This window comes from Rhizorhabdus histidinilytica (genome assembly GCF_900167915.1).
Classification (GTDB): Bacteria; Pseudomonadota; Alphaproteobacteria; order Sphingomonadales; family Sphingomonadaceae; genus Rhizorhabdus; species Rhizorhabdus histidinilytica.
The window spans coordinates 169841-227039 of sequence record NZ_FUYM01000005.1; the positions used below are offsets into that span (position 1 = coordinate 169841).

The following is a 57199-nucleotide window of genomic DNA, read 5'->3' on the forward strand; positions in this document are numbered from 1 at the left end:
AATCGCGACATTCAAGCGATCCCGATGGTAGGACGGCGAGCAAGGGTCATGAACAGAAAGACCGCATAGAGCGCACTCGCCGCGATCAGCGCAAGCCCGGAGTAGAGCAAAAAAACCTCGAGTGATTGGTTATGGGAGAGTAGAAGCGCTCCACCGATGATAAAAAGTTGTACGATATTCCAATGAAACAGAAGATCAGGCCGTTTCAGCGCCAGAGGCGTGCTGCCTATGCAGGTGGTCACGAACCGTGGCAGAAACGTTGGCAATAGATACAGGATGATGACACTTGTACGGGTCCATCTTGCGCTGAAGACCAGATCAACCAGGGGGCCGGCCATCAGTGCCAGAAGCCCGGCGATGGCGAGCGCGATGGCGAGGGCTCCCGATAAGGTCGTCAAGTAGAGACGCATCGTGCCCGAGTCCTCACGAACCGCGCGGGCTAGGCGTTGAAAGTATACTGTCGATATCGCGGCGGCGAGCACATCGATAGGAATGAAGGTAACGCGGCTGGCCACGGCGTAGAGTCCAGTTTCCTCAACGCCGAAACTCATCAGCACGAAGATCGGATAGGCCACGAGCGTCGACATGCGGATCAGCACATTCACGACGTCCACTTGGATATAGGACCGGAACCGGTGCAAGACACGACCCGTCGTTGCGAACGCCTGTTGCGGGGCAGCCACCAAGGCGCGAACGAGTTCGGCGCGAATGGGCCAGATCATAAATGTCGCCGCCATCAATCCCAGACTGAAGCCGGCCATCAACCCGATGGAGCCTGCATCTTTTAGGGCCAGGATGAGTCCGAGTTGCGAGCCTACAGTCAGCGCCGTGCGAGCAATTTGCGCCAGCGCCAAGCGACTATAGCGGCCGTTCTTAGCCCCGAATTCGCGCGACAACAAGAATATTCCATTCACCAGTGCCAGCAGTGCGATCATCGCCGCATAACCCCAATGCCAGTCCGCCCCATGGAAGTCGATTTGGGCCTTCTGCATTAGCATCTGTCCGAACAGCAATCCGACAACGAAAACCAGCGCTGTCGCGGCTAGAGCGACAATGATGGCGGCGGTCAGAAGGCCGTCTTCCTCGTCCTGCGACGCGATCTGATAGAGCGTGTCGATTCGGAGCAGCATGACCGCCCCGGCAAAGCCGGAAATGGCGGTCACGGTGCTGAACAACCCGAAATCCGCCGGCGTGTAGAAATGGGTCAGTACCGGATAGGCGATGACGTTTACGGTTTGCGCAACGATGCCGGCGGCGACGAGGGCCGAGACGTCGCTCGTCATGAGTTTTCTGATCCGGTGCATCATCGATGGTTGGCCGGTCCCGGCGCAGTCGCGCGCACAGCTGCGTTGCGTATCGGCGGCTCAGTCGCGTGGTGGTCAAAATCGCGCCCGCCCGCCCAGCGCAAGTGCCGCCTGAGGATCACGCGGGCAATACCCGTAGCAAGGTCTCGATAATCCGATCCTGAGTATCGTGCGACATATAGGGGTGCATCGGCAGGCTCATCACCTCCTCGGCGGCCTTGTTGGAATGCGGCACTTGTGCGGACGGATCGGCGACTGCGGGCTGGCGATTGAGGGGCAGGGGGTAGTGTACTGCCGTTGGCACGCCAGCCTTCTGGAGGGACGCCTGTACCTGGTCGCGGTTCTCGACCCGGATGGTGTATTGTGCCCAGGCGCTGATGGTTTCGGGAGCGACCTGCGGCAGGATAAGGTGTGATAAGCCGTCTCGATAGCGGTCGGCCACGCTCTGCCGTGCCGCGATCTCATCATCGAGGATCGCGAGTTTCGGCAGAAGGATGGCGGCCTGCAGGGTGTCGAGCCGTGAGTTTATCCCGACGCGCGTATGATAGTAGCGCCGCTCCTGGCCATGACGCGCGATCTGACGGATGGCTTTCGCAAGCTCCAGGTCGGAGGTAAAAATCGCGCCGCCGTCGCCATAGCAGCCGAGCGGCTTGGAGGGGAAGAAACTGGTACAGCTGATGGTGGCCAGATTGCCCGATTTCCGCCCCTTGTAGGTCGCGCCGAAACTTTGCGCCCCGTCTTCGATCACCGCGAGACTGTGGCGCTCAGCGAAGGCGTTGATAGCGTCGTAGTCGGCGGCTTGGCCGTAGAGGGAAACCGGCAAAATGGCCTTGGTGCGCGGCGTGAGCGCAGCTTCCAGTGTGGTGGGATCGAGATTGTAGGATCGGGGATCGATGTCGACATAGACCACCTTGGCACCCAACACCACGGCGGCCTCCGCAGTGGCGATATAGCTGAACGCCGGGATGATCACCTCGTCACCGGAACCTATCCCCAGCGCCATCAGCGCGACCTGCAGTGCATCGGTGCCGTTGGCACAAGTGATGCAGTGATCTGCACCGGTGTAGGCTGCGAGCTTTTCTTCGAGCTCCACCACTTCCGGCCCAAGGATGTATTTGCCGTGTGCAAGCACGCCCGCGATGCTGGCTTCGATCTCCGTCCGTAGACGGTCCTGCTGGGCGGCGAGGTCAACGAAAGGGATCATTTGCTATGGGTCTTTCTGGATACCGCACCGTTACGCAAGACATAGAGGTCGCCGGTATGTGGACAAATATAGTTGGCGTTACCCGTGAGCGGCAGGTTCATCTGTTCGCCGAACGCGCTCATCCAGCCCACCTGCCGGGCCGGCACGCCGACCATTAGCGCGAAGTCCGGCACGTCGCGGTTGATCACCGCGCCCGCTCCGATGAATGCGTATGCCCCCACGGTCGTGCCACAAACGATGGTACAGTTGGCCCCCAGGGTCGCGCCGCGCTTGACCCGCGTGTCCCGGTACTGATCCTTGCGCACGATCAGGGCACGCGGGTTATACACATTGGTGAAGACCATCGACGGTCCGCAGAACACGCCTTCTTCCAAGGTAACGTTGTCATAGACCGACACGTTGTTCTGAATCTTGCATCCGTCGCCAATGACGACATGGTTGCCGATAAAGACATTCTGGCCAAGGGACACGCCCTTGCCGATCCGCGCGCCACCGCAGACATGGACGAAGTGCCAGACGCGCGAGCCTTCACCGATCTCAGCGCCGTCGTCGACGATGGCACTCGGATGGGCGCTGTAGCTCATGCCTGCACTTTGGCGACGAAGGGATGCGCCTCGCCCGCAGCGGTCAACTCGCAGCGACGCATCGCGGCAACGGTGTTGATCGCTTGGCGATTGTCGTCGATGCCGAAGCCGTGCCCAGCGAGCACCTCCTCGTAGGACCGCTGGTGCAGATCAGTAAAGCCACCGGAAAACTCGAATTCCTCGCCGTCGATTAGGATCGAGCGATAGGTGCGTTGACCGGTCGCCCGGATCGCTTCTGGCAAATCGTCGATCTCGACTGAGAGGAACCATCGCACCCGGGCATGTTCATATTCCAGATATCCCGCCGCCCGGTTATCGTGGCGTAGATGGACTGAGCTTTCCTGCAATTCGCCGAAGAGAAAATGCAGCATATCGAAGAAGTGTACGCCGATATTGGCCATAATCCCGCCGGACTTCTTTTCGACCCCCTTCCAGCTCTGCATATACCAGCGACCACGGGAAGTGACATAGGTGAGGTCGACATTGAGCTTGGTCTCGAGCGTCCCCCCACGTATCTTCTCTCGGAGCGAAATGATCGAAGGATGCAGGCGCAACTGTAGGATCGAATTGACCTTGCGTCCCGTTTCTAGCTCGATCTGGGCAATAGCATCGAGGTTCCACGGATTCACCACCAGCGGCTTCTCACAAATGACGTGAGCACCTGACCGCAGCGCGAACCGGATATGGCTATCGTGCAAATAGTTCGGCGAACAGATGCTCACATAATCGATCGCCTCGTCGGATTGCGCGCGGCGCAGCTTATCGAAGTGCCGGTCGAACCGCTCGAACTCGGTGAAGAAAAAGGCTTCGGGAAAATGGCTATCGATGATCCCTACGGAATCGAACGGATCATAGGCCGCGACCAGACGATTGCCAGTCGCCTTGATGGCAGCCATATGACGAGGCGCGATGTACCCTGCAGCGCCTATCAATGCGAAATTCTTCATAGCTTTATCCTTCAAAGCCGGAAATCACTTTCGGATGCGGGCAAAAGACACTGACGCTGGCGCGGCGCTCCATTCATGTGCGGAAGTTAATTCGCTCAAGGCCGTTTAGAGTCCTGACAAATTTCGCATAGGAGCCGAAAACTATCTGTAATGCGAAAATCACTCGCGCACGAAAACGGATTCGGCTTCAAAATCAGCCTGCAGCTCCTCAAGCTCTGCCTTGATGGCATCATATTCTGCCAATTTTCGTTCAATGAATCGAGTAGCAAGGCCCGCCCGATGTTTAATCCCTTCAGGCGTCAGAATGTATACATAACCCAGCTTATTCTTCGAAGCCTTAAAATTGGCAAGCTTGACATGCCCTTTGTCGAGCAGAGCCTTCAGGCAGTAATTGACTGCGCCTAGACTAACGTTCAGCTCCTCGGCAATCTCGCGCTGTGAGGCCTCCGGAGACTTTTCGATAAGGCGGAGTACGCGAAAGTGAACGTCTTCGCGTTGGCGAGCGGCCTTTTTATTTGCCATGGGATCGATCCATCCAGCTGGAACCAAAGCTACCGCACGGCAGGTCATTTCCACCTTCCCCTACCTTACGCAATGCGCGAGCAAGCAAATGCTTCTCGTTCATGATTGAACGACTAGACCATCCCTGCAGATTCGCAAAGATTCCTTCTGACGAAATCCGGATGAAATTTCGGCGGGATTGACTTGCCATGCCGCGCGCCATCAGCACGCGAGACGTAAATCAGCAGGCTTGACGGCAACGCGCGTGTTTTTGCCAAGCATGTCTAGCAGAACCCAGACCCGCTGATCCGGCGCAAGCTGCTCTACTGTCCCGATAAACTCGGCTAGCGGCCCACTAGTGACACGGACGAGGTCGCCACCTCGCAGGAACCGAGGCGGCAGAAGCTTGCCGCTCGGATCGCATCGACGCATCAGGCTGGAGATCAGCCCCGATGGCACCTGAGCGGGCCTGTCATGGGAAAAGTCGATCAGTCGATTGACGCCGAGCGTACTGTTGACTGCACGCCACCGCACGACATCCGGATCGAAGCTGACAAAGAGATAATCCGGAAACAGCGCCCTGTAGATCTGTACCAGCCTGCCCGCCCTGCGGGACGTGATCTCTTCAAAAGGAGTGAAGACCTGTGCGTGCTGGCGCAAAAGATTACGCTTGGCAATGACTTCTGCGTTGGGCTTGAGTTGGACCACATACCACGACTGGATTGCTCGGTGCGCGCACCGGCCAGAAGGGTAAGAGGTCTCGTTCATATATGAACGGAGTGGCTGTCAGCCTCCATAAAGTCAACTCATCTCGCCATAGGCGGGACAAATGACGGTTCGAGGAACGCACACACGGCGCACCCCATCGCTACCATCCCAACGCCACCCCCGGACTGCGCGGATCGGCGGCGCCGGTCCAGCCGTCCGGGGTGCGCTGCAGGATCGTCAGCTTCGACGGGATGTCGCCTGCCACCGCTGTCTCGCCCAGCCGGGCCAGGGCGGGGATCATCGCCTCCAACGGGCTGTTGCGCTCGACGATCAGCGCGGGGCCGCGGAAGAAGAGGTTGGGGAGGGCGATCGCGTCGGCCGCCGGCAGGCCCCAGTCGATCGTGCCGACCAGCGCCTTCAGGCTGTGCATGATGATCGTCCGCCCGCCCGCCGATCCCAGAGCCATCACCGGCCGCCCGTCGGGACCGTAGACGATCGTCGGCGCCATCGACGACAGCGGCCGCTTGCCGGGCTGGACATGGTTGGGCACCAGCCGGCCATTCTCGCGCGGCTGCTCGTTGAAGTCGGTCAGTTCGTTGTTGAGGAAGAAGCCGCCCGCGACCAGCGAGCTGCCGAACGGCCCCTCGACCGTCGAGGTCATGCTGGCGATGTTGCCCCAGGCGTCGACCGCGACGAAATGGGTAGTGCCCTGCTCGGCCGGCGCCGGCGTCGCCGCCAGCGGCCCCGCGCCCGGCGGGGTGCCGGGCCGGTACTCGCCCAGCGTCCCATCGGGCGCGATCAGCTTGGATCGCTCGGCCAGATAGGCGGGGTCGAGCAGCCCGGCGACCGGCGCCGCGACGAAATCGGTATCGCCCAGCCAGGCGTCGCGATCGGCATAGGCGAGGCGCATCGCCTCCCCGATCAGGTGCCAGGCGACCGGCGAGTCCTTGCCCAGCGCCTTGAGGTCGAAGCGTTCGAGCATGCCCAGGATCATCAGGTCGGTGATCGCGCCCGAGGAAGGCGGCCCCATCCCGCAGATCCGGTAGCCGCGATAGGCGCCGCAGATCGCCGGGCGCGGCTTGGCGCGATAGCCGGCGAGGTCGGCGGCGGTCATCACCGTCGGGTTGCGCTTCGACCCGGCGATCGCGGCGCGGATCTCCTGCGCGATCTCGCCCTTGTAGAAGGCGTCGGGGCCCTTGGCGGCGATCGTGCGCAGCGTCGCGGCGAGCGCGGGGTTGCGCACCGTCTCACCGCTGGCCAGCGGGCGGCCGTCCTTCCAGTAGATCGCCCGCGCCTCGGGAAAGTCTGTCCACAATGCCTCGGCCTGCTTCAGCCGGAAGGCCAGCGTGCCCTGCACCGCATAGGGGCCGGGCGCATTGTCGGGCAGCAGCGTATAGCCCTGCTCGGCCAGCCGGATCGCGGGCTCGAAAAGCTTCGCCCAGGGGAGCCGGCCCCAGCGCTCATGCGCCTCCGCCATCAGCGCGATGTTGCCGGGCACGCCGACCGAATAGCCGCCCGGCACCGCCCGCATATAGGGCAGCGGCCGGCCGTCGGCGTCGAGGAAGCGATCGGGCCCGGCCGAGGCGGGGGCGGTCTCGCGCCCGTCGATCGTCAGGACCGCGCCGGTCTTCGCGTCATGATGGATCAGGAAGCCGCCGCCGCCGATCCCCGACGACATCGGCTCGGTGACGGTCAGCGCCAGCATGATCGCCATCGCCGCGTCGGCGGCGCTGCCGCCCGCGCGCAATATCTCCTGCCCCGCCGCCGCGGCGCGCGGCTCGGCGGCGGCGACGACACCGCGGGCGGCGGTGACCTGGCTTGCCGGCGCGGCGACCGCAACGACGCTCGACAGGCCAAGGGCCAGGGCGGAGAGGACGGTTACAGCGCGACGCAACATGGCGCGCAACTTATTGGATTGCGCCGTCGCGACAAGCCCCGATCGGCCCCGCCCCGCCGGCGACCTTGCCTTTCGCGGGCTTTGCGGCTAGGGACCGCCGCGTCGTTCCGACACGAAAGCATTGGCAAGCGTCCACGGACGCCCGCTGGCCGGCGAGGTTTCGCCCGCCGGCGCGCTTTGCGTTTCGGCCCGGGAAGGCAGCAATTTCGGCGCTTCGGCGCAGAGGAGTGAACGCATGTTCGAAAGTCTGAGCGAAAGGCTGGGCGGGGTCTTCGACCGCCTGCGTGGCCGTGGCGCGCTGAACGAATCGGACGTGCGCGAGGCGATGCGCGAAGTCCGCGTCGCGCTGCTCGAGGCCGACGTCGCCCTGCCCGTCGTCCGCCAGTTCGTCGAGAAGGTCACCGAACAGGCCGTCGGCCAGCAGGTGCTCCGCTCGGTCACGCCGGGGCAGCAGGTCGTCAAGATCGTCAACGACGCGCTGGTCGAGATGCTCGGCTCCGAAGCGTCGGACCTCAACCTGGATGTCACCCCGCCCGCGATCGTGATGATGGTCGGTCTGCAGGGCTCCGGCAAGACGACGACCACCGCCAAGATCGCCAAGCGGCTGAGCGAGAAGGGCCGCAAGAAGGTGATGATGGCGTCGCTCGACGTCAATCGCCCGGCGGCGCAGGAACAGCTCGCCGTGCTCGGCACCCAGGCGTCGGTCGCGACGCTGCCGATCGTCACCGGCCAGCAGCCGGTCGACATCGCCCGCCGCGCGCTCCAGGCCGCGAAGCTCCAGGGCTTCGACGTGCTGATGCTCGACACCGCCGGCCGCCTGCACGTCGACCAGGCGCTGATGGAGGAGATGAAGGCGGTCGCCGCTGTCGCCGAGCCGGAGGAGATCCTGCTCGTCGTCGACGCGCTGACCGGCCAGGACGCGGTCAACGTCGCCAAGAGCTTCTCCGAGCAGGTCGCGCTGACCGGCGTGGTGCTGACCCGGATGGACGGCGACGCGCGCGGCGGCGCCGCGCTGTCGATGCGCGCCGTCACCGGCAAGCCGATCAAATTCGTCGGCACCGGCGAGAAGCTCGATGGGATCGAGCTGTTCCAGCCCGCCCGCGTCGCCGGCCGCATCCTCGGCATGGGCGACGTCGTCAGCCTGGTCGAGAAGGCCGCCGAGACGATCAAGGTCGAGGAGGCCGAAGCGCTGGCCGCGCGGATGGCCAAGGGGCTGTTCGACCTCAACGACCTGCGTAACCAGTTGCGCCAGATGTCGCGGATGGGCGGGTTGTCGGGGCTGGCCGCGATGCTGCCCGGCATCAAGCAGGTCAAGCAGGCGATGGCCTCCGGCGCCGCCGACGACAAGGTGCTGGTGCGGATGGACGCGATCATCGGATCGATGACGCCCAAGGAGCGCGCCAAGCCCGAACTGCTCAACGCCAAGCGCAAGATCCGCGTGGCGAAGGGTTCCGGCACCACGGTGCAGGACGTCAACAAGCTCCTGAAGATGCATCAGGACATGTCGACGGTGATGAAGAAGATGAAGAAGATGGGCGGGCTGAAGGGCCTTGCCGGCCTGCTCGGCGGCGGAGGCGGCGGCCTCGGCGGCCTGCTCGGCGGTGGCGGCGCCCCGCCAGCGGGCGGTGGGCTTCCTGGGCTTCCCGGCATGCCCGGCAATCCGCAGGGCCTGCCCCCCGGCTTCCAGAATTTCCTGAAGAAACGCTGATTTTTTTGAACTGATCCGAATATCTAGAAAGGACTCATAATGGCCGTTTCCATCCGTCTCGCCCGTGGCGGCGCCAAGAAGCGCCCCTATTACCGCATCGTCGTCGCTGACGCGCGCAGCCCGCGTGACGGCGCCTTCATCGAGAAGATCGGCGCCTACAACCCGCTGCTCGCCAAGGACGATCCCAAGCGCGTCGTCCTCGACACCGATCGCGCCAAGCATTGGCTGTCGGTCGGCGCGCAGCCGACCGATCGCGTCGCCCGCTTCCTCGACGCCGCCGGCGTCCAGGAGCGCGCCGCCCGCAACAACCCGAAGAAGGCCGAGCCGGGCGAGAAGGCCAAGGAGCGCGCCGAGGAGCGCGCGGCCAAGCTCGCCGCCGCCGAGGAAGCCGCCAACGCCCCGGCCGAAGAGCCGGCCGCCGAGGAAGTGACCGAGGTCGCCGCCGAAGCTCCGGTTGAGGAAGCCGCCGCCGAGGAATCGACCGAGGCGTAAGTTGAACCTCCTCCCTTTGAAGGGAGAAGGCAAGCGGGGTGGGTGCGAGCGACATCGTCGCGGACCCCCGCCCCTCTTTCCTGCACCCAACCTCGCCCCTGGAGGGAAAGTCGGATGAGCGGCGACCGTCCGATCGTCCTCGCCGCGATCATCGGCGCGCACGGGTTGCAGGGCGAGGTGCGCCTCAAGCTCTTCACCGAGGATCTGGGCGCCTACAAGACGCTCGACGGCGCCGGGCGCAGCTTCACGCTGAAGGCGATCCGCCCCGGCCCGAACGGCGCGGTGGCGCGCTTCGCCGAGATCGGCGACCGCAACGCCGCAGAAGCGCTGCGCGGGACCGAGCTGAGCGTGCCGCGCTCGGCGCTGCCGCCGCTGGCTGAGGGCGAATATTACCATGTCGACCTGATCGGCCTGCCCTGCCTGGTCGACGGCGCGCCGATCGGCACCGCCGCGATGGTCGAGGATTTCGGCGCGGGCGACGTGCTCGAGATCGAGAAGCCCGACGGCAAGCGCTTCATGGTGCCCGTCGCCAAGGCGGTGACGATCGAGCCCGATCGCCTGCTGATCGACCCGGAGTTCGTCGAATGAATGCCGTCACCGCCTTCCTGCTGATCGGATCGATCTACCTCGTCATCATCGCCTATGGCGTGGTCCGCACCCGCAAGCGCGGCCTGCCGCCGCGCGTCCGCCTCATCGCCGCCGCGATCCAGGTGGTGGTGCCGCCGGCGGTCCTGATCGGTGCGCTGCTGCTGACCGGCGATCATCGCATGATCGCCACCTGGGGCACGCTGCTGGCCATGCTGATGGTCGCCGGCGTCTTCCTCGCCATGTGCACCGAGATCATCGCACGGCGGACGTTGTAACCGTCGCTCGATGCACGTATATACATGACGTATATACGGAGACGCATATGAGTGCCCCCATCAAATCCCGCACCTTCAAGTCGGGCAACTCGGTCGCCCTGCGCCTGCCCAAGGCGCTGGGCGTCGAGGCGGGCGCCGAGATGGTGATTCGCGAGGAGCGCGGCCGCTACATCGTCGAGCCCGTTAAAACCGTGCGGAAGAAGATCGACCTGTCCGGCATCTACGGGTCCATTCCCGGCCTGAAACCGATCGAACGGCTCGACATGGAGCCACGCGAACTCGATCGGGACGGAAAGCTGCTCAAGCGTGACTGAGCCAGCCTTCCTGCTCGACACGAATATCCTGATCTACCTGATCGACGGCACGTCGGAGACATTGCGCGCCAGGGTGGAGGATCGCGAACCGGGCGAACTCATCACCTCCACCCTGTGCGTCGCCGAAGCCGCCTTCGGCCTGCGTGACGATCCGGCCGCGCAGGCACGGCTCGACATGTTGCTCGACATCGTCAAACCGGCTCCCTTCACGCTGGAAGCCGCCCGGCAGTTTCCAGGCGTTCCGTTCCGGCGCGGCAAGCTCGATCGCTTCATCGCTGCCCATGTCCTAGCGCTCGGTCTCGTGCTCGTGACGAACAACCCCGGCGATTTCGCCGATGTGCCGAATCTGCGTATCGAGAACTGGACGATCTGACAGCACCGCCATGACCTTCGCCGCCACCATCCTGACCCTCTATCCGGAGATGTTCCCCGGGCCGCTCGGCGTCTCGCTCGCCGGCCGCGCGCTGGCCGAGGGGAAATGGACCTGCGATCCCGTCCAGATCCGCGACTTCGCCACCGACCGGCACCGCTCGGTGGACGACACCCCGGCCGGCGGCGGCGCCGGCATGGTGATGCGCGCCGACATTCTGGCCCGTGCGGTCGACCATGCGCTGGAGGCGCGGCCCGATTCGCCGCTGCTGGCGATGACGCCGCGCGGGGCGCCGCTCACCCAGGCGCGCGTGCGGCAGCTCGCCGCCGGGCCCGGCGTGACGATTCTCTGCGGCCGGTTCGAGGGAATCGACGAGCGGCTGTTCGAGGCGCGGCCGATCGAGCCGGTGTCGATCGGCGACTATATATTGTCGGGCGGCGAGATGGGGGCGCTGGTGCTGCTCGATGCTTGCATCAGGCTGCTTCCTGGCGTAATGGGCGCGCCCGACAGCGGGGACGAGGAAAGCTTCGAAAGCGGCCTCCTCGAATATCCGCATTATACCCGACCTGCCGAGTGGGAAGGGCGCACGATCCCCGAAGTGCTGCGATCTGGGGATCATGCGAGGATCGAGGCTTGGCGCAACGCCATGGCCGAGACCGATACAAGGCTAAGGAGGCCGGACCTTTGGGAGCGCCATGAGGGCGCTCGGGCCCAGTCTCCCTCTGGCGCGCGGCGACAGAAGAAGGAGCGATGAGCATGAACCTCATCCAGCAGCTCGAAGCCGAGCAGATTGCCAAGTTCAAGGAATCGAAGTCGATTCCCGATTTCCGTCCGGGCGACACGCTGCGCGTCGGCGTGAAGGTCGTCGAAGGCGAGCGCACCCGCGTCCAGGCCTATGAGGGCGTCTGCATCGCCCGCGCCAACAAGGGCATGGGTTCGTCGTTCACCGTCCGCAAGATCTCGTTCGGCGAGGGCGTCGAGCGCGTCTTCCCGCTCTATTCGCCGAACGTCGAGTCGATCGAGGTCGTCCGCAAGGGCGTCGTCCGTCGTGCGAAACTCTACTATCTGCGTGGCCGTCGCGGTAAATCCGCGCGTATTGCAGAGCGTCGCGACAATAAACCGGCCGCCGAGGCCCAGGAAGCCTGAAGCCAGGATTTCCATAGCAAACCTCGCAGGCGGCCGGCTCCCTCGGGAGACCGGCCGTTTGCTTGTCTGGACGTAGCAACGTCCCCGTTACAGAGCAGGAAGCAAGAAATGGGTTATCGTGTCGTCGTCGCGGGTGCCACCGGCAATGTGGGCCGCGAAATGCTGAACATCCTGGCCGAGCGCGAATTCCCGATCGCCGAGCTGGCGGCGGTGGCTTCGGCCCGCAGCCAGGGCGACCAGATCGAGTTCGGCGAGACCGGCAAGATGCTCAAGGTCCAGAACATCGAGCATTTCGACTGGTCCGGCTGGGACATCGCGCTGTTCGCGATCGGCTCCGACGCCACCAAGATCTACGCGCCGATCGCCGCCGCGGCAGGCTGCACCGTGATCGACAACAGCTCGCTCTACCGGATGGAGCCCGACGTTCCGTTGATCGTGCCCGAGGTGAACCCCGAGGCGATCGACGGCTACAAGGCGCGCAACATCATCGCCAACCCGAACTGCTCGACCGCGCAGATGGTCGTCGCGCTCAAGCCGCTGCACGATGCGGCGACGATCAAGCGCGTCGTCGTCTCGACCTACCAGTCGGTGTCGGGCGCCGGCAAGGCGGGCATGGACGAGCTGTTCGAGCAGAGCCGCAACATCTTCGTCGGCGACCCCGCCGAGCCGAAGAAGTTCACCAAGCAGATCGCCTTCAACGTGATCCCGCACATCGACAAGTTCCTCGATGACGGCTTCACCAAGGAAGAATGGAAGATGGTCGTCGAGACCAAGAAGATCATGGACCCGAAGGTGAAGGTCACCGCGACCTGCGTCCGCGTCCCCGTCTTCGTCGGCCATTCGGAAGCGATCAACATCGAGTTCGAGAAGGAGCTGTCGGCCGAGGACGCGCAGAAGATCCTGCGCGAGGCGCCGGGCGTGATGCTCGTCGACAAGCGCGAGGACGGCGGATACGTCACCCCGGTCGAGTGCGTCGGCGAATTCGCGACCTATGTCAGCCGCGTCCGCGAGGACCCGACCGTCGACAACGGCCTCGTGCTCTGGTGCGTCTCGGACAACCTCCGCAAGGGTGCCGCGCTCAACGCGGTCCAGATCGCCGAGCTGCTCGGCCGTCGCCATCTGAAGAAGGCTTGAACGTCCAAATCTCTTGACGTCATTCCAGCGAAGGCTGGAATCCATGTCTGTCATCCCTCGCGGCACCGTTCGTGGAGAGAGACATGGGCCCCAGCCTTCGCTGGGGCGACATTGAGGAGAGAGCGATGGTGGAGACCATGACCGGCGGCTGCCAGTGCGGCCGCATCCGCTATGCGGCCGAGGTCGGTTCGGACGAGGCCTATCTCTGCCATTGCCGGATGTGCCAGCGCGCCACCGGCGGCGTGTCGGTCGCCTTCGTCAACCTGAAGAAGAGCGCGGTGCGCTGGGCGCGCGAGCCGGATTATTACGCCAGCTCGCCGATCGCGCGGCGGCCCTTCTGCTCGGCCTGCGGGACGCCGCTCGGCTTCGAATATCCCGACGGCGACAATATCGACCTGACGGTCGGCAGCTTCGACGACCCGTCGCGCTTCCGCCCCGCGCATCATTTCGGCGCGGAAAGCCTGCACGAAGCGTGGATCGACACGCGCGACCTGCCGCGCTACCGGACCGACGAGCACAAGCCGCTCGTCGATCGCTGGATGAAGACCGTTGGCAAACTTCCCGACTGAGACCGCCCTCCACCATTTCGACGGCGCCGACGGCGCACGCATGGCCTGGCACGGCATGGGACCCGAGGACGGGCGACCCGTCATCCTGATCCACGGCCTGTTCTCCAACGCCTTCACCAACTGGGTGCGCTACGGCCATGCCGCCAAGCTCGCCGCCAAGGGCCGGCGGGTGATCATGCCGGACCTGCGCGCGCACGGTGACAGCGCCAAGCCGCACGACCCGGCGGGCTACAGCCACGACATATTGGCCGACGACAATCTCGCGCTGATCGAGCAGCTCGGCCTGGCGCCGGGCGGCTACGACCTGGGCGGCTATTCGCTGGGCGGGCGGACCACCGCGCGGATGCTAGTGCGCGGCGCGAAGCCGGGCAAGGCGCTGCTCGCCGGCATGGGCCTCGAAGGGCTGCTCGACCTGGGCGGCCGGGTCGCCTTCTTCCGCAAGGTGCTCGAAGGCGTCGGCACCCACCCCAAATTCTCGCCCGAATGGATGGCGGAGGGTTTCCTCAAGACGACCGGCGGCGATGCCAGGGCGCTGCTCCTGCTGCTCGACAATTTCCCGACGATCGCCCGCGCCTCGCTCGCCGACCTCGCCATGCCGATCCTGGTGCTGACCGGATCGGAGGACAATGACAACGGCTCCGCCCGCGCGCTCGCGACCGCGCTGCCCAATGCCGGCTTCGTCGAGGTGCCGGGCAACCATATGAGCGCGGTGACCCTGCCCCAGCTCGGCGACGCGATCGCCGACTGGTTCTGACCTCCCACCAGGGGGGCCGGCGTCCCACTGCGCTAATACACGGGCTTGACGGCCCTCGGTGGCGTGATGACAGTGCTGTCAGCACAGAAGATACCGAGGAACCATCCCCATGAAACTCCCGATCAAGGCGGCGACGTCCGCGTTGGCGCTCGCCGCGCTGCTCGCCACCGCCCCGGCTCTCGCCGAGGAACAGCAGCCCGCCGCCGCGGCCGCCAACACGTCCACCGCGGCGCCCACCGTCGCCGAAGCCGATGCCTTCGTCGCCGATGCCGAAAAGCAGCTTGCCGATCTCGGCATCTACGGGGCGCAGGTGGCGTGGATCAACGCGACCTACATCACCGACGACACGGACGCGGTGAACGCCCGCGTCGGCGCCGAGTTCACCGAGATGCAGGTCCGCTACGCCAGCGGCGCAGCGCGCTTCGACGGGCTAAAGGGGCTGAGCTACGACACCCGCCGTAAGCTCGACATCCTCAAGCAGAGCATCGTCCTGCCCGCGCCCGCCACGCCGGGCGCCGCCAAGGAGCTCAACGACCTCGCGACCCGGCTCCAGTCGGCCTATGGCAAGGGCAAGGGGACGCTGCGCGGCCAGGAGATCAACGGCTCCGACATCGAGGCAGCGATGGGCACCAACCGCAACCCCGCCGAGCTCAAGGAGATGTGGGTCAGCTGGCATGACAATGTCGGCAAGCCGATGCGCGGCGACTATGCCAAGCTGGTCGAGATCGCCAACAAGGGCGCGGTCGACCTCGGCTACAAGGACCTCGGCGCGATGTGGCGCGCGGGCTACGACATGCCCGCCGACGACTTCGCGAAGATGATGGACCGGCTGTGGACGCAGGTGAAGCCGCTCTACGACGCGCTCCACTGCTACACCCGCGCCAAGCTCAACGAGAAATATGGCGACGCCGTCCAGGCGAAGACCGGCCCGATCCGCGCCGACCTGCTCGGCAATATGTGGGCGCAGGAATGGGGCAACATCTACGATATCGTCGCGCCGAAGGGCGCGGGCGACCTGGGCTTCGACATCGGCGACCTGCTCGTCGCCAAGCAGTACGACCCGGTGAAGATGGTCAAGGCGGGCGAGGGCTTCTACACCTCGCTGGGCTTCGCCAAACTGCCCGACAGCTTCTGGACCCGCTCGCAGATCACCAAGCCGCGCGACCGCGAGGTGGTGTGCCACGCCTCCGCCTGGGATATCGACAATGTCGACGACCTGCGGATCAAGATGTGCACCAAGGTGAACTCGGACGACTTCGTCACGATCCACCACGAACTGGGCCATAATTTCTACCAGCGCGCCTATAACAAGCAGCCCTATCTCTACCTCAACGGCGCCAATGACGGCTTCCACGAGGCGATCGGCGACTTCATCGCGCTGTCGGTGACCCCCGACTATCTGGTGCGGATCGGCCTGCTCGACCCGGCGAAGGTGCCGAGCGCCGACAAGGACATCGGCCTGCTGCTGCGTCAGGCGATGGACAAGGTCGCCTTCCTGCCGTTCGGCCTGCTGATGGACAAATGGCGCTGGGGCGTGTTCAGCGGCCAGATCAGCCCGGCCAGCTACAACAAGGCGTGGACCGACCTGCGCCTGCAATATCAGGGCATCGTCCCGCCCGAGCCGCGCGACGAGGGCGATTTCGATCCGGGCGCCAAATACCACATCCCGGGCAACACGCCCTATGCCCGCTACTTCCTCGCCCGCATCCTCCAGTTCCAGTTCTACAAGGCGGCATGCGAGCAGGCCGGCTGGAAGGGACCGCTCCACCGCTGCTCCTTCTACGGCAACAAGGAAGTCGGCGCGAAGCTCGACGCGATGCTGAAGATGGGCGCGTCCAAGCCCTGGCCCGACGCGCTCCAGGCCTTCACCGGCAGCCGCGAGATCGACGGTTCGGCGATGATCGCCTATTTCAAGCCGCTGATCGCCTGGCTCGACAAGCAGAACAAGGGCCAGCGCTGCGGCTGGTGAGTCGAAGCAGGGGCCGGTGGCGAATCGATTCGCCACCGGTCCCGGTTCCGGTCGAATCGACTCAGTAATGAACAAGGCTGACAATAAGCCGGACCGGCTTTCGTGCCGTGAACATCGGCAAAAAGCGCATCAATAGTATCCAAAATGGAGCCAGCGCCCGAAAAAGGCACCGCTCGACCGTTTTGACTATTGCTTTTTACCACGCCGCATCGCAGTGGCCCGGCCCTATCGCAACGGGATCAACCGGTCGGCGGGCGCCAATGGGGCCTCCGCCGCCCTTCGCGTTCGGGGGACCATGGCCGCAGCGGTGATCATCATCATCATCGCGCTGACCTTCAGCGCCGCGATGCTGACCGGGGTGATGCTGATCGCCTGGCGCAGCTTCGGCCGGCCGCGCCATGCCCTGTTGTGGGCGGCGGCCTTCGCGGTGGCGACGGTCGAATGGATCGCCAACCTCGCCTTCCGGATCGCCCATGCCCAGGACAATGCCGCGATCTATGCGGCGATCGCCGGGCTGAGCTGCCTGTCCAACGCACTGATCGCGGCGGGCTTCGTTCAGCGCAGCCGGCCGCAGACGGGGCCTGGGCCCTTCCTGATCGCTGCAGCCGGCGCCGCGCTGCTGATCGCCGGGGCGGCGATCGTCGTCCCGCACGACGGCGTCCGGGACGCGACCGGGCTGCTGTTCGGCGGGGCGATGATGGCGATCAGCGCCGCGCATGTCGGCCGCGGCTTCCGCTCCGCGTCGCTGCCCGAACGATCGGTCACGCTGATGCTGATGCTGTTCGCGATGCTCGACGGTGCGATGGCGGTCATCGCGCTGCGTCAGGGCATCGCCGGCCAGGGCGAGGCGTTCGCGCTGTTCCGCACCATCCTCGTCCTGCTCTATCCCCCTGCCTTCATCGGCGTCGGGCTGTTCTCCGTATTCCTGGTCGCCGCGGACCTGGCGGAGACGATGCGCACGCTGGCGACGTCGGACGTGCTGACCGGCGTCTACAACCGGCGCGGGTTCGAGGATGCGGCCGAGCGCGCGATCCGCAACGCCCATCGCCAGCGCCAGCCGCTATCGGTGGTGGTCGCCGACATCGACGGCTTCAAGGCGATCAATGATCGCTACGGCCATGGCGTCGGCGATCGCGCGCTGCGCCATTTCGCCAGCCGGGTCGAGCGGCTCGTCCGGCGCGGCGACCTGATCGGCCGGATCGGCGGCGAGGAATTCGCGCTGCTCCTCGTCAACACTCGCCCGCAGGACGCGGTCGAGGTGGTCGAGCGTATCCGCCGCGACATCGCCGCGATGCCGGTCAGCGGGCCCGACCGCATCGTCATGACCGCCAGTTTCGGCGTCACCGGCCTGCGGCCCGGCGACATCTCGCTCGCCTCGCTCCTCACCCGCGCCGACCGCGCGCTCTACCGCTCGAAGCTCGACGGCCGCGACCGGGTGACGAGCGCCGAGGAGCTGGAAGAGGCGTGATGTCCGGTTTCAGCTTGCGCTGAAACGAGCGGCACCGGCCCGCACCCCACCCGACCTCCCAGTGCTTCTACCCTATGGGAGGTCGGGTGGGGGTGCGGGCCGGTGCCGTATCCGGCGTCAGCCGGATCAGCTCAACGAAACGGCGGCTCGTCGAAGGCGCGCAGCTTGCGGCTGTGGAGGCGGGTGCCCTCGCCGCGGAGCTGGTCGACCGCGGCGATGCCGATCTGGAGATGCTCGGCGATCGCCCGCTCGTAGAAGCGGTTGGCCTGGCCCGGCAGCTTGATCTCGCCGTGGATCGGCTTGTCCGACACGCACAGCAGCGTGCCGTAGGGGACGCGGAAGCGATAGCCCTGCGCTGCCAGCGTCGCCGATTCCATGTCGATCGCGACCGCGCGGCTCTGGCTGAAGCGCAGCGCCGAAGCGGTGTAGCGCAGTTCCCAGTTGCGGTCGTCCGAGGTCACGACGGTGCCGGTGCGCATCCGGAGCTTGAGCTGCTCCATGCTCTGGCCCGAGACGATCTCGGCGGCGCGGGTCAGCGCCTGCTGCACCTCGGCGATCGCCGGGATCGGGATTTCGGGCGGCAGCACGCTGTCGAGGACATGGTCGTCGCGCAGATAGGCGTGCGCCAGCACATAGTCGCCGATCCGCTGGCTGGGACGCAACCCGCCGCAATGGCCGATCATCAGCCAGGCCGCCGGCCGCATCACCGCCAGATGGTCGGTGATCGTCTTGGCGTTGGACGGGCCGACGCCGATATTGACCAGGGTGATACCCGACCGGTCGGGCGCGACCAGGTGATAGGCGGGCATCTGGTGCTTGCGCCACGCGCTGTCGGCGATCGCCTGACGCGGATCGGGATCGCCGCGCCGGATTTCGACCCCGCCGGCGCCGCTCAGCATCGTGTAGCGGCCGTCCTTGTCGAGCTGGTCGATCGCCCAATGCACGAACTCGTCGACATAGCGGTGATAGTTGGTGAACAGGATATAGTCCTGCACATGGCCGGGCGGCGTGCCGGTATAATGGCGCAGCCGGGCGAGGCTGAAGTCGACCCTCGGCGCATCGAACAGCGCCAGCGGCCGGGGGGCCCCGTCGGCCTGCATCCACAGCCCGTCGGCCAGCTCATCGCCGATCTGCGACAATATCGTCGAGGGGAAGATGCGCGAGAGCTCGACCGGCGAGGCGCCAGTCAGGTCAAGGTCGTCGCCCGCGTCGAGCACGTAATTATAGGGTATCTCGGTGGTGCCGACCCCGGCCTCCACCCGCACGCCGTAATCCGCGATCAGCAGGTCGATCTGCTGGGCGAGATAGGGCGCGAACAAGGCGGGCTGGGTGACCGCGATCGCATAATCGCCAGGCTGCTGGAGCCGGCCGAATGAGCGGCCGAGCGGCCCCGGATCGCGGCCGCCTTCATAGCGCAGTCGGATCTCGGGATAGGCGAAGGCGCCGTCGCGGCGCATCGCCGGATCGGGCCGTTCGCCGGTCCGTATATAGTGGGTCAGCGCGGCGCGCAGCCGCGCGACCGACTCGCGGTAGAGCGCATCGAGCTGTTCGACGAGTTGCAGGCTTTGCGTGGACGGCAATCTGTTCTCCTTGTTGTCTTGTGCCGGAAATCGATGACAATGATGTTAGGATGTGTGGGGATTCAGCCCGCCACGGGCTGAATCCCCACACATCCTAGAGCTGGCCGAGGAGATGCTCCGCGCTGCTCACCTTATATTCGCGGGGCTCCTCGACGTTGAGGCGGGTGACGACGCCGTCCTCGACCAGCATCGAGAAACGCTGGCCGCGCACGCCCATGCCGGCGCCGCGCGCGTCCATCTCCAGCCCCAGCGCCCGGACGAAGTCGCCATTGCCGTCGGCGAGCATGCTGACCTTGCCGTCGGCGCCGGCGGAGGCGCCCCAGGCCCCCATCACGAAGGCATCGTTGACCGCGGTGCAGACGATCTCGTCGACGCCCCTGGCGCGAATCTCGTCGGCCTTGTCGACATAGCCCGGCAAATGCTTGGCCGAGCAGGTCGGGGTGAACGCCCCGGGGACCGAAAAGAGCGCGACCTTGCGGCCAGCGAACAGGTCGCCGCTCGCGACCGGCTTCGGTCCCTCGCTCGTCATCGTCATGAAGCTGGCCTCGGGCACCCGCTCTCCCACCGCGATCGTCATCATCCTTCTCCCTTGCTGTCGCTGCTCGACGGGCCAAGCGCCGCGTCGATGAAATTCGCGGTCACCCATGACCAGCCATGCGCGCGGGCATGCGCGAGTCCACCCTCGGCCAGCCGCGTCCGAAAGGCCTCGTCGCCCAGCAGCCGGCGGATCGCGCCGGCGATGTCGTCGACGTCGTAGCCGTCGACCAGCAGCCCGGTCTCGCCGTCGATCACCGCGTCGGTGACGCCGCCGGCACGCCCGCCGATCACCGCCTTGCCGCAGGCGTTGGCCTCCAGGAAGACCAGCCCGAAGCCCTCGGTGTCGCCGTCGGCCAGCGTCCGGTTCGGCATGATGAAGAAGGTGCAGCGCCGATAGAGGTCGGTCAACGCATCGTCGTCGACCCCGCCGAGGAAATCGATCCGGTCGGCGGCCCCGCTGGCCGCCGCCCGCACCTTGAGCGCGGCCTCGTCGGCGCCATGGCCGGCGATCTTGAGCCGATAGGTGGGGAATTCGGGGGCGACGAGCGCGAAAGCGTCGATCAGCCGGTCAAAGCCCTTGCGCTCGACCAGTCGGCCGACGCTGAGGATGAACGGCTCATTGGCCGTGCCGGGCGTGAAGCGTTCGAGGTCGACGCCGTTGACGACGAGGCGGATGCGCTCGGGCGCCACGCCGAAGTCGCCGATCAGCCGGTCGCGGGTGAAGCTCGACACCGTCACCACCACGTCGGCGGCGCGCAGCGCCAGCCCGCGCAGCCGCGCCAGCCGGTTGTAGCTCGCCTGCACCACCTCCTCGCCATGGGTGTAGATGACGACGCGCCACGGCGTCAGCAGCGACAGCAGGATGGCGAGCCAGCCGAGCCCGTGCAGTTCGCAGACGACGATCGCCTTCGCGCGCGACCGGATCGCCTCGATCACCACCGCGCAGAACACGAACAGCATCACCGGCAGGTCGATCGCCACCAGGTCGAGCAGGCCGATCCGCCGTCGGATATGCTCGATGCGCGGCGGGCGCAGCCAGGGGATGCGCCGGATCGGATAGGCGCGGCCGGCGTCGCTCTCGCGCCATCCCGGGATCGGCCTGGCGAGATCGGGGTCGCGCCGCGCGCTCAGCACCTGGATGCGCGGCGCGGCATAGCGGGCAAGGCGGTCGTAGAGCGTCGGCGTCCCGCCGACGAGCGGCGGCATGACGTTGGTGACGAGCAGGATGCGGCCCCTGCCATCGTCCATGCCCGCCGTTCCGGATGACCCGGCCTGCTGACGGATATGGCTCACAAATTGCCCCACCGGCGTCGGACTAGCACCCTGCCATCCGAAATTCCATGCATGGCAGCCGGACCGATCTCCATCGTCATGCCCGCGAGAGCGGGAATCCATGGACGGCGGCCCGCAGGAGACCGGGTGCTCCGTGACCGTGGATTCCCGCTTTCGCGGGCATGGCGGAGAGATGGGCGGAAGCGACATGCGCTAGACATGCTTGCGGAGCCTGAGCAGCAGCGGTGCGAGAAACGGCGCGACCCGGATGACGCGCAGCGCCCTGCGCCAGCGCGGGCCGAGCAGGTCGGGGCCCGCCCGGTCGAAGCCCGCCAGCGCCGCCTTCACCCGCCCCTGCTCCAGGTCGGTGAAGGCGTCATCGATCATGATCTGGCGCGCGATGCGATCGCACATCTCCTCGGCCGCCTTCGCCTCGGGGCGGCCGGCGAGCCGCTCGCGTGCCCGCTGGGTCACGGTCAGCGCGGTGCGCAGCATCCCGCCCGAATTGCGCGACGCCTGGTTCGCCCGGCGGCGGTAGCGGACGATCGGCCGCGGCACATAGGCCAGCTCCCAGCCCGCCTCGAGCAGCCGAATCCAGCCGTCGAAATCCTCCGACGAGATGATGCTCGTGTCGAAGCCGCCGATCCCCATGATCGCCTCGCGCCGCATCACGGTCAGGCCGAAGATGTTGAACTCGCGCCGCAGCACGCGGTCGAGCGTCGCGGGAAGCTGCTGCGGGCAATAAGTGGAGAACAGCTCGCCCTCGCGGTCGGCACCGAAGAAGGTTGCGTCACTGGTGACGAAGCCGATCCGCGGCGACGCCTCGAGCGCGGCGATCATCGAGGACAGGAAGTCGGGCTCATAGACGTCGTCGCCGTCGAGCAGCGCCACATAGGGGGTCGTCACCGTCGCCATCGCGCGGTTGCGGGCGGTCGAGGGACCGCCATTGTCGGTTTCGAGGAAACGGATGCGCGGATCGGCCAGATAGGGCGCGACATGTGCCGCCGCGTCCCGATCGCCGTCGTCGATGACGACGATCTCCCAGTCGGTCCGGTCCTGCGCCAGCACCGAATCGATCGCGTCGTGCAGCATCACGCCGACGCGATAGGCGGGGATCACCACGGTGACGGCCGCCGGGCGGCGCTCGCTGCTTTGCGTCGTCATGGCGGCAAGCTATATGCATAAGCGATGGATGCGCCAGCCTCTCTCCGCGGGCAGTTGCTGCTCGCCATGCCCGGCATCGGCGACCCGCGCTTCGAGAAGGCGGTGATCGCGATGTGCGCGCATGACGAGAATGGCGCGCTCGGTGTCGGCGTCGACCGGGTCATGCCCGGCATCACCCTGCACGGGCTGCTCGAGCAGCTCGACGTTGATCCCGGCATCGCCCCCGACTGCGACATCCTGCTCGGCGGGCCGGTCGAGCAGCGGCGCGGCTTCGTCCTGCACAGCACCGACTGGCTGGGCGAGGACAGCCTGCTGGTCGAGGACCGCTGGTGCCTGACCTCGACGCTCGACGTGCTGCGCGCCATCGCGGAGGGCAAGGGCCCCGCGCGCTGGCTGGTCGCGCTCGGCTATGCCGGCTGGGGCGAGGGCCAGCTCGACGGCGAGATGCGCCGCCATGGCTGGCTCGCGACTCGCGGCGAGGATGGGCTGATCTTCGACCACCAGCCGCCCCGCCGCTGGGAAGCCGCGATGCGTTCCGCCGGGATCGATCCGCGCCTGCTGGCCGCCACCAGCGGCCAGGCCTGAGCGCGTCCTCCCCCGCGAGGGGCACGCATATAAAGATATCTTTATATTTGCATCGAAAGGCCTGCCGGGCTATTGCGCCGGGCATTGCCGCCGGCACGGCCGGCTGCCCCATTCCCGAAGGAGAAGCCCGTGGCCACCGCCGTTGCGAGCGAAACGAAGGACTATGTTGTTGCCGATCTGGGCCTGGCCGAGTTCGGCCGCCGCGAGATCGAGATTGCCGAGACGGAGATGCCGGGCCTGATGGCGCTCCGCGCCGAATATGGCGCATCGAAACCGCTGAAGGGCGCGCGGATCACCGGATCGCTGCACATGACGATCCAGACCGCGGTGCTGATCGAGACGCTGGTCGAGCTGGGCGCCGACGTGCGCTGGGCGACCTGCAACATCTTCTCGACTCAGGACCATGCGGCGGCGGCGATCGCGGCGCGCGGCATCCCGGTGTTCGCGATCAAGGGCGAGACGCTGGCCGATTATTGGGACTATGTCGGCCGTATCTTCGACTGGGGCGACGGCACCACCGCCAATATGATCCTCGACGACGGCGGCGACGCGACGATGTTCGCGCTGTGGGGCGCGAAGCTCGAAGCCGGCGCCACGCTGGGCGAGCCCGGCAATGCCGAGGAGATCGAGTTCCAGCGCGCGCTCAAGGCGTTCGTCGCCGCCAAGCCCGGCTACCTGACCGAGAGCGTCAAGGCGATCCGCGGCGTGTCGGAAGAAACCACCACCGGCGTCCACCGCCTCTACGAGATCGCCAAGAAGGGTGAGCTGCCCTTCCCGGCGATCAACGTCAACGACAGCGTCACCAAGTCGAAGTTCGACAATCTCTACGGCTGCAAGGAATCGCTGGTCGACGCGATCCGCCGCGCGACCGACGTGATGCTGGCCGGCAAGATCGCCTGCGTCGCGGGCTTCGGCGACGTCGGCAAGGGTTCCGCAGCTTCGCTGCGCAACGGCGGCGCCCGCGTGCTGGTCACCGAGATCGACCCGATCTGCGCGCTGCAGGCGGCGATGGAGGGCTATGAGGTGGTGACGATGGAGGAAGCGGTGACCCGCGCCGACATCTTCGTCACCGCGACCGGCAACGAGGACGTGATCACCGCCGAGCACATGAAGGCGATGAAGCCGATGGCGATCGTCTGCAACATCGGCCACTTCGACAGCGAGATCCAGATCGCGGCGCTCAGCAACTACAAGTGGACCGAGATCAAGCCGGGCACCGACCTGGTCGAGTTCCCGGACGGCAAGCAGATCCTGATCCTCGCCAAGGGCCGCCTGGTCAATCTGGGCTGCGCCACCGGCCATCCCAGCTTCGTGATGTCGTCGAGCTTCACCAACCAGGTGCTCGCGCAGATCGAGCTGTTCACCAAGCAGGGCCAATATGGCAACGAGGTGTTCGTCCTGCCCAAGCATCTCGACGAGAAGGTCGCCGCGCTTCACCTCGACAAGCTCGGCGTCAAGCTGACCAAGCTCACCCCCAAGCAGGCGAGCTATATCGGCGTCACCACCGAAGGGCCGTTCAAGCCCGACCATTACCGCTACTGATCGACCGGTGGAGGCGGGCGGACGCCGCTCGCCTCCACCGTCGCTCTGCCCCGTCATCCCGGCTTTCGCCGGGATGACGTTTGAGAGAGGCATTTCCCCGCTCGCGCCTTCCATGATCCCGCTCTAGAAGCGTCGCCATGTCGCAGATGATCCAGCTCGATCCGGTCGCCGCCCTCATGCTCGCGATCATCGTCGCGCTGTGGGTGGCCGCCGCCGTCGCGTCGATCATCATGGGGCTGCGGCGCGACGTGATCGCCAAGACCCGCGCACGCGATATCGAGCGGCAGGGGGCACTGCTCGCCAGCGCGCCGGCGGTTCCCTTCCGCGTCGGGCTCGACGGCCGGATCGGCGCCGATCCCCGGCTCGCCCATTGGCTCGGCCTGCCCGTCCCGCCCGCGACGATCAACGACATGGCCGGACAGGGCGTGGCGGGGCAGGACGGAGGCGGCATCTCGGTGGTCGACGCCGAGGGGTTGGCCGCCGACATCGCCGCCGCCAACCAGGCCGGGCGTCCGTTCGAACGGGTGCTCCGCCTTGCGGGGACAGATCGGGTGCTGCTCGCGCGCGGCCGGCCGTCGCCGCCCGCGATCGGCGACGGCGTGATCGTCTGGCTGTTCGACAACACCGAGGCCGAACGCACCATCGCCCGGCTGTCGGCCGAGGGCCAGGCGGTCAGCGACGCGCTCGACAGCTGCCTCGCGCTGATCGAGGCGGCACCCTTCCCGATGTGGCACCGCGGCCCCGACCTGAAGCTGGCACTGGTCAACTCCGCCTATGTCGCCGCGGTCGAAGGCGAGAGCGCCGAGGAGGTCGTGACCAACGGGGTCGAGCTGGTCGATTCGGCCGATGGCCGCGCCCCGCGCGCGACGGCGCTGGCGGCACGCGACAGCGGCCGCATCAAGACCCATGTCGTCCCCGTCACGCTGGGCGGACAGCGGCGGACGATGCGGATCGTCGACGTGCCGATGGGCGAGCATGGCGTCGCCGGCTACGCCTTCGACATCCAGGATCTCGAACAAACGCGCGGCGAGCTCGGCCGTTTCCAGGAAGCGCAGCGCGAGCTGTTCGACCGGTTGTCGGCCGGGGTCGCGCAGTTCGGGCCCGACCGCAACCTGATCTTCTGCAACCAGCCCTTCCTGCAATTCTTCTCGCTGCTGCCCGAATGGATGTCGGACCATCCCGAGTTCGATCGCGTGCTCGAACGGATGCGCGAGACCCAGCGCCTGCCCGAGGCACGCGATTTCCCCGGCTGGAAGGCCGAGCGCCGCGCCTGGTTCAACGCGGTCGACGCGGTCGAGGAGAACTGGACGATCCCCGGCGGCCAGCATCTGCGCGTCGTCGCCCAGCCACTGCCCAATGGCGGCCTGCTGCTGTTCTTCGAGGACCGCACCGAACAGGTCCAGCTGTCCAGCGCGCGCGACACGCTGCTGCGCGTCCGTGCCGCGACCTTCGAGAATCTGTTCGAGGCGATCGGCGTGTTCGCCTCCGACGGCCGACTCCACATCTGGAACCAGAGCTTCCGCGACATATGGGGCCTGTCGGAGGCCGACCTGGCCCAGAATCTCCGCGTCGACGCGATGGTCGAACTGGTCGCGGCCAAGCTGGCCGATCCGTCGCGCGCGCAGCTGCTGCGCGACCTGGTCCGCATCGCGACGGTCGACCGGCAGGCGCGCACCGGCCGGATGGCGCTCGCCGACGGCCGCTATTTCGACTTCGCGGTGGTGCCGCTGCCCGACGGCAACGCGCTGTTCACCCTGCTCGACATCACCGCCTCGCGCGGGATCGAGGAAGCGCTGCGCGGACGCGCCGACGCGCTCGAGGAGGCCGACAAGCTCAAGACGGCCTTCGTTGCCAATATGAGCTACGAGCTGCGCGTGCCGCTGACCTCGATCGCGGGCTTCGCGGAGCTGCTCGACGGCGGCTATGCAGGCGAGCTGCCGGCGATCGCCCAGGAATATGTCAAGGCGATCCTCGCCTCGGTCGGCCGGCTCGGCTCGCTGGTCGAGGACGTGCTGGATCTCACCCAGGGCGCCGCCGGCAACCTGCCGCTGTCCGAGGAGCAGGTCGACATGGGGGTGCTGCTCACCGGGGCGGTCGCCGCCGCCCGTCCCGCCGCCGAGGGCAAACCGCTCCAGCTCCTCGTCGACGTCGAACCGGGGTTGGGCGAGATCCGCGGCGATCCGCGCCGGCTGCGCCAGATCGCCGACCATCTGCTCAACAACGCGATCGCCTATACCCCGCCGCAGGGCCGGGTAACGATCCGCGTCCACGGCGATGACGACATGATCGTCTGGGTCGTGTCCGACACCGGCCCCGGCATGGACGCCGCCCAGCGCGCCGGCATCTTCGACGCCTATCCGCGCATCGACGCGAGCAACGACGAGGGCAAGCAGCTGATCGGCATCGGCCTGCCGCTGACCCGCCAGCTCGTCGAGGCGCATGGCGGCTCGATCGCACTGGAGAGCGAACCCGGCCGCGGCACCACCGTGACGATCCACCTGCCGCGCCGCCATGGCGAGCATGGCCATGCGTGAGCCACGGGAAGGCATGACGGAGCATTCGCTGCACCTCGACGGCCCCGAAGCGACCGCCGCCGCGGGCGCGGCGCTCGCGGCGGTGCTTCGCCCCGGCGACGTGGTCGCGCTGAGCGGCGATCTCGGCGCGGGCAAGACCTGCTTCGCGCGCGGGCTGCTTCATGCGCTCGGCTTCGCGGGCGAGGTGCCCTCGCCGAGCTTCCCGATCGTCATCCCCTATGCGCCGCCCGAGCTCGGCCTGCCGCTCTGGCATGTCGACCTCTACCGGATCGATGATCCCGAGGAGATCGAGGAGCTGGGGCTGGAGGAGGCGCGCGCCGACAGCGCGCTGCTGATCGAATGGCCCGAGCGGATGGGTCCCCGGCTGTGGCCCGACGCGCTGCGCCTGACCATCGACAGGGATGGACCCGATGCGCGCCGCTTGACTTGGGCGGCGCCCGCGCCATGGGAGGGCCGATGGCCGCCACGAACATGATCCCCCCACCCCACGCTCCCGCCTTCCTCGACCGTGCCGGCTGGGGCGGCGGGGATATCCGGCCGCTCGCGGGCGATGCCAGCTTCCGCCGCTATTTCCGGGTCCATCGCGACGGCGACAGCGCCGTGCTGATGGACGCCCCACCCGAGTATGAGGACAGCCGCCCCTTCCTGGCGGTCGCCGAGCATCTCGCCGCGATCGGCTTCCGCGCGCCGCGCGTGCTGGCGCGCGACCTGGAGGCGGGGCTGATCCTGCTCGAGGATTTCGGCGACGATCGGATGAAGGAGGCGATCGAGGCCGACCCCGCCGCCGAGACGCCGATCTACGCGCAGGCGATCGACCTGCTCGCCGACCTGCATGGCCATGCCGCCGGGCCGCTGCCGCCCTATGACATGGCCGTGTACCAGCGCGAGGCGGGTCTGTTTCCCGAATGGTACATGCCGGCAGTCGGTCTCGACGCCGACGCGGAGGGCTGTGCCACGAGCTGGGCCGCCGCCTGGGACGCGGTACTGGCGCCGATCGCGGCGGACCGCTCGGTCAGCGTGCTGCGCGACTATCATGCCGAGAATATCATGCTGCTCGGCGACGGCAGCCTCGGCCTGCTCGATTTCCAGGACGCGCTGGCCGGCCACCCCGCCTATGACCTGGTTTCGCTGCTGCAGGACGCGCGGCGCGACGTGCCGCCGGACGTCGAGGCGGCGATGATTGCGCGTTATGCCGCGCGTCGCCCGTTCGACGAGGCTGCCTATGCGCTGCTCGGCGCGCAGCGCAACGCGAAGATCCTCGGCATCTTCACCCGGCTGTGGAAGCGCGACGGCAAGCCCCGCTACCTCGCCTTCCAGCCGCGCGTCTGGGGCTATCTCGAACGCGATCTCGCCCATCCGGCGCTGGCCCCGGTGAAGGCCTGGTTCGACGCGCACGTCCCTCCGGCCCAACGCGCCGCCCACTGGACGGATCACATCATATGAGCTTCGCCAAGCCCCTGTCGCTGCGCCCCAATCCGGCGCGCGTGCCGATCGGCACCGCGATGGTGCTCGCCGCCGGGCTCGGCAAGCGGATGCGGCCGCTGACCGCCACCCGGCCCAAGCCGCTGGTCGAGGTGGCGGGCAAGGCGCTGCTCGACCATGTGCTCGACCGGCTGCGCGACGCCGGCATCGGCCGCGTCGTCGTCAATGTCCACTATCTGGCCGATGCGCTGGAGGCGCATCTCAGGCGCAAGGCGGCCGATCTCGACGTCCGCATCTCCGACGAGCGCGGGCTGCTGCTGGAGACGGGAGGCGGGGTCGCCCGGGCGCTGCCGCTGATCCCCGACGACCCCTTCCTGATCGTCAACAGCGACAATCTGTGGGTCGACGGGCCGGTCGACGCGATCAGCCTGCTGGCCGACCGCTGGGACGACGCGACGATGGACGCGCTGCTGCTGCTCGTCCCGCTGGCGCGCGCCAATTGCCACAACGGGATGGGCGACTTCCACATGGACGGCGACGGCCGCATCGCGCGGCGCCGCACCGCCAAGGTCGCGCCCTTCGTCTATACCGGGATCCAGCTCGTCTCGAAGCGGCTGTTCGCGGACCTGCCCGAGGGGCCGTTCGGCTTCATGCTGCTGTGGGAAAGGGCGATCGCCGCCGGCCGCGCCTTCGGCCTGGTCCACCAGGGCCTTTGGTTCGACGTCGGCACGCCCCCCGCGATCGGCAAGACCGAGGCGCTGCTGGGGCGGAACTGATCCGTCCCCGGCGCCTCGGTCGTCCGCCGACGATCAGCTATTGTCTTCGGTCGGGGCGTCCGGGCCGTTCTTCTTGATCGAATCGATCGCGTTCTGGGCGCTCGCCTTGCTGGCATAGCCTTCGGTCGAGAAGATCGTCTCGTTGTTATATTTGAAGCGGACCCGGAATTCCCCCGCCTTGTCCTTATGGATCTCGAACTTGTGCGCCATGATACTCTCCCTACGAAACCGGCCGCACGTTAACATGGGTTATGACCGGATCAACAGGGCGGTGAGGCGCGGCTTCCGCTGACGCGACGAAGCGCTACAGTGACCGCGATGTCCCGCCCCGCCGTCTTCACCATCCCCGCCCACCGCGCCTTTGCCGACGCCCTCGCGGCCGGGTTGATCGCGCGTCACGGACCCGATCCGCTGGGGCTCGCGCGGACGGTGGTGCTGGTGCCCAACAACCGCGCGGCGCGGGCGATCAGCGACGCCTTCGTCCGCCGCGCCGAAGGTGGACTGCTGTTGCCGCGCCTCGTCGCGATCGGCGATCCCGAGCTCGACGAGCGGCTTGGCGGGCTGCTCGATCCGATCGACGCGGAGGGGGAGGGGGACGAGCCGATCCCGCCCGCGATCGACCCGCTCGAACGGCAGATGATCCTCGCCCGGCTCACCGCCGAGGCGCGCCAGGCGGCGGGTGATCCGATCGACGGCGGCGAGGCGATCCGGCTGGCCGGCGAGCTCGGCCGCACGCTCGACCAGATGCTGATCGAGCAGATCCCCGCCGCGCGGCTGCGCGACCTGGTCTCGCTGCCCGAATTGTCCGAGCATTGGCAGCGATCGCTGGCGATGCTCGATACGATCCTGACCCGCTGGCCCGCCGAGCTGGCGGCGCGCGGGCGGATCGAGCTGGCCGAGCGGCGCAACCGGCTGCTCGATCGGGTGGCGCGGCGCTGGCGCCGTAACCCGCCGCCCGGCGCCGTGATCGCTGCGGGCATCAGCAGCACGACGCCGGCAGTCGCCCGCCTGCTCGGCGTCGTCGCCCGGCTACCCGACGGCATGGTGGTGCTGCCCGGGCTCGACACCGTCTCCGACGAGGCGGAGTGGCGGGCGCTCGGGCCGCATGAGGCCGGGGAGGACGGCGGCCGTCCGCCCCGCCCGGTCGAAAGCCATCCGCAATATGCGCTGAAGCGGCTGCTCGACCGGATGGACGTCGGCCGCGGCGAGGTCGCGACCTGGCGCTGGGGCGGGGGCCGCGACGCGCGGTCGGTCCGCGCCCGGGCGATCGCCAATGCGATGGCGCCCGCCGCCTTCACCGACAAATGGCACCGCCTGCCCCCGGCCGAGCGGCGGCTGACCGGCGTCCGCGCGATCGAGCTGGCCAACCCGGCGGAGGAGGCGCAGGTGATCGCGCTCGCCTTGCGCGAGGCGATCGAGACGCCGGGCCGCACCGCCGCGCTCGTCACGCCCGACCGCGTGCTCGCCCGCCGCGTCACCGCGCATCTCGCCCGCTGGGGGATCGTCGCCGACGATTCGGCGGGCACGCCGCTGTCGCTGACCCCGGCCGGCACGCTGCTCCTCGCGGTCGCCGAGGCGGCGGCCGAGGGTTTCGCGCCGGTGCCGCTGCTGGCGCTGCTCAAGCATCCGCTGGTGCGGCGGGGAGCTGCGCGCGGCGCCTGGCTCGACGGCGCGCGCAAGCTCGACATCGCGCTGCGCGGGCCGCGCCCGCCCGCCGGGCTCGACGGCATCGCCCGCTATCTGCGCGACGGCGACGGCCATGCGAAGCGCGCCCGCGCCCCCGCGATCGGCTGGTGGGACGAGGTCCGCCCGCTGCTGGAGCCCTTGGAGGCGGCCTTCAGCAAGAAGCCGTTCGTGTCGAGCCCCTCGACTGCCTGCAAGGCAGGCGCTCGGGATGAACTTCGGCCAGAGGCCGAAGTCGAGACAGGTTCTCCCCAGCCTACGTCCCCCGACTCCGCTCGGGACGAACGGGGACTGGGTGGCTTGCTGGAAGCCCTCCGCGAAACCATGGGCACGCTCGCGGACGATGCCGGCTGGTCGGGCCCGGACGGCCGCGCCGCCGCCGACCTGGTCGCCGAGCTGGAGGCCTGGGCGCCGGTCGGCCCCGCCACCTTCGATCCCGCCGGCCTCGCGCCGACGCTGCGTCTGCTGATGGACGCGGTCGCCGTCCGCCCGCCGCAGGGCGGCCATCCGCGCCTGTCGATCTGGGGCCTGCTCGAAGCCCGGCTCCAGCATGCCGACCTGATGGTGCTGGGCGGGCTCAACGAGGGGGTGTGGCCGGCCCTGCCCAGCCCCGATCCCTGGCTCGCCCCGCGCATCCGCGCCGAGCTCGGCCTGCCTGGCCTCGAAACCCGGATCGGCCTGTCGGCGCACGACTTCGCGATGGCGCTCGGCGCGCCCGAGCTGATCGTCACCCGCGCCCGGCGCGACGCCCGCGCGCCGACCATCGCCTCGCGCTTCTGGCTGCGGCTGGAGGCGATGACCGGCGGCATCACCCGCGAACACCGCCTGCCCAACTGGGCCGCCGCGATCGACCGGCCGGCCGACCGTCTTTTCATCGGCCGCCCCGAACCCGCGCCCCCCGTCGCCGATCGGCCGGACGTCATCGCCGTCACCAGGCTCGACCGGCTCCAGGCCGATCCCTTCGCCTTCTACGCCGACGCGATGCTCAGGCTCCGCCCGCTCGACGCGGTCGACGCCGATCCGACCCCGGCGTGGCGCGGCACCGCCGTCCATGCCGTGTTCGAGGCGTGGATGAAGCAGGACGATTGCGACCCCGACAGGCTGCTGCCACGCGCCGAGGCGATGCTGCGCGAGATGGCCGCCCACCCGGTGATGCAGGCGCTGTGGGAACCCCGGCTGATCGAGGCGCTGCGCTGGGTCGCCGATCGGATGCGTGAGGAGCGCGCGCAGGGCCGCCGCCCGATCGCCGCCGAGCTCGACGGCCGGACCGAGATCGCCGGCATCACCCTGACCGGCAAGGTCGACCGCATCGACCGGCTCGCCGACGGCACCCTCGCGATCGTCGACTACAAGACCGGCAAGCCGCCCAGCGCGGCGCAGGTCGAGGCGGGCTATGCGATGCAGCTCGGCCTGCTCGGCCTGATCGCGGATCGTGGCGGCTTCGGCGGAGTCGAGGGAACGCCGCTCGTCTTCGAATATTGGTCGCTGGCGAAGGACCGCGACGCCTTCGGCCAGGTCCGCTCGCCGGTCGGCGGCAAGAGCCATGTCGCGCCGCAGGACTTCGTCGCCCATGCCGCCGCGATCCTGGCGCGCGCGGTCGAGCGCTGGCTGACCGGGAACGAGCCCTTCACCGCCAAGCTCGCCCCCGAATATTCGCCCTATGCCGATTATGACCAGCTCATGCGGCTCGACGAATGGTATGGCCGGGGCAGCGGCGAGGCGGAGGGCGGACGATGAGCGGGCGCCTCAGGCCGCTCGACCCGCTGCAGCCGCAGCAGCGCGCCGCCTCCGACCCGCGCGAGCTGGTCTGGCTGTCGGCGTCGGCCGGCACCGGCAAGACCCATGTGCTCACCGCGCGGGTGCTGCGCCTGCTGCTCGGCGGCGCCGCGCCCGAGGCGATCCTCTGCCTCACCTTCACCAAGGCGGGCGCGGCCGAGATGGCCGAGCGCATCCACCGCCGCCTCGCCCATTGGGCGGGACAGAAGGACGATCGCAAGCTGACCCAGGACCTCACCCGACTGGGCGAGGATGCCGGGCCCGAGGCGTTGAAGCGGGCGCGGCAATTGTTCGCGCGGGTGCTGGAGGCGCCCGGTGGCGGGCTGCGCATCCAGACCATCCACGCCTTCTGCCAGACGCTGCTCGCCGGCTTCCCGGCCGAGGCGGGGCTCACCCCCGGCTTCCGCCCGATCGAGGGGCGCGAGGAGGCCGCGCTCGCCCGCCGCACCCTCGCCGACCTGCTCGACGGCGCGGCGCGCGGCGGCGACCATGGCCTGATCCGCGACGTCCAGGCGCTCAGCCTGCGGCTTGGCGAGGGCGGGGCCGAGGCCTATCTGCTCGACTGCGCCCGCGCGCCCGACGCGCTGGCCGCGCTCGGCGCGCGCGGGGCGATCGAGCCCCGGCTGCGTCACGCCTTCGACGTGCCGCTCGGCGATGTGGAGGAGGCGATCGAAGCGGCCTGCGCCGGCCTCGACCTCGCCTGTTTCGAGGCGGTCGCCCGCACCAACGCCGCCTGGGGCACCGCGACCGGGCTGCGCGACGCCGACACGATCGCCGCCTTCCTCGCGGCCGGCCCGGCCTCGCGCGCCGCGATGCTGGAGGAGGTGCTGTTCGTCGTCCTGACGAAGAGCTTCGAGCCGCGCAAATATGCCGCCGGGCTGCTCAAGGCCGACCCCGGCTATCCCGACCAGTGCGTCCGGCTCGCCGACCAGATCGGTCGGCTGCTCGGCTGGCGCCACCGTGCCGCGCTCGCCGCCGCGATCGGCGCGGGCCTGCGCGCCGGCCAGGCCTATGCACAGGCCTATGCCGAGGCGAAGCGCGCCGCCGGGCTGGTCGACTTCGACGACCTGATCCGCGCCACCGTCCGCTTGCTCGACGAGCCCGGCATGGGCGACTGGGTGCGCTACAAACTCGACCAGCAGACCGACCATATCCTGGTCGACGAGGCGCAGGACACCAATGCCGCGCAATGGGCGATCGTCGGCCGGCTCGCCGAGGAATTCTTCGTCGGCGCCGGCGCGCGCGGCGGGGCGCCGCGCACCATCTTCACCGTCGGCGATTTCAAGCAGGCGATCTTCGGCTTCCAGGGCACCGACCCGGTCGAGTTCGAGCGCGCCCGGCTCGGCTTCGCGATCAAGGCGCTCCAGGTCGACCGCGAGTTCCTCGACCTGTCGCTCGACCGCAGCTTCCGCTCGGCGCCCGCCGTGCTCGAACTGGTCGACCGGCTGATCGCCGATCTCGGCCATGAGGAGATGGGCCTGTTCACCCCGGCCGAGCGCCACGCCGCGCACCATGCGATGCCGGGCCGGGTGACGCTTTGGAAGCCGCTGTCGATCGAGGAGGCGGCCGACGACGACGGCGAGGAGGGCTTCATCGACGACGCCACCCGCGCCTATGCCGGCCGGCTGGCGAAACAGGTGCGGCGCTGGATCGACGAGCGGCTGTGGCTGGCGAGCAAGAAGCGCCCGATCCGGCCCGAGGATATATTGATCCTCGTCCGCCGCCGCGCCGACCTCGCCTCGCTGATCGTCGCCCGGCTCCATGCCGAGAAGGTGCCGGTGGCGGGCGTCGACCGGCTGCGGCTGACCGCGCCGCTCGTCGTCAAGGACCTGCTCGCCGCCGTCCGCTTCGCCGTCCAGCGCGAGGACGACCTGAGCCTCGCCGCGCTGCTCGTCTCGCCGCTGTTCGGCTGGAGCCAGGAGGAACTCTACCGGGTCGGCTTCGGCCGGCGCGGGCCGCTGGTCGACGCGGTGCGCGCCAAGGGCGACGCCGCGACCAACGCCGCGCTCGACGAGATCCTCGCCCGCGCCGACTTCACCACCCCCTATCGTTTCCTCGAGCATCTGCTGACCGGCCCGCTCGACGGCCGCCGCAAGCTGCTGCGCCGGCTGGGCGACGAGGCGCGCGACCCGATCGACGAGCTGCTCGGCGCCGCGCTCCAGTTCGAAGGGACGGCGACCGCGACGCTCCAGCGCTTCCTCGACTGGTTCGATCGCGGCGACGTCGAGATCACCCGCGATCCCTCCGCCCCGCTCGACGCGGTGCGGGTGATGACCGTCCACGGATCGAAGGGGCTGGAAGCGCCGCTCGTCATCCTCGCCGACGCGACCGCCGATCCCGACCTCAGCCCCGACCGGCGGCTCGACTGGGCGATCGAGGAGGGCGCCGAACCGGTGCCGGTGCTGCGCCCGCGCAAGGCCGAGATGGTCGAGGCGCTGCGCAAGGACGCCGAGGCGCTCGCCAGGCGCGAGCGGCAGGAACATTGGCGGCTGCTCTACGTCGCGCTGACCCGCGCGCAGGAGCATCTGGTGATCGGCGGCACGCTCGGCATCCGCGCGCGCGGCGTTCCCCCGGCGTCGAGCTGGTATCAGGCGATCGACCAGGCGATGGCCGGCCTCGGCTGCACGCCCGTCGAAGACCCGCTATGGGTCGAGGCGCGGCACTATCACGGCTCGGTGGCGGCGACGGGGACGACCGTTCCGGCCCGGCCGAGGCGCGGCGCGCCGGTGCTGGCCGAGCCCGGCTGGCTGCGCTGCCCCGCCCCGCCCGAGGCGCGCCCTCCGCGCCCGCTCGCGCCCTCGTCGCTCGGGCTCGACGACGTGCCCGATCCGCCGCCGTCGGCGGCGCTGCGCGCAGCCGCCCGGCGCGGCACGCTGCTCCACGCGCTGTTCGAGCGGCTCCCGGCCATCGATCCCGAGCGCCGCCGCGACGCCGCGCTGCGCTGGCTGCTCGGCTCGGCCGGGGTCGAGGAGGAAGCCGCCGCCCGCACTTTGGCCGACGACGCCTGCCGCGTCATCGCCGATCCGCGCTTCGCCGCGATCTTCGGCGCCGACGCGCTCGCCGAAGCGCCGGTCGCGGCGGTGGTCGCGGGGGAGGTGGTGTCGGGCACAGTCGACCGGCTGCTCGTCGCCGCCGACCGCATCCTCGTCGTCGACTTCAAGACCGGCCGCCGCGCGCCCGCCGACCTCGCCGCCGTGCCCGACCATCACCTGCGCCAGATGAGCGCCTATGCCGCAGCCCTTGGCGTGATCTTCCCCGGACGCCCGGTCGCGGCGGCGTTGCTCTACACCGCCGGCCCGACCCTGATCGAGCTGCCCGCCGCCGTGCTGGATGCGCACAAGCCCGGCTTTAGGGGGCAGGAGCAAAAGCAGGGGCAAGGCCGTTGAGACTGCCGGCAGGCCCGCTTACATCTGATCCCGTAACCAAGGAGCGTATCCATGCCCACCAAAGCGATCACCGACTCGTCCTTCCATGACGACGTCATCAGTGCCGACAAGCCCGTCCTCGTCGATTTCTGGGCCGAGTGGTGCGGTCCGTGCAAGATGATCGGTCCGGCCCTGGAGGAGATCGCCGACGAGCTCGGCGAGAAGGTGACGATCGCCAAGATCAACATCGACGACAATCCCGACGCCCCCGGCCGCTACGGCGTCCGCGGCATCCCGACGATGATCCTGTTCAAGAACGGCCAGCCCACCGCGACCAAGGTCGGCGCCGCGCCGAAGAGCCAGCTCAAGGGCTGGCTGGAAGGCGAGCTTTAAGCCTCGCTCCCTCTCCCGCTTGCGGGAGAGGGCCCGATCCTCAATCGAACAGCACCGCCCTGGCCAGCGCCCACATCTCGGGCGAACCGGCCGCGATCGCGCCATGGCGCGGGTCGGCGAGGCGATAGGGCGTGCCGTTGTCGCGGGCGATCATGCCGCCCGCCTCCTCCAGCATCAGTGCCCCGGCCGCATGGTCCCAGGGGTGGGTCTTCTCGAACAGCGCGATATCGTTGGCACCCAGGATCAGGCGCGGATATTGCTCGCCCGCGCAGCGCGGGATGTCGACGATCTCCAGCACGCCCTCGGCGCGGCGGCGGACGTCTGCCTGGCGGTCCTCGGGCATGAAATAGGTGGCGATCGCCGCCTTGGGCGGCCCGTCCGAGCGGCGCGCCGTCACCCGCTCGCCATCGATGAAGCAGCCGCGCCCGCGCGCGGCGTGGACGATGCGGTCGATCACCGGATCGTAGATCCACCCCGCCTCACGCTCCCCGTCGACGGCGAGGCCGACCATGATCGCGAAGGGGCCGTGTCCTGCGGTGAAATTGTTGGTGCCGTCGAGCGGATCGATGATCCAGGCGACGCCGTCGCCGACCCGGTCGACGATCGACGGATCGGCCGCGGCGGCCTCCTCGCCGATGATCCGCGCCTCGGGCAGCAGCCGGCCGAGCGCCTCGCTCAGCCGCGCCTCCGATTCGCGATCGACGATCGTGACGAAGTCGCCGGGGCTCTTCTCGGCGAACTGATCGGCGGCAAGCTTGCGGAAGCGCGGCATCATGACCTCGCGGGCGACGCCCTGTATCAGGTCGAGCACCGGCCGATAGAGGTCATGCATCGGCATCAGCTCAGCGGGATCATGACCGTGTCGGCATAGCCTGGCCGCTGTTGCAGCCGGGCATACCAGTCGGCGACATGCGGTCGTTCCGGCCGGTCGATGGCGAGCGCGTACCAGCTATGGACATAGACGCCCATCGGGATGTCGCCGATCCCGAAATCGTCGCCCGACAGCCAGGGCCGCTCGGCCAGCGCCGCGTCGAGGATCGCCATCAGCTCCCCCGCATGCCGGGCCGCCGCCGCGATCTTCGCCGCGTCGCGATCGGCGGGCGCGGTGCGGACGAGCTGGATGAAGGCGTCCCGCTGCGCCTCGGCATAGCCGAACTGCCAATCCATCCAGCGGTCGGCGAGCGCCCGCGCCCGCAGGTCGGCGGGCCACAGCGCGGGCGCGTACCTCGCCGCGAGATAGCGCAGGATCGCGTTCGACTCCCACAGCACGAAGCCATCGTCCTCGATCGTCGGAATCAGCCGGTTGGGGTTCATCGCCAGATAGGCGTCGGTGAAGCCGAAGCTCCCGCCGATGTCGCGTCGCTCGTGCGGGATCCCCGCCTCGACCGCGAGCCACGCGACCTTCTTGACGTTGTGCGAGTTGAGGCGGCCCCAGATGATCAGTGACATGTGCGCAGGCGCTCCCTTCTCCGTCATGCTGAACTTGTTTCAGCATCCACCAGGCCATGCCACCCGGCCATGAGGCCCTTGCGGCACGGTCTCTCCCGATCGCGGGGCCTATCCCTGCACGCCGGTGGACCCTGAAACAAGTTCAGGATGACGGTTGCGCCGAGGACGGTCGCCCGCCGCAGCCTCAACTCCGATAATCGGCGTTGATCGAGATATAGCCGTGGGTCAGGTCGCAAGTCCAAACCGTCGCACGGCCGTTGCCGAGGCCGATGTCGACGCCGATCTCGATCTCGCGTCCCTTGAGATGCGCGGCGACGGGCGCCTCGTCATAGCCCTCGACCGCGAGGCCGCCGGTCGCCACCTGGGTCGCGCCGAAGCGGATCGACAGCCTGTCGCGCTCGGCCGGCTCTCCCGCCTTGCCGACCGCCATCACCACCCGGCCCCAATTGGCGTCCTCGCCCGCGATCGCGGTCTTGACCAGCGGCGAGTTGGCGATCGACAGCGCGATGCGGTGCGCGCTGGCGTCGCTCTCGGCGCCCTCGACCGTGACCGCGATGAACTTCGATGCGCCCTCGCCGTCGCGGACGACCAGCTGGGCAAGCTCCAGGCAGACCTCGTTCAGCGCCGCCTCCAGCGCATCGGCGCCGGGATCGTCCATCGTCTCCAGCCGCGCATGGCCGGCCTTGCCGGTGGCGAAGGCGAGCACGGTGTCGCTGGTCGAGGTGTCGCCGTCGACGGTGATGCAGGAGAAGCTCCGCGCGTTGGCGCGGTTCAGCATCGCCTGGAGCAGCTCGGGCGCGATCGCGGCGTCGGTGAAGACGAAGCCCAGCATCGTCGCCATGTCGGGCGCGATCATCCCCGACCCCTTGACGATTCCGACCAGCTCGACCCGGGTGCCGCCGACCATCGCCGAGGCGCGCGCCGCCTTGGCGAAGGTGTCGGTGGTCATGATCGTCGCGGCGGCCTCCTCCCAGCTCGCCTCGGGCGCGCGCAGCACCGCGTCGATCCCGGCCTCGGCCTTGTCGATCGGCAGCGGCACGCCGATCACCCCGGTCGAGGCGACGAACACGTCGGACGGGCGGCAGCCGATCGCGCCCGCCACCCGCGCGGTGATCGCCTCGACCGCGGCGCGGCCGCGATTGCCGGTGAAGGCATTGCTGTTGCCCGCGTTGACGACGAGCGCGCGCGCCTGGCCGAGCGGCAACGCGGCGCGGCACCATTCGACCTCGGGCGAGGGGCATTTGCTGGTGGTCGTCACCCCGGCGACGACGGTGCCCTCGTCGAGCGCGGCATAGGTCAGGTCGGCCCGGTCCCAACGCTTGTAGCCCGCGCGCGCCACCGCAACACGCACGCCCGCGATCGGCGGCAGATCGGGAAAGGCGGCGGGGGCGAGCGGCGAACGGTCCATGGCACAACTCCGGAAAAGACTGGCGCGCTATAGGAGGAGCGGATGACGTTTGAAATATGGCGTCTGGAATTCCGTTCCATCGTCATCCCGGCGGAGGCCGGGATCTCGGGAGAGGAGAGAAGAGGTCGAGGCAGGAGCCGCCCGAGATGCCGGCCTCCGCCGGCATGACGGATTGGGGAAGGCCGCTACGCCCGCGAATTGACGTAATCGGCGGCGACACCTATCTGCACCGGGATCATTTGCGCGGCGGCCGCGAGGCCGCCTGCGCGCCCTTGTCTCAAGGCCCTTGTCTTAAGGAATGCCCATGCTCGGCGGCCTCGCCAAAGCCATCTTCGGATCGTCGAACGATCGTTATGTGAAGTCGCTGCGCCCGATCCTGCAAAAGATCGCCGGATTCGAGCCGACGCTCGAGGCGATGAGCGACGAGGAGCTGTCCGCCCAGACGGTCAAATTCCGCCAGCGACTCGACGCCGGCGAGACGCTCGATTCGCTGCTGCCCGAGGCGTTCGCCACGGTGCGCGAGGCGGCCCGCCGCGTGCTCGGCCAGCGCCATTACGACGTGCAGATGATCGGCGGCATCGTCCTCCATCGCGGCGAGATCGCCGAGATGCGGACCGGCGAGGGCAAGACGCTGGTCGCGACGCTGGCGGTCTACCTCAACGCGCTGCCGGGCGAGGGCGTCCACGTCGTCACCGTCAACGACTATCTCGCCACCCGCGACGCGGAGTGGATGGGCCGGGTCTACCGTTTCCTCGGCCTGACCGTCGGCGTGATCGTGCCCAACCTGTCGGACCAGGAGCGGCGCGACGCCTATGCCGCCGACATCACCTACGGCACGAACAACGAGTTCGGCTTCGACTATCTGCGCGACAACATGAAATATGACCGCGCGCTGATGGTCCACCGGCCGTTCAACTTCGCGGTGGTCGACGAGGTCGATTCGGTGCTGATCGACGAGGCGCGCACCCCGCTGATCATCTCCGGCCCGACCGACGACAAGTCCGAGCTGTACATGCAGGTCGACGCGATCGTGAAGCAGGTCACCAAGGACGATTACGAGTTCGACGAGAAGCAGCGCTCGGTGGTGCTGACCGAGGACGGCACCGAGCGGATCGAACGGCTGCTGGAGGCGGCGGGCCTGCTCGAAGGCGGCAATCTCTACGCTTTCGAGAACACCCAGGTCGTCCACCACCTGAACCAGGCGCTGCGCGCCAACGTCGCCTTCAAGCGCGACACCGACTATATCGTCAAGGACGAGAAGGTCATCATCATCGACGAGTTCACCGGCCGCATGATGGACGGCCGGCGCTGGTCGGATGGCCTGCACCAGGCGGTCGAGGCCAAGGAAGGCGTGAAGATCGAGCCCGAGAACCAGACGCTCGCCTCGATCACCTTCCAGAATTATTTCCGCATGTACCCCAAGCTGGGCGGCATGACGGGCACGGCCGCGACCGAGGCCCATGAATTCTACCAGATCTACAAGATGAACGTCGTCACCATACCGACCAACCTGCCGGTCCGGCGGATCGATCAGGACGACGAATTCTACAAGAACATGACCGACAAGTTCGCCGCGATCACCCAGGCGATCCGCGAGGCCAAGGAGCGCGGTCAGCCGGTGCTGGTCGGCACCGTGTCGATCGAGAAGTCGGAGCTGCTGTCGGAGTTCCTGACCAATGAGAAGGTCGAGCACAAGGTGCTCAACGCCCGCTATCACGAGCAGGAGGCGCACATCGTGGCGCAGGCCGGCCGGCTCGGCGCGGTGACGATCGCCACCAACATGGCGGGCCGCGGCACCGACATCCAGCTCGGCGGCAACCTCGAATTCCGCATGCTCGACGAGCATCCCGACCTTGAGATCGGCACACCCGAATTCGACGCGGCGGCCGAGCGCATCCGCGGCGAGATCGTCGCCGAGAAGGAAGCGGTGCTCGCCGCCGGCGGCCTGTTCGTGCTCGGCACCGAGCGGCACGAGAGCCGCCGCATCGACAACCAGCTGCGCGGCCGGTCGGGCCGCCAGGGCGATCCGGGCCTCAGCCGCTTCTACCTGTCGCTTGACGACGACCTGCTGCGCATCTTCGGTCCACAGACGATGTTCGCGCGGATGATGAACAAGAACCTCGCCGACGGCGAGGCGATCGTCAGCCCGTGGATCTCCAAGGCGATCGAGACCGCGCAGAAGAAGGTCGAGGCGCGCAACTACGACATCCGCAAGCAGGTCGTCGAATATGACGACGTGATGAACGACCAGCGCAAGGTGATCTACGAGCAGCGCGCCGACATCATGGATGCCGAGACGGTCGACGACGTCGTCACCGACATGCGCGCCGACACCGCCAATGCGATCGTCGGCGGCTGCTGCCCGCCGCATAGCTATCCCGAGCAGTGGGACGTCGAGACGCTCAAGCTGCGCGCCGCCGAGACGCTGGGCATCGCGCCGCCGTTCGACGAGTGGATCGCCCAGGACGGCATCGATCCCGAGATCCTGGCCGAGAAGGTGCTGGCCGAGGCCGACGCGGTGATCGCCGCCAAACGCGCGACGATCGACGACCAGAGCTGGCACGGCATCGAGAAGAGCGTATTGCTTCAGACGCTCGACCATCACTGGAAGGAGCATCTGGCCACGCTCGATGCGCTGCGCCAGGTCATCCACCTGCGCGCCTATGCGCAGAAGACGCCGATCAACGAATATAAGCACGAGGCCTTCGCGCTGTTCGAGCGGATGCTCGTCGCGATCCGCGAGGAGGTGACCCGCGTCCTCGCCCATGTCCGCTTCGAGATGGCGCCGCAGGACTATGCCGAGCTGCCGCCGATGCCCGACTTCGTCACCGAGCATGTCAACGCGCTGACCGGCGAGGACAATTCGGGCGACCGCGACGGCGGCACGCTGGGGATCATCAGCAGCCGGGTGCCGCAGGCGATCGCCGCCCCGGCCGGCGACGATTTCGAGATCACCCCGGAGATCGCGGCGACGCTCGGCCGCAACTCGCTCTGCCCCTGCGGTTCGGGCCGCAAGTACAAGCATTGCCACGGCGCGCTCTAGGACCATCCTGAGGCGCGACCGTCGCCATGCATGATCCCATCAAGCGCTGGGGCTGGTTCGCGCTGGGATGGGTGATGGTCGCACTCGGCTTCATCGGGGCGCTGCTGCCGGTGATGCCGACGACGATCTTCCTGATCCTCGCCGCCGCCTGCTTCAGCCATTCGAGCCCGCGCTTCGAACGCTGGCTGCTCGACCATCGCTGGTTCGGCCCGCCGATCCGGCGCTGGCGCGAAAATGGCGCGATCCCGCGCAAGGCGAAGATCGTCGCGATCGTCAGCATGGCCGGCGGCTATGGCGTGCTGCTGGCGACCGCGGCGCCCGCCTTGTGGATTTGCCTGGCCGTCGCGGCGGGGCTGATCGCCTGCGCCGTCTATGTCGCGACCCGGCCCGACGGCTGACCGCCGGGGCGGGCGTCGGACGCTCGGCGGACGGTTCCGCAATTAACGAAAGTTTACATCAATCGCTTTCCCTTAAGCTCTTTCTGTAACTAAAAGGCCGCAGGGCAGGCACCTGGGGCCAGATTCTTTCGGGCGACCCCGCCGGGAGGATCACGTTCCAGCCGAGGGGAGCAGGTCGATTTCGCTTGAGAGTACAGCCGAGGCCAACCGCCTGCTGACGCTTGCCGAATCGCTCGCCGGCATGGGCCATTGGCGTTCGGATCGCGGCCGCGACACCTATGTCTGGTCGCCCGAGATGTACCGCATCCTCGGCTTCCCGCCCGATACCGCGCCGACCAGCGAGATGATCCGCGCCCATTATCATCCCGACGACATCGACAAGGCCGACCTTGCGGTGGCGGAGACCTTCCGTACCGGATCGCTGCCGATGACGCGGCTCCGCTGGATGCGACCCGACGGACGGACAATCCACGTCCAGATCGCCGGGCAGCTCGACGGGCCCGAGACGATCATCGGCATCCTGCGCGACGTCACCGAGGAGGTCGAGACCGAACGCGCGCTGATCGCCGCACGCGACCAGGCCCGCGCCGCCGAACGTACCCGCGCCGAGATGCTAGAGGTGGTGAGCCATGAAATCCGGACGCCGATGCACGGCCTGCTCGCCGCGATCGACGCGCTGCGCCGCGAGCCGCAGGACAGCCAGCGCCAGGCCCAGTTCGCCAGCTTGAGCCAAGCGGCGACGACGGTCATGAGCGTGGTCGACGACATGCTCGACTATAGCCGTATCGAATCGGGCCGGGTGGTCATCGAGAGCATCAATTTCGACCTGGTGTCGGTTGTCCGCACCACGGTCGACCTCCACAACGGCGCAGCCGCGGCCAAGGGCCTCGGGCTCGACGCGTTCGGGCTCGACGGTGATCCCCGGCCGGTGCGCGGCGATCCCGCCCGGCTGCAGCAGCTGCTGTCGAATCTTATCAGCAACGCGATCAAATTCACCGAGACGGGCCGCGTTTCGATCAGCTTGTCGCCGACGCGTTCCGACGGTGACGCCGACTGGTGGATGATCATCGTCCGCGACAGCGGGCGCGGCATCGGTCAGGAGGCGCTCGGCCGCATCTTCTCGCGGGGGGAGCAGGTCGACGCGGCACGGATGCGGCTGCAGGGGCGGACCGGGCTCGGCCTCGCGATCAGCCAGCAGCTGGCGGAGGCGATGGGCGGATCGATCGCCGCGTCGAGCGATCCGGGCAAGGGCACGACCTTCTCGGTCGAGCTGCCGTTCAAGCGCGCCGACGCCGCGGCGGCCGAGGCGATGGCCGGCAAGGCGACCGGGCCGATGCGCATTCTGCTGGCCGAGGACAATCCGATCAACCGCCGGCTGATGGCGGGCCTGCTCGCGCGCGAGGGACATGAGGTCGTCGCGGTCGAGGACGGCCGCAAGGCGCTGGGGGCGATCGCCACCCAGCCGTTCGACCTGGTGCTGATGGACATGCAGATGCCCGAGCTCGACGGGCTCGAGGCGACCCGCGCGATCCGCGCGCTCGATCCACCCGCATCGGACACGCCGATCCTGGCGATCAGCGCCGATTCGATGCCCGAGCGGCGCCGCGTCTATTTCGAGGCGGGGATCGACAGCTTCCTGCCCAAGCCGATCGTCTCGGGCCAGCTGCTCGACATGATCGGCACGATGCGCCGCAACCGGCCCGCCATGGCGGGGGCGGGCGGCGACAGCTTCGACCGGGAGCGGCTCAACCTGCTCGTCGAGACGGCGGGCTATGCCGACGCCGCGGTGCTGATGAAGATGCTGATGTTCGACGTCAGCGACCGGCCCCGGCGCATCGCCGCCGCGGTACGCGCGCAGGCCTGGGACCTGGCGATGGCCGAGACCGAGGCGCTGCGCACACTGCTCGACAGCTTCGGCACCTTCAGCCTGTCGCGCCTGCTCGCCGCGATCGCCCGCCAATGCGCCCGGCAGACCTGCCCGCCGGCGGTGATCGACGAGTTGTTCGATCAGGCGAGCAAGCTCGGCGTGCTGCTCCAACACGAGATCGGCTCGGTCCCCACCCAGATCGCCCAGGCGATCGACAATGTCGTAGAAACCGATTTCTCCCGAAATCGGTAGTTTGTTTGTTGGGCCCTCAGGCGCCGGGCGCGAGGCATCCGCCTCGCTTGGCTATCCTCGCATAAGCTCGGGCGGCCATTCGGCCTTACGGGACGCTGCGCGTCCCGTTCCACCGCAAGAGCTTGACCTCGGAGCCCGGAGGGCTCCGCAAGCGCGAATGCGCGCCCGAGCTTATGCGAGGATAGCCAAGTGCGCGGATGCGCACGCCGGCGCCTGAGGCCAAACAAACAAAAGCTCGGGCTTACAGCCCGAGCGCCGCGTCGCTCGCCAGCTTGTCGGCGCGTTCGTTGTCGGGATGGCCGGCATGGCCCTTCACCCAGATCCATTCGATCCGGTGCGGCGCCGCGGCGGCGAGCAGGCGCTGCCAGAGCTCGGCATTCTTGACCGGCTTCTTGTCGGCGGTCTTCCAGCCATTCTTGCGCCAGCCGTGGATCCACTTGGTCAGCCCGTCCATGACGTAGCGGCTGTCGGTCGACAGCTTGACCCGGCACGGCTTCCTGAGCGCTTCCAAGGCGCTGATCGCGGCCATCAGCTCCATGCGATTGTTGGTGCTGGGGTTCTCGGCGCCCGACATCTCCTTCTCGGTCGCGCCGAAGCGGAGCAGCGCGCCCCAGCCGCCGCGCCCGGGATTGCCCTTGCACGCGCCGTCGGTCGCGATCTCGACGAGGGGAAGCTCGGTCATGGCGGAAAGGTCAGGCCGCGACGAGCGTTTCGGGATCGGCCTCGGCATAGAAGTCGAGCCGGCGCAGGAAGGCGATCGGGTCCTTGCGGGTGACGAGCGCGTCGGCCGGCGTATTGAGCCAGTCCCAGGCGCGGGTCAGCAGGAAGCGCAGGCACGCGCCGCGCGCCAGGATCGGGAAGGCGAGCCGCTCGTCGGTCGACAGGCCGAACTGGCGGTCGTAGCCGGCGATCAACGCCCGGCCCAGATCGGCGTGGTAGCCGGTGCCGTCATTTTCGAAGCACCAGGCGGCGTGGGTCACCGCCACGTCCCAGGCGCGGATGTCGGTGCAGGCGAAGTAGAAGTCGATGACGCCGCTCACCTCGTCGCCCAGCATCAGCACATTGTCGGGGAAGAGATCGGCGTGGATCACCGCGGTCGGCAGGTGGCGCGGCCAGTTCGCCTCCAGCCACTCGACCTCCGCCATCACCCGGCCGCGCAGGCCGGGCTGGATATGGTCGAGGTCGGCACCGCACCGCTCGGCCAGCGCGCGCCAGCCAGCGAGGTCGAGGCTGTTGGGCCGGCCGAGCCGGAAGTCGGCGAGCGCCTTGTGCATGTCGCCGAGCGCCCCGCCCGCCGCGCGCGCCTGCGCCGGGGTCGGATGGGTGACCGACACGCCCGACAGGAATTCGATCAGGCAAGCGGGTCGCCCGGCCAGCGTCTGGAGCTGCTCGCCGCGCCGGTCGCGCAGCATGCGCGGGATGTTGAGGCCCTTGGCGGCGAGATGGTCGGTCAGCGCGCAGAAGAAGGGCAGGTCGTCGACGTTCACCCGCTTCTCGTAAAGCGTCAGGATGAAGCGGCCGGCGGTCGTCTCGATCAGGTAGTTGCTGTTCTCGACCCCCTCGGCGATTCCCTTCGCCGACAGCAGCGTGCCGACGTCGTAACGGTGGAGGAAGGCGGTCATCTCCTCCGTGGAGACCTGCGTGTAGACGGCCATCAGGCGACCAGCGCCCTGGGGAGCTTGAACAACATGTCCTCCGTCACCGATTCGACCTCGCATTCGCGGACGGCGAAGCGGGTCGCCAGCATATCGACCAGTTCGCGCACCAATATCTCGGGCGCCGAGGCGCCGGCGGTGATGCCCAGCGTGGCGACGCCGTCGAGCCAGGCGAAGTCGATCTCGGCCGCGCGCTGGATCAGCCGAGCCTTGACGCCCTGCCGCTCGGCCACCTCGACGAGGCGCAGCGAGTTGGAGCTGTTGGGCGCGCCGATCACCAGCATCGCGTCGCATTTCGGCGCGATCGCCTTGACCGCAGCCTGGCGGTTCGAGGTGGCGTAGCAGATGTCCTCGCTGCGCGGCGCCTCGATCTGCGGGAAGCGGCGGCGCAGCACGCCGATGATCTCGACGGTGTCGTCGACCGACAGGGTGGTCTGGCTGAGGAAGGCGAGCGGGGCGCCGTCGGGCACCGCCACCGCCTCGGCGTCGGCGGCGGTCTCGACCAGCGTCATCACGCCCTCGGGCACCTGGCCGAAGGTGCCGATCACCTCGGGATGGCCCTTGTGGCCGATGAACAGGATATGGTGGCCGTTCTTCACCAGCCGCTCGGCCTGGCGGTGGACCTTCGACACCAGCGGACAGGTCGCGTCGAGATAGTTGAGCCCGCGCTCGGCGGCCTTGGCAGGCACCGCCTTGGGCACGCCGTGCGCCGAGAAGACGACGGGGACGTCGTCGGGTACCTCGTCGAGCTCCTCGACGAAGATCGCGCCCTTCGCCTTCAGGTCGTCGACGACATATTTGTTGTGGACGATCTCGTGCCGGACATAGACGGGCGGGCCGTATTTCTCGATCGTCAGCTCGACGATGCGGATCGCCCGGTCGACGCCCGCGCAGAAGCCGCGCGGCGCGGCGATCAGCAGGTCGAGCGGGGGAAGAGCGGTATCGGCCATGGCTGGGCCTTAGAGCCTGATCACCGAAGGGGAAAGCGCTTTGCGCTTCCACCTCAAACGATCACACACTATGCATTGCGCCGACCGACGGCCGGGCGGATGTGCATCGCCCGGTGATGAAGTGAAGGATGCCGACCCCGTGCAGTTTCCCAAGACCTCCGCGATCCTCCTTGCCATGCTCGTGCTCGCGGCCTGCAAGACGGATACCGAGTTCGACGAGCGCGGCGGCTTCCGGATCGCCCGGTCGGCCTGCCCGGCGACGGCGATCCCGACCTATACGGGCGACATCACCCTGTTCAATCCGCCGGCCGAGCGCCGCGCCGAGGCGATCGACGTCACCGCCAGCATCGCCAACCTGCGCGCCACCTGCAACGAGGCCGGCAACGGCCCGCAGATCCAGGTGACCGCCGAGTTCGACGTCCAGGCGCGCCGCGCCACCGCCGGCCCCGCACGCACCGTCACCCTGCCCTGGTTCGCGACGGTGCTGCGCGCCGGCACCAAGATCGAATCGAAACAGCTCGGCCAGGTGTCGATCGTCTTCCCCGAGGGCCAGCTGCGCGGTACGGTCCACACCTCCGCCACCGCGATGGTCTCGCGCGCCGCGGCGACCCTGTCCGAGGACATCGTCCGGCGGATCAACCGCAAGCGCAAGGCGGGCGACGCCGACGCCGCGCTCGACCCGATGAACGAACCCGCGGTGCGCGAAGCGGTCAACAACGCCAATTTCGAGCTACTGATCGGCTTCCAGCTCACCGAGAGCCAGCTCGCCTACAACGCCGCGCGCTGATTTTTTAGACCCTCAGGCGCCGGGCGGCCAGCATTCGCTGGCCTTGGCTTTCCTCGCATAAGCGACGGCGCAGCCAGCGCGAGGCGCTGGCGAGCGCGGAGCGCGGAGCTCGGCGGCCGTTCGGCCTTGCGGGCCCTTCGGGCCCGTGTCCTGCTTCGATCGCCCCTCCTTCGAATCTGTGGATCGTTTCGGGCGCCGCCACATCGGTCGTTGACTTGGGAGCGGCGCCACGCCAAGGCTGGCCGCGTCGTCGCCGGGATACCGGCGCTGACCATGCGGGAGAGCGTCGGGGAGACCCGGCCGCCGAAGGAGCAACCGCCCCGGAATCTCTCAGGTCAAAGGACCGCGTGGTTAGGATCGACACTCTGGAAAGCGGATGGGCGGCCTATAGGCTGGTCATCCCACCGAAGGGGTAAGCCGGACCGTCTCAGGTGCGGCGAAAGCTCTCAGGTTCCGTGACAGAGGGGGCCATGATCGACGGGCGAACCGCGCCCGGCGTCACTGGCCGTCACGGAGAGCATTGTGAGCGAAGACCTGACCCCCGAAGAGCAGGACGACATCATCCAGACCCTGCCGCTCGACCGGTGGCACCGCGACCAGGGCGCGCGCATGGTGCCCTTCGCCGGCTATTCGATGCCGATCCAATATGAAGGCATCCTCGCCGAGCATCTGTGGACCCGCGAATCGGCGGGGCTGTTCGACGTGTCGCACATGGGCCAGCTGCTGGTCAGCGGCGACGGAGTCGATACGGCGCTCGAGGCGCTGATGCCGGGCGACTTCGTCAATCTCGGCGTCGACCGGATGCGCTATTCGCTGCTGCTCGACGATCAGGGCGGCATCCTCGACGACCTGATGGTGACGCGCCGCGCGGGCGACTTCTACCTGGTCGTCAACGGCGCGACCAAGGCCGACGACATCGCCCATCTCCACGAACATCTGCCCGAGGAACTGACGCTCAACCATCTCGACGAGCACGCGCTGCTGGCGCTGCAGGGCCCCAAAGCGGTCGACGCGCTTTCCCGTATCTGCCCCGGGGTCGAGATGCTGACCTTCATGACCGCCGGCGCGTTCGAGCTGGCCGGGGCGCCGGTGTGGATCAGCCGCTCGGGCTATACCGGCGAAGACGGGTTCGAAATCTCGCTCCCCGCCGAGGCGGCCGAGGCGGCGGCGACGCTGCTGCTCGCCCAGCCCGAGGTGAAGCCGATCGGCCTGGGCGCGCGCGATTCGCTGCGGCTCGAGGCCGGTCTGCCGCTCTACGGCCACGACCTCGACACCGATACCGATCCGGCGACCGCCGGCCTCGGCTTCGCGGTGCCCAAGCGCCGCCGCGCCGAGGGCGGCTTTCCGGGCGCGACCCGGATCGTCCGCGACCTGCGCGAGGGCCCCGCCCGCAAGCGGATCGGCCTGATCCTCGCGGGCCGCCTGCCGGCGCGCGAGGGCGCGCCGATCTTCGACGGCGACACGCCGGTCGGCGCGGTCAGCTCGGGCGGCTTCTCGCCCTCGCTGCAGGTGCCGATCGCGATGGGCTATGTCCAGGCGGCCAGCGCCGAGCTCAACCGCCCGCTCCAGATCGAGGTGCGCGGCAAGCGGCTCGACGCCGTCGTCGCCCCCATGCCTTTCGTCCCCCACCGTTATGTCCGCCAAGGGAGCTGACCGATGACGACCTATTTCACCGAAGACCATGAGTGGATCACCGTCAACGGCGGCACCGCCACCGTCGGCATCACCGATTATGCGCAGGCCCAGCTCGGCGACATCGTGTTCGTCGAGCTGCCCGCCGCCGGCGCCAACGTCGCCAAGGGCGGCGAGGCCGCGGTGGTCGAATCGGTCAAGGCGGCCTCGGACGTGTTCGCCCCCGTCACCGGCACGGTGAGCGAGGTCAACGCCGCGCTGGAGGAGGACCCCGCCCTGGTCAACAGCGCACCCGAGGGCGACGGCTGGTTCTTCAAGCTCGCGCTCGCCGACCCGGCCGAGCTCGAGGGCCTGATGGACGCCGCCGCTTACAAGGCGTTCTGCGAGGGATTGTGACCCTCTCCCCCTCCCTTTCAAGGGAGGGGGGCCGGGGGGTGGGTGCGAGCGCAGCTCTAGCATCCTCGGCCTCCCGCACGGCTACGCCGAGGGGCATCGAGCCCCCCGGCTCCGCCACCCACCCCTAGCCCCTCCCTTGAAGGGAGGGGGGAGTAACGTGCGATGCGCTACCTGCCCCTCACCGATGCCGATCGTTCGGCGATGCTCGCCAGGATCGGCGCCGCCTCGATCGACGACCTGTTCGCCGACGTGCCCGAGGCCGCGCGCCTCGCCGGGCCGATCGCCGGTCTGCCCGCTCATGCTTCCGAGCTGGCGGTCGAGCGGCATATGAGCCGGCTCGCCAGGCGCAACCTGTCGGCGGGGGAGGCGCCCTTCTTCCTCGGCTGCGGCGCCTATCGCCACCATGTCCCGGCCAGCGTCGATCACCTGATCCAGCGCGGCGAGTTCCTGACCAGCTACACCCCCTATCAGCCCGAGATCGCGCAGGGCACGCTGCAGGCGCTGTTCGAGTTTCAGACACAAGTGGCGCGGCTGTTCGGCTGCGACGTCGCCAACGCCTCGATGTATGACGGGTCGACCGCCTGCTGGGAGGCGATCACCATGGCCCGCCGCGTCACCAAGCGGGCGAAGGCCGTCCTGTCGGCGGGCCTCCACCCGCATTATGTCTCGCTCGCCAAGACGATGGCACGCTTCACCGGCGACCGGCTCGACGTCGCCATCCCCGATCTCACCCCCGGCGCGCCCGGCGACGACATGGCCCGCCTGCTCGCTGCGATCGACGGCGAGACGAGCTGCGTCGTCGTCCAGAACCCCAATATCCTCGGCCATGTCGCCGACCTGTCCGAGCTGGCGGCACGGGCCCATGAGAAGGGCGCGCTGCTGGTCGTCGTCGTCACCGAGCCGGTGGCGCTCGGCGCGATCCGCTCGCCCGGCGAGATGGGTGCCGACATCGTCGTCGGCGAAGGCCAGTCGATCGGCGTCGGCCTCAACTTCGGCGGTCCCTATGTCGGCCTGTTCGCCTGCGCCGAGAAGCATGTCCGCCAGATGCCCGGCCGCCTCGCCGGGGTCACCGCCGACGCCGACGGCCAGCGCGGCTTCGTGCTGACCCTGTCGACCCGCGAGCAGCATATCCGCCGCGAGAAGGCGACCTCGAACATCTGCACCAATGCCGGGCTCTGCGCGCTCGCCTTCTCGATCCACCTGACCCTGCTCGGCGAGACCGGGCTGCGCCGCCTGGCCGAGCTCAACCATGCCGGCGCGGTCGCCGCGGCGGAGCGGCTGGCGCGGGTTCCCGGTGTCGAGCTGGTCAACGGCGCCTTCTTCAACGAGTTCACCCTGAAGCTGCCCCGCGAGGCGCGGCCGGTGGTCCGCTCGCTCGCCGACAAGGGCATTCTCGGCGGTGTCTCGCTCGGCCGGCTCTATCCGGGTGAGGCGAGCCTCGCGGGCGGCCTGGTCGTCGCTGTGACCGAGACGGCGAGCGGGGAGGACGTCGAAACCCTGGCCCAGGCCCTCGAAGCGGAGATCGCGGCATGAGCATGAACAGCGAAGGCCGCGTGACGCGCCCGGAAACCACCGTCGCGGCAGCGCAGGCCCCGGCGACCTTCACAGGCAACCGCGCGCTGATGCTCGAGGAAGGCCTGATCTTCGAGCGCGACGACTATGCCCGCACCGGGGTCGACCTGCCCGAGGCACCACGCGTCGCGGGCCGCCTCGGCGGGCTAGAGCGCAGCCGCCCGATCGGCCTGCCCGGCCTGACCGAGCCCGAGGCGGTGCGCCACTACACCCGCCTCAGCCGGCAGAATTACGCGATCGACCTCGGCCTGTTCCCGCTCGGCTCGTGCACGATGAAGCATAACCCGCGCCTCAACGAGAAGATGGCGCGCCTGCCCGGCTTCGCCGACATCCACCCGCTCGCGCCGGTCGATACGGTGCAGGGCGCGCTGGCGGTGATCGACGAGCTGGCCCAGTGGCTGATCACCCTGACCGGCATGCACGCCGTCGCGATGAGCCCCAAGGCCGGCGCGCATGGCGAGCTGTGCGGCCTGCTCGCGATCCGCGCCGCGCACGACGCGGCGGGCAGCGACCGATCGGTGATCCTGGTCCCCGAATCGGCGCACGGCACCAACCCGGCGACCGCCGCCTTCTGCGGCTACAAGGTCGAGAACATCCCGGCGACCGCCGACGGCCGGGTCGACCTCGCCGCGCTGACCGCCCGGCTCGGCCCCGACGTCGCCGGGGTGATGATCACCAATCCCAACACCTGCGGCCTGTTCGAGCGCGACATGAAGCGCATCTCGGACGCGGTCCATGCGGCTGGCGGCTATGTCTATTGCGACGGCGCCAACTTCAACGCGATCGTCGGCCGGGTGCGCCCCGGCGACCTCGGCATCGATGCGATGCACATCAACCTGCACAAGACCTTCTCGACCCCGCATGGCGGCGGCGGTCCCGGCTCGGGCCCGGTGGTGCTGTCGGAGGCGCTGGCGCCCTACGCTCCCCTGCCCTTCGTTGCCAGGCAGGCCGACGGCAGCTTCAAGCTGGTCGAGGAGGAGACGGCGGGCGAGGATCATCCCGGCAGCTTCGGCCGCATGACCGCCTTCCACGGCCAGATGGGCATGTTCACCCGCGCGCTCACCTATATCCTCAGCCATGGCGCCGACGGCCTGCGCCAGGTATCCGAGGATGCGGTGCTCAACGCCAACTATGTCCTGCGCAGCCTCGACGACCTGCTCGACGCGCCGTTCGGCGACAGCGGCCCGTGCATGCACGAGGCGCTGTTCAGCGACGAGGGGCTGGCGCAGGGGTTCACCACGCTCGACATCGCCAAGGGGCTGATCGACGAGGGCTTCCACCCGATGACGATGTACTTCCCGCTCGTCGTCCACGGCGCGATGCTGATCGAGCCGACCGAGACCGAGAGCAAGGCGGCGCTCGACCAGTTCATCGGCGCGCTGCGCTCGGTGGCGAGCCGTGCCAGGGCCGGAGACGAGGCGCTCAAGGCCGCCCCCGCGCTCGCCCCGCGGCGCCGCCTCGACGAGACCGCCGCCGCGCGCAAGCCCGTGCTGGTGTGGAAGGACGACGCACTTCCGCAGGCGGCGGAGTAAGCCCCTTCAGGCCGGCAGGCCTGCGGCGTCGAGGTCGACCTTCAGCTCGCGGTCCCAGAAGCGGAGCCGGCCGCAGGCGGTGACGAACGCCTTCGCGTCGGCCTTGCCGGTCAGTGCGACGAAGCCTTCGTCGATGTCCTCGGGCGCGATCCCCGCCTTCTCGAACAGCAGCGTCGCCGCCTCGCTGTGGCCGATGAATTTGCAGTGGGCGAAGGCGTCGCTGACGAAGTCCCTGGCGGTCTTGTCCTGGGCGAGCATCGCCGCCCCTTCGGGCGAGAGGATGACGGCGATCGCATCGTAGAGCACCGACGACCCGCCGTCGATCTTCTGCTGTGCCTCGATCATGGCGCCGTCCGACAACCGCGCGCCCGTTATATGCGGCGCCACGATCTCGCATACGCCGCGCTCGGCCGTGACGGTTTCGATCAGGCCGTTGACGATGGCCGCATCGGCGCCGTGGCTGACGAGGATGCCGAGCTTGCGCCCTTCGAATCGCATCGGCCCCCGCTTGACGATCGACAGGGCGTCGGAAGGCGGCAGATCGGTGCGCGGCTCGATCGCCGCTGGATGCGGCTCGGGCAGTCGGGGCAGGCCGAGGCCGGTCGCGACCGCCTGCGCCAGGTCGGGATGGATGTTGCGCAGATGTGCGACCATCCGTTCGCGGATGTCCGGGCGCAGGCATTTGCTGAGCTCGAACACCAGCGCATCGCCGATATGCTTCTGCTCGATCGGCGTCTGGCTGACGAAGAACTGCCGCGCCTGGCTATAATGGTCGGCGAAGGTCGCCGAGCGGACCTGCTGGCGGCTGCCGTTCTCGGCCGCGGCGAAATGGCGATAGCCGGTCGCGGGGTCCTCCTTCGGCCCCACGCCCCAGCTGTTCGGTTCGTAGTTTACCCGGCCGCGCGGGTTGCGCATCGCCATGTGCCCGTCCTGCTGATGGTTGTGGATCGGGCAGCGCGGCGCATTGATCGGGATATGGGTGAAGTTGGGCGAGCCGAGCCGCTTCAGCTGGGTATCGAGATAGGAGAAGTTGCGCCCCTGCAGCAGCGGATCGTTCGAGAAGCCGATGCCCGGCACGACGTTCTGCGTGCAGAAGGCGACCTGCTCGGTCTCCGCGAAGAAATTGTCGACCCGGCCGTCGAGCACGAAGCGGCCGATGATCTCCACCGGCACCTGTTCCTCGGGAATGATCTTGGTCGGGTCGAGGACGTCGAATTCGAAGCGCTCGGCGAAATCATCGTCGAACAGCTGGACGCCCAGGTCCCATTCGGGCGGCATGCCCGCCTCGATCGCGTCCCACAGGTCCCGGCGATGGAAATCGGGATCGGCGCCGTTGATCTTCAGCGCCTCATTCCACAGCACCGACTGCAGGCCCAGCCGGGGCTTGAAGTGGAATTTGACGAAGCAGCCCTCGCCCTTCGCGTTGATCAGCCGGAAGCTGTGGACGCCGAACCCCTCCATGAAGCGGAAGGAGCGGGGGATCGCCCGGTCCGACATGACCCACATGATCATGTGCATGCTTTCGGGCGTCAGGCTGATGAAGTCCCAGAAATTGTCATGCGCGGTCTGCGCCTGGGGGAATTCACGGTCGGGCGCGGGCTTGGCGGCGTGGATCAGGTCGGGGAATTTGATCGCGTCCTGGATGAAGAACACCGGGATGTTGTTCGCGACGATGTCCCAGTTGCCCTGCTTGGTATAGAATTTCGCCGCGAAGCCGCGGACATCGCGGGACAGGTCGAACGATCCCTTGTTGCCGATCACGGTCGAGAAGCGGACGAACATCGGCGTCGTCTCGCCGACCTCGGTAAGCACCGCCGCGGTGGTATAGTCGCTGAGCGACCTGTCGAGGGTGAAGCGCCCGTGGACGCCATAGCCGCGCGCATGGACGACCCGCTCGGGAATCCGCTCATGATCGAAGTGGAAGATCTTCTCCCGGAAATGGAAGTCCTCCAGCAGCGTGGGGCCCTGCTCGCCGATCTTCAGCGAATTCTGGTCGTCGGCCACGGCGACGCCCTGCTGGGTGGTGAGGACGGTCTCCTCTCCCTCGCTGGGGGTCTGGTGGGTCTCGCCGCCGGTGCCGGGGTTGCGCTTCGCATAGAAAGGGTCGGCCATGATGCTCCTCCTCGGCATGAAGCCCGCCCAACGGATGAGATCGATACCGGTCGCCGCCGGCGCCAGCGGTCTCGACGAAGCGTAGTCGTTTCCCGACCGGATGCCGCGCGCTTCCGGCCTGGACGGTGCCGGCGGCATCCGGGATGACGAGGCCGCCGGGAGGACTATAAGCACGCCATGACCGACGCCCGCCGCTTCGCCCCCGCCACCGCGCGCAACCGCGAGCCGATCGCCGCGATCCTGCGCGACGTGCTCCCTCCCGAAGGCACCGTGCTCGAAGTGGCCAGCGGCACCGGCGAGCATGCGATCTTCCTCGCGCAGGCCTTCCCGCACCTCGTCTGGCTGCCGAGCGATCCCGACCCGTCGGCGATCGCCTCGATTCGCGCCTGGGCCGAGGCGGTGCGCCTGCCCAACCTCCGTCCCCCGCTGACGATCGATGCCGCCGCCGCCGACTGGCCGGTCGACCGCGCCGACGCGATGCTGTGCGTCAACATGGTCCATATCAGCCCGTGGGAGGCGACGGTCGGCCTGATGCGCGCGGCCGGGAGACTTCTGCCGGCTGGCGCGCCGCTGGTCCTCTACGGCCCCTATTTCCAGCAGGGCGTCGAGACGGCGCCCAGCAACCTCGCCTTCGACGCCGACCTGCGCCGCCGCGATCCGCGCTGGGGCCTGCGCCGGCTGGAGGATGTCGTCGCGCTGGCCGGGGGCGAGGGGCTGCGGCTGGAGGCGGTCCACCCGATGCCGGCCAACAACCTGACCGTCGTGCTCCGCCGCGAGGGCTGACCGATCAGGCTGCGGCCGCGCGCGGCGGGTGCAGCCAGGCGGCCATCGCCGCGACCGCCCTGGCGACCGGCATCGGATGGACATGATCGCCGGCGAGGTCGAGCACCGCCTGGGCGATCGCCGCGAGTTCCAGCGGGCGGCCCGCGATCGCGTCCTGCGCCATCGAGGTGAGGAAGGGCCCCGCGCGGCGGGTGATCGCGACCAGATCGTCGACGCTTTCGCGCGGCGCCTGGCCGTCGAGCGCGGCGAGTGCCAGCGTCTCCGCCAGGATCGCGCGAACGATGCCGAGCAGGCGATCGTCGTCGCACATCTGCGCCAGCGTCGCGCGGCTGACGGCCGACAGCGGGTTAGTGGCGAGATTCAGCGCGATCTTGCTCCACAGCACCTGCCGGATCGACGGCGCCACCGGACAAGCGATCCCCGCGCCTTCCAGCGCGGTGGCGATCCCGGGCAGGGCGTCGTCGCCGCCGGCCACCGCGCCAATCACCATCCGCTCGCCGCCCTGCGATTCGACCATGCCGTCGGCGTCGAGCGCGGCGCGCAGGAACAGGACGGCGCCGACCACGCTCGCAGGGTCGATCGCCGCGGCCAGCCGCCCGCCCGGATCGACCGCCTCGATCGCGCCACCCGGTGCGCCGTCCGCCTGGCGGTACCACCAGGGCAGGCCGTTGCAGAGCGGGACGATGCTGGTGCCGGCATGGCGCGCCGCGACGATCGCGTGGAGCAAGGCGGGCAGCGCGTCGGCCTTGACCGCGAGGAACAGCGTGTCGCAGGCGATCGCCGCCCCGCTCTCGGCGACCGC

General features: G+C 68.4%; 52 protein-coding genes and 2 riboswitches (2 of these 54 cut by a window edge). Of the genes, 31 read left to right on the forward strand and 21 right to left on the reverse strand.

The features are described from left to right. From B5X82_RS12700 to ggt, 8 genes are all read right to left on the reverse strand, one after another. Positions 1-11 carry the start of an acyltransferase gene (locus tag B5X82_RS12700; protein WP_079648534.1) on the reverse strand. It extends 499 nt beyond the left edge of the window, so 11 of the gene's 510 nt are visible here — the first part of the coding sequence; its start codon is at positions 9-11; its stop codon lies off the left edge, out of view. After that, positions 12-1283: an oligosaccharide flippase family protein gene (locus B5X82_RS12705; RefSeq protein WP_176152553.1), complete on the reverse strand. Its 1272-nt coding sequence runs from the start codon at positions 1281-1283 to the stop codon at positions 12-14. A 139-nt stretch (positions 1284-1422) separates the two neighbouring features. Then, the gene (locus B5X82_RS12710; RefSeq protein ID WP_079648536.1) at positions 1423-2508 is read right to left on the reverse strand and encodes a DegT/DnrJ/EryC1/StrS family aminotransferase; all 1086 of its coding nucleotides are present in this window, start codon (positions 2506-2508) and stop codon (positions 1423-1425) included. Next, the gene (locus B5X82_RS12715) at positions 2505-3092 is read right to left on the reverse strand and encodes an acyltransferase (protein ID WP_079648537.1); all 588 of its coding nucleotides are present in this window, start codon (positions 3090-3092) and stop codon (positions 2505-2507) included. Before B5X82_RS12715 ends, B5X82_RS12710 begins: the two co-directional genes overlap by 4 nt. Then, positions 3089-4039: a Gfo/Idh/MocA family oxidoreductase gene (locus B5X82_RS12720; RefSeq protein ID WP_079648538.1), complete on the reverse strand. Its 951-nt coding sequence runs from the start codon at positions 4037-4039 to the stop codon at positions 3089-3091. The genes B5X82_RS12715 and B5X82_RS12720 overlap by 4 nt, the downstream gene beginning before the upstream one ends. Before the next feature lie 159 nt (positions 4040-4198). Further along, positions 4199-4609: a MarR family EPS-associated transcriptional regulator gene (locus B5X82_RS12725; protein WP_235862685.1), complete on the reverse strand. Its 411-nt coding sequence runs from the start codon at positions 4607-4609 to the stop codon at positions 4199-4201. A gap of 153 nt (positions 4610-4762) precedes the next feature. After that, positions 4763-5248 (reverse strand): transcription termination/antitermination protein NusG, encoded by a 486-nt coding sequence (gene nusG / locus B5X82_RS12730; RefSeq protein WP_217699580.1) that lies wholly within the window; start codon positions 5246-5248, stop codon positions 4763-4765. Positions 5249-5408: 160 nt separating this feature from the next. Further along, positions 5409-7145: a gamma-glutamyltransferase gene (gene ggt / locus B5X82_RS12735; RefSeq protein WP_079648541.1), complete on the reverse strand. Its 1737-nt coding sequence runs from the start codon at positions 7143-7145 to the stop codon at positions 5409-5411. 235 nt (positions 7146-7380) lie between these two features. On the opposite strand from ggt, the gene ffh reads away from it, so the two are divergent. The 13 genes from ffh (at position 7381) to B5X82_RS12800 (ending at position 17932) form a co-directional block, all read left to right on the forward strand. After that, positions 7381-8853 carry a signal recognition particle protein gene (ffh, locus tag B5X82_RS12740; protein ID WP_079648542.1) on the forward strand — a complete coding sequence of 491 codons (1473 nt, stop codon included), beginning with the start codon at positions 7381-7383 and terminating at the stop codon, positions 8851-8853. 39 nt (positions 8854-8892) lie between these two features. Next, the gene (rpsP, locus tag B5X82_RS12745; RefSeq protein ID WP_079648543.1) at positions 8893-9345 is read left to right on the forward strand and encodes a 30S ribosomal protein S16; all 453 of its coding nucleotides are present in this window, start codon (positions 8893-8895) and stop codon (positions 9343-9345) included. Positions 9346-9459: 114 nt separating this feature from the next. Continuing rightward, complete coding sequence (rimM, locus tag B5X82_RS12750) at positions 9460-9933, forward strand: ribosome maturation factor RimM (RefSeq protein ID WP_079648544.1); 474 nt, start codon at positions 9460-9462, stop codon at positions 9931-9933. Continuing rightward, entirely contained in the window at positions 9930-10208 is a 279-nt protein-coding gene (locus tag B5X82_RS12755; RefSeq protein WP_079648545.1) for a hypothetical protein, read from the forward strand. The genes rimM and B5X82_RS12755 overlap by 4 nt, the downstream gene beginning before the upstream one ends. Positions 10209-10255: 47 nt before the next feature. Then, a complete protein-coding gene (locus B5X82_RS12760) occupies positions 10256-10522 on the forward strand; it encodes an AbrB/MazE/SpoVT family DNA-binding domain-containing protein (RefSeq protein WP_079648546.1) in 267 nt (88 codons plus the stop codon). Beyond that, positions 10515-10895 (forward strand): type II toxin-antitoxin system VapC family toxin, encoded by a 381-nt coding sequence (locus tag B5X82_RS12765; RefSeq protein ID WP_079648547.1) that lies wholly within the window; start codon positions 10515-10517, stop codon positions 10893-10895. Before B5X82_RS12760 ends, B5X82_RS12765 begins: the two co-directional genes overlap by 8 nt. A 10-nt stretch (positions 10896-10905) precedes the next feature. Continuing rightward, a complete protein-coding gene (gene trmD, locus B5X82_RS12770) occupies positions 10906-11646 on the forward strand; it encodes a tRNA (guanosine(37)-N1)-methyltransferase TrmD (protein WP_079648548.1) in 741 nt (246 codons plus the stop codon). A gap of 2 nt (positions 11647-11648) precedes the next feature. Continuing rightward, entirely contained in the window at positions 11649-12038 is a 390-nt protein-coding gene (rplS, locus tag B5X82_RS12775; protein WP_012048871.1) for a 50S ribosomal protein L19, read from the forward strand. 108 nt (positions 12039-12146) lie between these two features. Beyond that, positions 12147-13172: an aspartate-semialdehyde dehydrogenase gene (locus B5X82_RS12780; RefSeq protein WP_079648549.1), complete on the forward strand. Its 1026-nt coding sequence runs from the start codon at positions 12147-12149 to the stop codon at positions 13170-13172. A gap of 125 nt (positions 13173-13297) precedes the next feature. Continuing rightward, complete coding sequence (locus B5X82_RS12785) at positions 13298-13741, forward strand: GFA family protein (protein ID WP_079648550.1); 444 nt, start codon at positions 13298-13300, stop codon at positions 13739-13741. Continuing rightward, positions 13722-14495 carry an alpha/beta fold hydrolase gene (locus tag B5X82_RS12790; protein ID WP_079648551.1) on the forward strand — a complete coding sequence of 258 codons (774 nt, stop codon included), beginning with the start codon at positions 13722-13724 and terminating at the stop codon, positions 14493-14495. Before B5X82_RS12785 ends, B5X82_RS12790 begins: the two co-directional genes overlap by 20 nt. Before the next feature lie 109 nt (positions 14496-14604). Continuing rightward, positions 14605-16464: a M2 family metallopeptidase gene (locus B5X82_RS12795; RefSeq protein ID WP_079648552.1), complete on the forward strand. Its 1860-nt coding sequence runs from the start codon at positions 14605-14607 to the stop codon at positions 16462-16464. A gap of 295 nt (positions 16465-16759) precedes the next feature. Then, complete coding sequence (locus tag B5X82_RS12800; protein WP_079648763.1) at positions 16760-17932, forward strand: GGDEF domain-containing protein; 1173 nt, start codon at positions 16760-16762, stop codon at positions 17930-17932. A gap of 131 nt (positions 17933-18063) precedes the next feature. On the opposite strand, the gene B5X82_RS12805 is transcribed toward B5X82_RS12800, so the two are convergent. From B5X82_RS12805 to B5X82_RS12820, 4 genes are all read right to left on the reverse strand, one after another. Beyond that, complete coding sequence (locus tag B5X82_RS12805) at positions 18064-19512, reverse strand: AMP nucleosidase (protein WP_079648553.1); 1449 nt, start codon at positions 19510-19512, stop codon at positions 18064-18066. 94 nt (positions 19513-19606) lie between these two features. Continuing rightward, on the reverse strand, positions 19607-20089 hold the full coding sequence (locus B5X82_RS12810; RefSeq protein WP_079648554.1) for a peroxiredoxin: 483 nt from the start codon (positions 20087-20089) through the stop codon (positions 19607-19609). Then, positions 20089-21297: a glycosyltransferase family 4 protein gene (locus B5X82_RS12815; protein ID WP_079648555.1), complete on the reverse strand. Its 1209-nt coding sequence runs from the start codon at positions 21295-21297 to the stop codon at positions 20089-20091. Before B5X82_RS12815 ends, B5X82_RS12810 begins: the two co-directional genes overlap by 1 nt. Before the next feature lie 237 nt (positions 21298-21534). After that, positions 21535-22485: a glycosyltransferase family 2 protein gene (locus B5X82_RS12820; RefSeq protein WP_079648556.1), complete on the reverse strand. Its 951-nt coding sequence runs from the start codon at positions 22483-22485 to the stop codon at positions 21535-21537. Positions 22486-22509: 24 nt separating this feature from the next. Between B5X82_RS12820 and B5X82_RS12825 the strand changes: the two genes are divergently transcribed. The 6 genes from B5X82_RS12825 to B5X82_RS12850 all read left to right on the forward strand — a co-directional run bounded on the left by B5X82_RS12825 (position 22510) and on the right by B5X82_RS12850 (position 29344). Continuing rightward, positions 22510-23070, forward strand: a complete 561-nt coding sequence (locus tag B5X82_RS12825; protein ID WP_079648557.1) for a YqgE/AlgH family protein — start codon at positions 22510-22512, stop codon at positions 23068-23070. 129 nt (positions 23071-23199) lie between these two features. After that, a complete protein-coding gene (gene ahcY, locus B5X82_RS12830; RefSeq protein WP_079648558.1) occupies positions 23200-24612 on the forward strand; it encodes an adenosylhomocysteinase in 1413 nt (470 codons plus the stop codon). A gap of 137 nt (positions 24613-24749) precedes the next feature. Next, positions 24750-27146: a sensor histidine kinase gene (locus B5X82_RS12835; RefSeq protein ID WP_079648559.1), complete on the forward strand. Its 2397-nt coding sequence runs from the start codon at positions 24750-24752 to the stop codon at positions 27144-27146. A gap of 13 nt (positions 27147-27159) precedes the next feature. Next, positions 27160-27621, forward strand: coding sequence for a tRNA (adenosine(37)-N6)-threonylcarbamoyltransferase complex ATPase subunit type 1 TsaE (tsaE, locus tag B5X82_RS12840; protein WP_079648560.1), 462 nt, complete (start codon positions 27160-27162; stop codon positions 27619-27621). Beyond that, the gene (locus tag B5X82_RS12845) at positions 27618-28589 is read left to right on the forward strand and encodes an aminoglycoside phosphotransferase family protein (RefSeq protein WP_079648764.1); all 972 of its coding nucleotides are present in this window, start codon (positions 27618-27620) and stop codon (positions 28587-28589) included. Before tsaE ends, B5X82_RS12845 begins: the two co-directional genes overlap by 4 nt. Beyond that, positions 28586-29344, forward strand: coding sequence for a nucleotidyltransferase family protein (locus B5X82_RS12850; RefSeq protein WP_079648561.1), 759 nt, complete (start codon positions 28586-28588; stop codon positions 29342-29344). Before B5X82_RS12845 ends, B5X82_RS12850 begins: the two co-directional genes overlap by 4 nt. A gap of 33 nt (positions 29345-29377) precedes the next feature. Here the strand turns inward: B5X82_RS12850 and B5X82_RS12855 are convergent, their stop codons facing one another. After that, positions 29378-29554, reverse strand: coding sequence for a YegP family protein (locus tag B5X82_RS12855; protein WP_079648562.1), 177 nt, complete (start codon positions 29552-29554; stop codon positions 29378-29380). 108 nt (positions 29555-29662) lie between these two features. Between B5X82_RS12855 and addB the strand changes: the two genes are divergently transcribed. Genes addB through trxA form a run of 3 tightly spaced genes read left to right on the forward strand, consistent with a single transcriptional unit; the run spans position 29663 to position 36561 of the window. Beyond that, on the forward strand, positions 29663-32764 hold the full coding sequence (gene addB, locus B5X82_RS12860) for a double-strand break repair protein AddB (RefSeq protein WP_079648765.1): 3102 nt from the start codon (positions 29663-29665) through the stop codon (positions 32762-32764). After that, a complete protein-coding gene (gene addA / locus B5X82_RS12865; RefSeq protein ID WP_079648563.1) occupies positions 32761-36189 on the forward strand; it encodes a double-strand break repair helicase AddA in 3429 nt (1142 codons plus the stop codon). The genes addB and addA overlap by 4 nt, the downstream gene beginning before the upstream one ends. A 51-nt stretch (positions 36190-36240) precedes the next feature. Beyond that, a complete protein-coding gene (gene trxA, locus B5X82_RS12870) occupies positions 36241-36561 on the forward strand; it encodes a thioredoxin TrxA (protein WP_047168959.1) in 321 nt (106 codons plus the stop codon). 40 nt (positions 36562-36601) lie between these two features. On the opposite strand, the gene B5X82_RS12875 is transcribed toward trxA, so the two are convergent. The 3 genes from B5X82_RS12875 to argJ all read right to left on the reverse strand — a co-directional run bounded on the left by B5X82_RS12875 (position 36602) and on the right by argJ (position 39418). After that, positions 36602-37399, reverse strand: a complete 798-nt coding sequence (locus B5X82_RS12875; RefSeq protein ID WP_079648564.1) for an inositol monophosphatase family protein — start codon at positions 37397-37399, stop codon at positions 36602-36604. Beyond that, positions 37399-38010 carry a glutathione S-transferase family protein gene (locus B5X82_RS12880; RefSeq protein WP_079648565.1) on the reverse strand — a complete coding sequence of 204 codons (612 nt, stop codon included), beginning with the start codon at positions 38008-38010 and terminating at the stop codon, positions 37399-37401. The genes B5X82_RS12875 and B5X82_RS12880 overlap by 1 nt, the downstream gene beginning before the upstream one ends. A gap of 184 nt (positions 38011-38194) precedes the next feature. Then, positions 38195-39418 carry a bifunctional glutamate N-acetyltransferase/amino-acid acetyltransferase ArgJ gene (argJ, locus tag B5X82_RS12885; RefSeq protein WP_079648566.1) on the reverse strand — a complete coding sequence of 408 codons (1224 nt, stop codon included), beginning with the start codon at positions 39416-39418 and terminating at the stop codon, positions 38195-38197. A 304-nt stretch (positions 39419-39722) separates the two neighbouring features. Between argJ and secA the strand changes: the two genes are divergently transcribed. From secA to B5X82_RS12905, 3 genes are all read left to right on the forward strand, one after another. Then, positions 39723-42461, forward strand: a complete 2739-nt coding sequence (secA, locus tag B5X82_RS12895; RefSeq protein WP_079648568.1) for a preprotein translocase subunit SecA — start codon at positions 39723-39725, stop codon at positions 42459-42461. A 26-nt stretch (positions 42462-42487) separates the two neighbouring features. Continuing rightward, complete coding sequence (locus B5X82_RS12900; RefSeq protein ID WP_079648569.1) at positions 42488-42859, forward strand: YbaN family protein; 372 nt, start codon at positions 42488-42490, stop codon at positions 42857-42859. A 214-nt stretch (positions 42860-43073) separates the two neighbouring features. Further along, on the forward strand, positions 43074-44978 hold the full coding sequence (locus B5X82_RS12905) for a PAS domain-containing hybrid sensor histidine kinase/response regulator (RefSeq protein ID WP_223811430.1): 1905 nt from the start codon (positions 43074-43076) through the stop codon (positions 44976-44978). A gap of 241 nt (positions 44979-45219) precedes the next feature. On the opposite strand, the gene rnhA is transcribed toward B5X82_RS12905, so the two are convergent. The 3 genes from rnhA to ispH are packed head-to-tail and all read right to left on the reverse strand — an operon-like array spanning position 45220 to position 47583. After that, positions 45220-45660: a ribonuclease HI gene (gene rnhA / locus B5X82_RS12910; protein ID WP_079648571.1), complete on the reverse strand. Its 441-nt coding sequence runs from the start codon at positions 45658-45660 to the stop codon at positions 45220-45222. Positions 45661-45670: 10 nt separating this feature from the next. Continuing rightward, positions 45671-46633 (reverse strand): homoserine kinase, encoded by a 963-nt coding sequence (thrB, locus tag B5X82_RS12915; protein ID WP_079648572.1) that lies wholly within the window; start codon positions 46631-46633, stop codon positions 45671-45673. After that, positions 46633-47583, reverse strand: coding sequence for a 4-hydroxy-3-methylbut-2-enyl diphosphate reductase (gene ispH, locus B5X82_RS12920; protein ID WP_079648573.1), 951 nt, complete (start codon positions 47581-47583; stop codon positions 46633-46635). Before ispH ends, thrB begins: the two co-directional genes overlap by 1 nt. Before the next feature lie 40 nt (positions 47584-47623). On the opposite strand from ispH, the gene B5X82_RS12925 reads away from it, so the two are divergent. The 5 genes from B5X82_RS12925 (at position 47624) to gcvPB (ending at position 53502) form a co-directional block, all read left to right on the forward strand. After that, positions 47624-48370, forward strand: coding sequence for a hypothetical protein (locus B5X82_RS12925; RefSeq protein ID WP_079648574.1), 747 nt, complete (start codon positions 47624-47626; stop codon positions 48368-48370). A 266-nt stretch (positions 48371-48636) separates the two neighbouring features. Next, positions 48637-48726, forward strand: a riboswitch (glycine riboswitch). A 1-nt stretch (position 48727) separates the two neighbouring features. Continuing rightward, positions 48728-48842, forward strand: a riboswitch (glycine riboswitch). Between the two features lie 47 nt (positions 48843-48889). Further along, the gene (gcvT, locus tag B5X82_RS12930; RefSeq protein ID WP_139385098.1) at positions 48890-50023 is read left to right on the forward strand and encodes a glycine cleavage system aminomethyltransferase GcvT; all 1134 of its coding nucleotides are present in this window, start codon (positions 48890-48892) and stop codon (positions 50021-50023) included. 3 nt (positions 50024-50026) lie between these two features. Further along, a complete protein-coding gene (gene gcvH, locus B5X82_RS12935) occupies positions 50027-50398 on the forward strand; it encodes a glycine cleavage system protein GcvH (RefSeq protein ID WP_079648575.1) in 372 nt (123 codons plus the stop codon). Between the two features lie 162 nt (positions 50399-50560). Then, positions 50561-51931 (forward strand): aminomethyl-transferring glycine dehydrogenase subunit GcvPA, encoded by a 1371-nt coding sequence (gene gcvPA / locus B5X82_RS12940; protein WP_079648576.1) that lies wholly within the window; start codon positions 50561-50563, stop codon positions 51929-51931. After that, the gene (gcvPB, locus tag B5X82_RS12945; RefSeq protein WP_079648577.1) at positions 51928-53502 is read left to right on the forward strand and encodes an aminomethyl-transferring glycine dehydrogenase subunit GcvPB; all 1575 of its coding nucleotides are present in this window, start codon (positions 51928-51930) and stop codon (positions 53500-53502) included. The genes gcvPA and gcvPB overlap by 4 nt, the downstream gene beginning before the upstream one ends. Before the next feature lie 6 nt (positions 53503-53508). On the opposite strand, the gene B5X82_RS12950 is transcribed toward gcvPB, so the two are convergent. Further along, entirely contained in the window at positions 53509-55614 is a 2106-nt protein-coding gene (locus tag B5X82_RS12950; protein ID WP_139385099.1) for a catalase, read from the reverse strand. 177 nt (positions 55615-55791) lie between these two features. Here B5X82_RS12950 and B5X82_RS12955 point away from each other — a divergent pair, with 177 nt between their 5' ends. Beyond that, on the forward strand, positions 55792-56397 hold the full coding sequence (locus B5X82_RS12955; RefSeq protein WP_079648578.1) for a DUF938 domain-containing protein: 606 nt from the start codon (positions 55792-55794) through the stop codon (positions 56395-56397). 4 nt (positions 56398-56401) lie between these two features. Here the strand turns inward: B5X82_RS12955 and B5X82_RS12960 are convergent, their stop codons facing one another. Then, a protein-coding gene (locus B5X82_RS12960; protein WP_079648579.1) for a ketopantoate reductase family protein crosses the window boundary here: on the reverse strand, positions 56402-57199 show its 3' portion. Its footprint extends 171 nt past the window's final position; the window shows 798 of its 969 coding nt (coding positions 172-969); the start codon falls outside the window, past its right edge; the stop codon is at positions 56402-56404.

Bases quoted from the DNA above. Each gene is read 5' to 3' on its own strand.
- B5X82_RS12810 (WP_079648554.1), bottom strand. From the start codon at position 20,089: ATGACGATCGCGGTGGGAGAGCGGGTGCCCGAGGCCAGCTTCATGACG.
- thrB (WP_079648572.1), bottom strand. From the start codon at position 46,633: ATGGCCGTCTACACGCAGGTCTCCACGGAGGAGATGACCGCCTTCCTC.
- addA (WP_079648563.1), top strand. From the start codon at position 32,761: ATGAGCGGGCGCCTCAGGCCGCTCGACCCGCTGCAGCCGCAGCAGCGC.
- gcvH (WP_079648575.1), top strand. From the start codon at position 50,027: ATGACGACCTATTTCACCGAAGACCATGAGTGGATCACCGTCAACGGC.
- B5X82_RS12755 (WP_079648545.1), top strand. From the start codon at position 9,930: ATGAATGCCGTCACCGCCTTCCTGCTGATCGGATCGATCTACCTCGTC.
- secA (WP_079648568.1), top strand. From the start codon at position 39,723: ATGCTCGGCGGCCTCGCCAAAGCCATCTTCGGATCGTCGAACGATCGT.
- B5X82_RS12835 (WP_079648559.1), top strand. From the start codon at position 24,750: ATGTCGCAGATGATCCAGCTCGATCCGGTCGCCGCCCTCATGCTCGCG.
- B5X82_RS12850 (WP_079648561.1), top strand. From the start codon at position 28,586: ATGAGCTTCGCCAAGCCCCTGTCGCTGCGCCCCAATCCGGCGCGCGTG.
- B5X82_RS12950 (WP_139385099.1), bottom strand. From the start codon at position 55,614: ATGGCCGACCCTTTCTATGCGAAGCGCAACCCCGGCACCGGCGGCGAG.
- B5X82_RS12875 (WP_079648564.1), bottom strand. From the start codon at position 37,399: ATGCCGATGCATGACCTCTATCGGCCGGTGCTCGACCTGATACAGGGC.
- B5X82_RS12815 (WP_079648555.1), bottom strand. From the start codon at position 21,297: ATGGACGATGGCAGGGGCCGCATCCTGCTCGTCACCAACGTCATGCCG.
- trmD (WP_079648548.1), top strand. From the start codon at position 10,906: ATGACCTTCGCCGCCACCATCCTGACCCTCTATCCGGAGATGTTCCCC.
- B5X82_RS12760 (WP_079648546.1), top strand. From the start codon at position 10,256: ATGAGTGCCCCCATCAAATCCCGCACCTTCAAGTCGGGCAACTCGGTC.
- B5X82_RS12820 (WP_079648556.1), bottom strand. From the start codon at position 22,485: ATGACGACGCAAAGCAGCGAGCGCCGCCCGGCGGCCGTCACCGTGGTG.
- B5X82_RS12845 (WP_079648764.1), top strand. From the start codon at position 27,618: ATGATCCCCCCACCCCACGCTCCCGCCTTCCTCGACCGTGCCGGCTGG.
- argJ (WP_079648566.1), bottom strand. From the start codon at position 39,418: ATGGACCGTTCGCCGCTCGCCCCCGCCGCCTTTCCCGATCTGCCGCCG.
- B5X82_RS12855 (WP_079648562.1), bottom strand. From the start codon at position 29,554: ATGGCGCACAAGTTCGAGATCCATAAGGACAAGGCGGGGGAATTCCGG.
- rnhA (WP_079648571.1), bottom strand. From the start codon at position 45,660: ATGACCGAGCTTCCCCTCGTCGAGATCGCGACCGACGGCGCGTGCAAG.
- rpsP (WP_079648543.1), top strand. From the start codon at position 8,893: ATGGCCGTTTCCATCCGTCTCGCCCGTGGCGGCGCCAAGAAGCGCCCC.
- B5X82_RS12900 (WP_079648569.1), top strand. From the start codon at position 42,488: ATGCATGATCCCATCAAGCGCTGGGGCTGGTTCGCGCTGGGATGGGTG.
- B5X82_RS12800 (WP_079648763.1), top strand. From the start codon at position 16,760: ATGGCCGCAGCGGTGATCATCATCATCATCGCGCTGACCTTCAGCGCC.
- B5X82_RS12955 (WP_079648578.1), top strand. From the start codon at position 55,792: ATGACCGACGCCCGCCGCTTCGCCCCCGCCACCGCGCGCAACCGCGAG.
- ffh (WP_079648542.1), top strand. From the start codon at position 7,381: ATGTTCGAAAGTCTGAGCGAAAGGCTGGGCGGGGTCTTCGACCGCCTG.
- B5X82_RS12710 (WP_079648536.1), bottom strand. From the start codon at position 2,508: ATGATCCCTTTCGTTGACCTCGCCGCCCAGCAGGACCGTCTACGGACG.
- B5X82_RS12715 (WP_079648537.1), bottom strand. From the start codon at position 3,092: ATGAGCTACAGCGCCCATCCGAGTGCCATCGTCGACGACGGCGCTGAG.
- rplS (WP_012048871.1), top strand. From the start codon at position 11,649: ATGAACCTCATCCAGCAGCTCGAAGCCGAGCAGATTGCCAAGTTCAAG.
- B5X82_RS12880 (WP_079648565.1), bottom strand. From the start codon at position 38,010: ATGTCACTGATCATCTGGGGCCGCCTCAACTCGCACAACGTCAAGAAG.
- gcvPB (WP_079648577.1), top strand. From the start codon at position 51,928: ATGAGCATGAACAGCGAAGGCCGCGTGACGCGCCCGGAAACCACCGTC.
- ispH (WP_079648573.1), bottom strand. From the start codon at position 47,583: ATGGCCGATACCGCTCTTCCCCCGCTCGACCTGCTGATCGCCGCGCCG.
- B5X82_RS12720 (WP_079648538.1), bottom strand. From the start codon at position 4,039: ATGAAGAATTTCGCATTGATAGGCGCTGCAGGGTACATCGCGCCTCGT.
- ggt (WP_079648541.1), bottom strand. From the start codon at position 7,145: ATGTTGCGTCGCGCTGTAACCGTCCTCTCCGCCCTGGCCCTTGGCCTG.
- rimM (WP_079648544.1), top strand. From the start codon at position 9,460: ATGAGCGGCGACCGTCCGATCGTCCTCGCCGCGATCATCGGCGCGCAC.
- B5X82_RS12795 (WP_079648552.1), top strand. From the start codon at position 14,605: ATGAAACTCCCGATCAAGGCGGCGACGTCCGCGTTGGCGCTCGCCGCG.
- B5X82_RS12825 (WP_079648557.1), top strand. From the start codon at position 22,510: ATGGATGCGCCAGCCTCTCTCCGCGGGCAGTTGCTGCTCGCCATGCCC.
- B5X82_RS12705 (WP_176152553.1), bottom strand. From the start codon at position 1,283: ATGACGAGCGACGTCTCGGCCCTCGTCGCCGCCGGCATCGTTGCGCAA.
- B5X82_RS12780 (WP_079648549.1), top strand. From the start codon at position 12,147: ATGGGTTATCGTGTCGTCGTCGCGGGTGCCACCGGCAATGTGGGCCGC.
- B5X82_RS12785 (WP_079648550.1), top strand. From the start codon at position 13,298: ATGGTGGAGACCATGACCGGCGGCTGCCAGTGCGGCCGCATCCGCTAT.
- addB (WP_079648765.1), top strand. From the start codon at position 29,663: ATGTCCCGCCCCGCCGTCTTCACCATCCCCGCCCACCGCGCCTTTGCC.
- gcvPA (WP_079648576.1), top strand. From the start codon at position 50,561: ATGCGCTACCTGCCCCTCACCGATGCCGATCGTTCGGCGATGCTCGCC.
- trxA (WP_047168959.1), top strand. From the start codon at position 36,241: ATGCCCACCAAAGCGATCACCGACTCGTCCTTCCATGACGACGTCATC.
- tsaE (WP_079648560.1), top strand. From the start codon at position 27,160: ATGACGGAGCATTCGCTGCACCTCGACGGCCCCGAAGCGACCGCCGCC.
- B5X82_RS12725 (WP_235862685.1), bottom strand. From the start codon at position 4,609: ATGACCTGCCGTGCGGTAGCTTTGGTTCCAGCTGGATGGATCGATCCC.